The sequence below is a fragment of the Rhizobium sp. LCM 4573 genome, from assembly GCF_001854865.1.
Taxonomy (GTDB): domain Bacteria; phylum Pseudomonadota; class Alphaproteobacteria; order Rhizobiales; family Rhizobiaceae; genus Neorhizobium.
In genome coordinates this window covers 215,626-272,166 of record NZ_MDDW01000005.1, presented here as the reverse complement: position 1 = coordinate 272,166, position 56,541 = coordinate 215,626, and the positions used below count along the sequence as shown (strand labels likewise).

General features: G+C 62.1%; 56 protein-coding genes and 1 tRNA gene (2 of these 57 cut by a window edge). 41 read left to right on the top strand and 16 right to left on the bottom strand.

Annotated features, from left to right (window positions below):
* A protein-coding gene (exoR, locus tag LCM4573_RS12375) for an exopolysaccharide production regulator ExoR (protein WP_071006573.1) crosses the window boundary here: on the top strand, window positions 1–602 show its 3' portion. The gene continues 193 nt to the left of window position 1, outside the view; 602 of the gene's 795 nt are visible here — the last part of the coding sequence; the start codon falls outside the window, past its left edge; it ends in the stop codon at window positions 600–602.
* A gap of 58 nt (window positions 603–660) precedes the next feature.
* On the opposite strand, the gene xth is transcribed toward exoR, so the two are convergent.
* Window positions 661–1,467 (bottom strand): exodeoxyribonuclease III, encoded by an 807-nt coding sequence (gene xth, locus LCM4573_RS12370; RefSeq protein WP_071006572.1) that lies wholly within the window; start codon window positions 1,465–1,467, stop codon window positions 661–663.
* Window positions 1,468–1,538: 71 nt separating this feature from the next.
* Window positions 1,539–1,868, bottom strand: coding sequence for an iron-sulfur cluster insertion protein ErpA (gene erpA, locus LCM4573_RS12365; protein ID WP_046797217.1), 330 nt, complete (start codon window positions 1,866–1,868; stop codon window positions 1,539–1,541).
* A gap of 128 nt (window positions 1,869–1,996) precedes the next feature.
* On the opposite strand from erpA, the gene LCM4573_RS12360 reads away from it, so the two are divergent.
* The 14 genes from LCM4573_RS12360 to LCM4573_RS12295 all read left to right on the top strand — a co-directional run bounded on the left by LCM4573_RS12360 (window position 1,997) and on the right by LCM4573_RS12295 (window position 18,243).
* Window positions 1,997–3,214, top strand: a complete 1,218-nt coding sequence (locus LCM4573_RS12360; protein WP_071006571.1) for a deoxyguanosinetriphosphate triphosphohydrolase — start codon at window positions 1,997–1,999, stop codon at window positions 3,212–3,214.
* A gap of 52 nt (window positions 3,215–3,266) precedes the next feature.
* The gene (gene argS, locus LCM4573_RS12355; protein WP_071006615.1) at window positions 3,267–5,024 is read left to right on the top strand and encodes an arginine--tRNA ligase; all 1,758 of its coding nucleotides are present in this window, start codon (window positions 3,267–3,269) and stop codon (window positions 5,022–5,024) included.
* A 64-nt stretch (window positions 5,025–5,088) separates the two neighbouring features.
* Window positions 5,089–8,166, top strand: a complete 3,078-nt coding sequence (locus LCM4573_RS12350; protein WP_071006570.1) for an SPOR domain-containing protein — start codon at window positions 5,089–5,091, stop codon at window positions 8,164–8,166.
* 104 nt (window positions 8,167–8,270) lie between these two features.
* On the top strand, window positions 8,271–9,287 hold the full coding sequence (gene nagZ, locus LCM4573_RS12345; protein WP_071006569.1) for a beta-N-acetylhexosaminidase: 1,017 nt from the start codon (window positions 8,271–8,273) through the stop codon (window positions 9,285–9,287).
* Between the two features lie 22 nt (window positions 9,288–9,309).
* Window positions 9,310–10,149, top strand: a complete 840-nt coding sequence (locus LCM4573_RS12340) for a ScpA family protein (protein ID WP_116285453.1) — start codon at window positions 9,310–9,312, stop codon at window positions 10,147–10,149.
* The gene (gene scpB, locus LCM4573_RS12335; RefSeq protein ID WP_071006568.1) at window positions 10,136–10,855 is read left to right on the top strand and encodes an SMC-Scp complex subunit ScpB; all 720 of its coding nucleotides are present in this window, start codon (window positions 10,136–10,138) and stop codon (window positions 10,853–10,855) included. Before LCM4573_RS12340 ends, scpB begins: the two co-directional genes overlap by 14 nt.
* Before the next feature lie 51 nt (window positions 10,856–10,906).
* A complete protein-coding gene (locus LCM4573_RS12330; RefSeq protein WP_071006567.1) occupies window positions 10,907–12,010 on the top strand; it encodes an ABC transporter ATP-binding protein in 1,104 nt (367 codons plus the stop codon).
* A 43-nt stretch (window positions 12,011–12,053) separates the two neighbouring features.
* Window positions 12,054–12,260, top strand: coding sequence for a twin-arginine translocase TatA/TatE family subunit (locus tag LCM4573_RS12325; RefSeq protein WP_071006566.1), 207 nt, complete (start codon window positions 12,054–12,056; stop codon window positions 12,258–12,260).
* 28 nt (window positions 12,261–12,288) lie between these two features.
* Window positions 12,289–12,936, top strand: a complete 648-nt coding sequence (gene tatB / locus LCM4573_RS12320) for a Sec-independent protein translocase protein TatB (RefSeq protein ID WP_071006565.1) — start codon at window positions 12,289–12,291, stop codon at window positions 12,934–12,936.
* On the top strand, window positions 12,933–13,757 hold the full coding sequence (gene tatC, locus LCM4573_RS12315; RefSeq protein WP_071006564.1) for a twin-arginine translocase subunit TatC: 825 nt from the start codon (window positions 12,933–12,935) through the stop codon (window positions 13,755–13,757). The genes tatB and tatC overlap by 4 nt, the downstream gene beginning before the upstream one ends.
* A 52-nt stretch (window positions 13,758–13,809) precedes the next feature.
* A complete protein-coding gene (gene serS, locus LCM4573_RS12310; RefSeq protein WP_071006563.1) occupies window positions 13,810–15,093 on the top strand; it encodes a serine--tRNA ligase in 1,284 nt (427 codons plus the stop codon).
* Entirely contained in the window at window positions 15,093–15,863 is a 771-nt protein-coding gene (gene surE / locus LCM4573_RS12305; protein WP_071006562.1) for a 5'/3'-nucleotidase SurE, read from the top strand. Before serS ends, surE begins: the two co-directional genes overlap by 1 nt.
* Window positions 15,864–15,871: 8 nt before the next feature.
* On the top strand, window positions 15,872–16,513 hold the full coding sequence (locus tag LCM4573_RS12300; protein ID WP_407071730.1) for a protein-L-isoaspartate(D-aspartate) O-methyltransferase: 642 nt from the start codon (window positions 15,872–15,874) through the stop codon (window positions 16,511–16,513).
* A 122-nt stretch (window positions 16,514–16,635) separates the two neighbouring features.
* Entirely contained in the window at window positions 16,636–18,243 is a 1,608-nt protein-coding gene (locus LCM4573_RS12295; protein ID WP_083347414.1) for a LysM peptidoglycan-binding domain-containing M23 family metallopeptidase, read from the top strand.
* Between the two features lie 62 nt (window positions 18,244–18,305).
* Here the strand turns inward: LCM4573_RS12295 and LCM4573_RS12290 are convergent, their stop codons facing one another.
* Window positions 18,306–19,178 carry an ATP-binding protein gene (locus LCM4573_RS12290; protein ID WP_071006559.1) on the bottom strand — a complete coding sequence of 291 codons (873 nt, stop codon included), beginning with the start codon at window positions 19,176–19,178 and terminating at the stop codon, window positions 18,306–18,308.
* Between the two features lie 189 nt (window positions 19,179–19,367).
* Between LCM4573_RS12290 and yajC the strand changes: the two genes are divergently transcribed.
* The 4 genes from yajC to LCM4573_RS12270 all read left to right on the top strand — a co-directional run bounded on the left by yajC (window position 19,368) and on the right by LCM4573_RS12270 (window position 21,614).
* The gene (gene yajC / locus LCM4573_RS12285) at window positions 19,368–19,724 is read left to right on the top strand and encodes a preprotein translocase subunit YajC (RefSeq protein WP_071006558.1); all 357 of its coding nucleotides are present in this window, start codon (window positions 19,368–19,370) and stop codon (window positions 19,722–19,724) included.
* Between the two features lie 94 nt (window positions 19,725–19,818).
* On the top strand, window positions 19,819–20,205 hold the full coding sequence (locus tag LCM4573_RS12280; RefSeq protein ID WP_071006613.1) for an Mth938-like domain-containing protein: 387 nt from the start codon (window positions 19,819–19,821) through the stop codon (window positions 20,203–20,205).
* A gap of 10 nt (window positions 20,206–20,215) precedes the next feature.
* Complete coding sequence (locus LCM4573_RS12275; RefSeq protein WP_071006557.1) at window positions 20,216–21,070, top strand: phytoene/squalene synthase family protein; 855 nt, start codon at window positions 20,216–20,218, stop codon at window positions 21,068–21,070.
* 145 nt (window positions 21,071–21,215) lie between these two features.
* A complete protein-coding gene (locus tag LCM4573_RS12270; protein WP_244505302.1) occupies window positions 21,216–21,614 on the top strand; it encodes a hypothetical protein in 399 nt (132 codons plus the stop codon).
* 2 nt (window positions 21,615–21,616) lie between these two features.
* Here the strand turns inward: LCM4573_RS12270 and trmFO are convergent, their stop codons facing one another.
* The 3 genes from trmFO to LCM4573_RS12255 all read right to left on the bottom strand — a co-directional run bounded on the left by trmFO (window position 21,617) and on the right by LCM4573_RS12255 (window position 23,758).
* Window positions 21,617–23,041 (bottom strand): methylenetetrahydrofolate--tRNA-(uracil(54)-C(5))-methyltransferase (FADH(2)-oxidizing) TrmFO, encoded by a 1,425-nt coding sequence (gene trmFO, locus LCM4573_RS12265; RefSeq protein WP_071006555.1) that lies wholly within the window; start codon window positions 23,039–23,041, stop codon window positions 21,617–21,619.
* A 148-nt stretch (window positions 23,042–23,189) separates the two neighbouring features.
* Window positions 23,190–23,333: a DUF1127 domain-containing protein gene (locus tag LCM4573_RS12260; protein WP_071006612.1), complete on the bottom strand. Its 144-nt coding sequence runs from the start codon at window positions 23,331–23,333 to the stop codon at window positions 23,190–23,192.
* 278 nt (window positions 23,334–23,611) lie between these two features.
* Entirely contained in the window at window positions 23,612–23,758 is a 147-nt protein-coding gene (locus tag LCM4573_RS12255; protein WP_071006554.1) for a DUF1127 domain-containing protein, read from the bottom strand.
* 732 nt (window positions 23,759–24,490) lie between these two features.
* Here LCM4573_RS12255 and LCM4573_RS12250 point away from each other — a divergent pair.
* The 3 genes from LCM4573_RS12250 to cobU all read left to right on the top strand — a co-directional run bounded on the left by LCM4573_RS12250 (window position 24,491) and on the right by cobU (window position 27,849).
* Window positions 24,491–24,575, top strand: a tRNA-Leu gene (locus LCM4573_RS12250).
* Between the two features lie 142 nt (window positions 24,576–24,717).
* Window positions 24,718–26,199 carry a trigger factor gene (gene tig / locus LCM4573_RS12245; RefSeq protein ID WP_071006553.1) on the top strand — a complete coding sequence of 494 codons (1,482 nt, stop codon included), beginning with the start codon at window positions 24,718–24,720 and terminating at the stop codon, window positions 26,197–26,199.
* Window positions 26,200–27,327: 1,128 nt separating this feature from the next.
* The gene (gene cobU, locus LCM4573_RS12240; RefSeq protein WP_071006552.1) at window positions 27,328–27,849 is read left to right on the top strand and encodes a bifunctional adenosylcobinamide kinase/adenosylcobinamide-phosphate guanylyltransferase; all 522 of its coding nucleotides are present in this window, start codon (window positions 27,328–27,330) and stop codon (window positions 27,847–27,849) included.
* 44 nt (window positions 27,850–27,893) lie between these two features.
* Here the strand turns inward: cobU and LCM4573_RS12235 are convergent, their stop codons facing one another.
* Window positions 27,894–28,679, bottom strand: coding sequence for a TSUP family transporter (locus LCM4573_RS12235; protein ID WP_071006551.1), 786 nt, complete (start codon window positions 28,677–28,679; stop codon window positions 27,894–27,896).
* A gap of 197 nt (window positions 28,680–28,876) precedes the next feature.
* Between LCM4573_RS12235 and LCM4573_RS12230 the strand changes: the two genes are divergently transcribed.
* From LCM4573_RS12230 to LCM4573_RS12195, 8 genes are all read left to right on the top strand, one after another.
* Entirely contained in the window at window positions 28,877–29,836 is a 960-nt protein-coding gene (locus LCM4573_RS12230) for a nucleoside hydrolase (protein WP_071006550.1), read from the top strand.
* A gap of 127 nt (window positions 29,837–29,963) precedes the next feature.
* On the top strand, window positions 29,964–30,248 hold the full coding sequence (locus tag LCM4573_RS12225) for an acyl carrier protein (RefSeq protein ID WP_105373468.1): 285 nt from the start codon (window positions 29,964–29,966) through the stop codon (window positions 30,246–30,248).
* 21 nt (window positions 30,249–30,269) lie between these two features.
* Window positions 30,270–30,743 carry a 3-hydroxyacyl-ACP dehydratase FabZ family protein gene (locus LCM4573_RS12220; protein WP_071006549.1) on the top strand — a complete coding sequence of 158 codons (474 nt, stop codon included), beginning with the start codon at window positions 30,270–30,272 and terminating at the stop codon, window positions 30,741–30,743.
* A gap of 23 nt (window positions 30,744–30,766) precedes the next feature.
* Window positions 30,767–31,972 carry a beta-ketoacyl-ACP synthase gene (locus tag LCM4573_RS12215; RefSeq protein ID WP_071006548.1) on the top strand — a complete coding sequence of 402 codons (1,206 nt, stop codon included), beginning with the start codon at window positions 30,767–30,769 and terminating at the stop codon, window positions 31,970–31,972.
* An 11-nt stretch (window positions 31,973–31,983) separates the two neighbouring features.
* The gene (locus LCM4573_RS12210; protein WP_071006547.1) at window positions 31,984–33,270 is read left to right on the top strand and encodes a beta-ketoacyl-ACP synthase; all 1,287 of its coding nucleotides are present in this window, start codon (window positions 31,984–31,986) and stop codon (window positions 33,268–33,270) included.
* Between the two features lie 183 nt (window positions 33,271–33,453).
* A complete protein-coding gene (locus tag LCM4573_RS12205) occupies window positions 33,454–34,482 on the top strand; it encodes a zinc-binding dehydrogenase (RefSeq protein ID WP_071006546.1) in 1,029 nt (342 codons plus the stop codon).
* Between the two features lie 6 nt (window positions 34,483–34,488).
* Window positions 34,489–35,418, top strand: coding sequence for a lipid A biosynthesis lauroyl acyltransferase (locus tag LCM4573_RS12200; protein ID WP_071006545.1), 930 nt, complete (start codon window positions 34,489–34,491; stop codon window positions 35,416–35,418).
* A 171-nt stretch (window positions 35,419–35,589) separates the two neighbouring features.
* Window positions 35,590–36,306 (top strand): PAS domain-containing protein, encoded by a 717-nt coding sequence (locus LCM4573_RS12195; RefSeq protein WP_071006611.1) that lies wholly within the window; start codon window positions 35,590–35,592, stop codon window positions 36,304–36,306.
* 36 nt (window positions 36,307–36,342) lie between these two features.
* Here LCM4573_RS12195 and LCM4573_RS27705 read toward each other — a convergent pair whose 3' ends face one another.
* The 4 genes from LCM4573_RS27705 to LCM4573_RS12180 all read right to left on the bottom strand — a co-directional run bounded on the left by LCM4573_RS27705 (window position 36,343) and on the right by LCM4573_RS12180 (window position 37,608).
* On the bottom strand, window positions 36,343–36,489 hold the full coding sequence (locus LCM4573_RS27705; protein WP_274534852.1) for a hypothetical protein: 147 nt from the start codon (window positions 36,487–36,489) through the stop codon (window positions 36,343–36,345).
* Between the two features lie 12 nt (window positions 36,490–36,501).
* The gene (locus LCM4573_RS12190; RefSeq protein WP_131818960.1) at window positions 36,502–36,771 is read right to left on the bottom strand and encodes a hypothetical protein; all 270 of its coding nucleotides are present in this window, start codon (window positions 36,769–36,771) and stop codon (window positions 36,502–36,504) included.
* Window positions 36,772–36,833: 62 nt separating this feature from the next.
* The gene (locus tag LCM4573_RS12185) at window positions 36,834–37,190 is read right to left on the bottom strand and encodes a VOC family protein (protein WP_071006543.1); all 357 of its coding nucleotides are present in this window, start codon (window positions 37,188–37,190) and stop codon (window positions 36,834–36,836) included.
* A 13-nt stretch (window positions 37,191–37,203) separates the two neighbouring features.
* On the bottom strand, window positions 37,204–37,608 hold the full coding sequence (locus tag LCM4573_RS12180) for a polyketide cyclase (RefSeq protein WP_071006542.1): 405 nt from the start codon (window positions 37,606–37,608) through the stop codon (window positions 37,204–37,206).
* A 267-nt stretch (window positions 37,609–37,875) separates the two neighbouring features.
* Between LCM4573_RS12180 and gndA the strand changes: the two genes are divergently transcribed.
* Window positions 37,876–39,309 (top strand): NADP-dependent phosphogluconate dehydrogenase, encoded by a 1,434-nt coding sequence (gene gndA / locus LCM4573_RS12175; protein ID WP_071006541.1) that lies wholly within the window; start codon window positions 37,876–37,878, stop codon window positions 39,307–39,309.
* Window positions 39,310–39,373: 64 nt separating this feature from the next.
* Here the strand turns inward: gndA and sthA are convergent, their stop codons facing one another.
* Complete coding sequence (gene sthA / locus LCM4573_RS12170; protein WP_071006540.1) at window positions 39,374–40,843, bottom strand: Si-specific NAD(P)(+) transhydrogenase; 1,470 nt, start codon at window positions 40,841–40,843, stop codon at window positions 39,374–39,376.
* 226 nt (window positions 40,844–41,069) lie between these two features.
* Between sthA and LCM4573_RS12165 the strand changes: the two genes are divergently transcribed.
* From LCM4573_RS12165 to LCM4573_RS12135, 7 genes are all read left to right on the top strand, one after another.
* Window positions 41,070–41,801, top strand: a complete 732-nt coding sequence (locus LCM4573_RS12165; protein WP_407071729.1) for a FadR/GntR family transcriptional regulator — start codon at window positions 41,070–41,072, stop codon at window positions 41,799–41,801.
* Between the two features lie 76 nt (window positions 41,802–41,877).
* Complete coding sequence (locus tag LCM4573_RS12160) at window positions 41,878–43,389, top strand: ABC transporter substrate-binding protein (protein WP_071006538.1); 1,512 nt, start codon at window positions 41,878–41,880, stop codon at window positions 43,387–43,389.
* A 67-nt stretch (window positions 43,390–43,456) separates the two neighbouring features.
* Window positions 43,457–44,404, top strand: coding sequence for an ABC transporter permease (locus LCM4573_RS12155; protein ID WP_071006537.1), 948 nt, complete (start codon window positions 43,457–43,459; stop codon window positions 44,402–44,404).
* On the top strand, window positions 44,401–45,270 hold the full coding sequence (locus LCM4573_RS12150; RefSeq protein WP_071006536.1) for an ABC transporter permease: 870 nt from the start codon (window positions 44,401–44,403) through the stop codon (window positions 45,268–45,270). Before LCM4573_RS12155 ends, LCM4573_RS12150 begins: the two co-directional genes overlap by 4 nt.
* A gap of 21 nt (window positions 45,271–45,291) precedes the next feature.
* Entirely contained in the window at window positions 45,292–47,076 is a 1,785-nt protein-coding gene (locus LCM4573_RS12145; protein WP_071006535.1) for a gamma-glutamyltransferase family protein, read from the top strand.
* Window positions 47,077–47,079: 3 nt separating this feature from the next.
* Complete coding sequence (locus tag LCM4573_RS12140; protein WP_071006534.1) at window positions 47,080–47,844, top strand: DUF1028 domain-containing protein; 765 nt, start codon at window positions 47,080–47,082, stop codon at window positions 47,842–47,844.
* The gene (locus tag LCM4573_RS12135; protein WP_116285448.1) at window positions 47,841–49,652 is read left to right on the top strand and encodes an ABC transporter ATP-binding protein; all 1,812 of its coding nucleotides are present in this window, start codon (window positions 47,841–47,843) and stop codon (window positions 49,650–49,652) included. The genes LCM4573_RS12140 and LCM4573_RS12135 overlap by 4 nt, the downstream gene beginning before the upstream one ends.
* A gap of 2 nt (window positions 49,653–49,654) precedes the next feature.
* Here the strand turns inward: LCM4573_RS12135 and radC are convergent, their stop codons facing one another.
* From radC to LCM4573_RS12115, 4 genes are read right to left on the bottom strand one after another with little or no spacing between them, the layout of a single operon-like run.
* Window positions 49,655–50,473 carry a DNA repair protein RadC gene (gene radC, locus LCM4573_RS12130; protein ID WP_071006532.1) on the bottom strand — a complete coding sequence of 273 codons (819 nt, stop codon included), beginning with the start codon at window positions 50,471–50,473 and terminating at the stop codon, window positions 49,655–49,657.
* 2 nt (window positions 50,474–50,475) lie between these two features.
* On the bottom strand, window positions 50,476–51,312 hold the full coding sequence (map, locus tag LCM4573_RS12125; RefSeq protein ID WP_071006531.1) for a type I methionyl aminopeptidase: 837 nt from the start codon (window positions 51,310–51,312) through the stop codon (window positions 50,476–50,478).
* A gap of 24 nt (window positions 51,313–51,336) precedes the next feature.
* On the bottom strand, window positions 51,337–52,056 hold the full coding sequence (gene sfsA, locus LCM4573_RS12120; RefSeq protein ID WP_071006530.1) for a DNA/RNA nuclease SfsA: 720 nt from the start codon (window positions 52,054–52,056) through the stop codon (window positions 51,337–51,339).
* An 11-nt stretch (window positions 52,057–52,067) separates the two neighbouring features.
* Window positions 52,068–53,918 (bottom strand): alpha/beta hydrolase, encoded by a 1,851-nt coding sequence (locus tag LCM4573_RS12115; protein ID WP_071006529.1) that lies wholly within the window; start codon window positions 53,916–53,918, stop codon window positions 52,068–52,070.
* A gap of 136 nt (window positions 53,919–54,054) precedes the next feature.
* Here LCM4573_RS12115 and LCM4573_RS12110 point away from each other — a divergent pair, with 136 nt between their 5' ends.
* The 3 genes from LCM4573_RS12110 to LCM4573_RS12100 all read left to right on the top strand — a co-directional run.
* Window positions 54,055–54,462: a hypothetical protein gene (locus tag LCM4573_RS12110; protein WP_071006528.1), complete on the top strand. Its 408-nt coding sequence runs from the start codon at window positions 54,055–54,057 to the stop codon at window positions 54,460–54,462.
* Window positions 54,463–54,562: 100 nt separating this feature from the next.
* A complete protein-coding gene (locus tag LCM4573_RS12105; RefSeq protein WP_071006527.1) occupies window positions 54,563–55,780 on the top strand; it encodes an LL-diaminopimelate aminotransferase in 1,218 nt (405 codons plus the stop codon).
* Between the two features lie 59 nt (window positions 55,781–55,839).
* Window positions 55,840–56,541: the 5' portion of a homoserine dehydrogenase gene (locus LCM4573_RS12100; protein ID WP_071006526.1), read on the top strand. 621 nt of this gene lie beyond the right edge of the window; the window shows 702 of its 1,323 coding nt (coding positions 1–702); its start codon is at window positions 55,840–55,842; its stop codon lies beyond the right edge, outside the window.

Genomic DNA, 56,541 nt, shown 5'->3' with positions numbered 1-56,541 from the left:
GCTACGCCGCGGAGAAGGGGCATACCGGCTCGCGCTGGGCGCTTGCCAACATGTATGCCTATGGCGATGGCGTCGCAAAGGACGATTTCGAGGCCTTCAAGATCTACAACGAGATCGCGGCGCAGGGCGTCGAGCCGGGTTCGGAAGATACCGGTTTCTTCATCAACGCGCTTCTGTCGCTTGCCAATTATTATCGCCGCGGCATTCCCGGCAGCCCGGTCAGGTCCGATCTGGCCCAGGCCCGCCAGCTCTATTTCCAGGCAGCCTCGACTTTCGGAGTGGCTGAAGCGCAGTTCCAGCTCGCCAAGATGATCCTTGCCGGGGAGGGCGGCGCCGCCAACATCCAGCAGGCCAAGAAATGGCTGAACCAGGCGCGCAAGAACGGCCACGCGGGCGCCATGGCCGTATTTGGAAACGTGCTTTTCCAGGAAGGGCAGTCCGTGCGCGGCCTTGCCTTCCTCACGGCAGCTCTCGATCACTGCAAGAAGAATGATTGTCCCTGGATGCAGCAGATGCAGGAGCAGGCCTTCTCGTTGGCATCCGAAGAGGACCGGCGCGTAGCAGTCGTTCTGGCGCAGGAGTTCGCCAAGGGCGCCGACTAGGCAATAGTCGCTCAAACGAGATCGGCGAGATGCGCCAATCTCTTCTTACATGACTGATTCAGGCTGGGAAATCGAAGTGCCCGACCACCGGTACGTGGTCGGAGGGCTTCTCCCACGCACGCACATGCTTTTCGATGACGGTCGATTTCAGCCGGTCGGCCGCTTCCGCCGAAAGAAGCAGGTGATCGATGCGGATGCCGTTGTTCTTCTGCCAGGCACCCGCCTGGTAATCCCAGAACGAATAGAGTTTCGTGGCGTCCGTGGTGGCGCGGACGGCGTCCACCAGGCCGAGATTTTCGAGCCGCCGGAATGCTGCTCGGGTTTCCGGCAGGAAGAGAGCGTCGCTTGCCCATGCGGCGGGATCGAAACAGTCATGCGGCTCGGGAATGACGTTGTAGTCTCCCGCCAGAATCAGCGGCTCTTCGAGCAGGAGCAGGTTCGCGGCATGGGCGCGCAGCCGCTCCATCCAGGAAAGCTTGTAGGGATATTTGACCGGATCGTCGGCAGGATTGCCGTTCGGCAGATAGATCGAGGCGACGCGCAATGCGCGGCCGGGAATAGAGAAGACGGCTTCGATATAGCGGGACTGCTCGTCCACTTGCCCATCCGGGCCATTGCCGCCGGGAAGCCCGCGCCTCACTTCATCCGGCTTGATCTTGGAAAGCAGCGCCACGCCGTTGAAGCCCTTCTGGCCATGGGTCTCGACGTGGTAGCCGAGCGCTTCGATCTCCAGGCGCGGAAAGCTCTCGTCCACCGATTTGATTTCCTGCAGGCAGACGATATCCGGCGCCGAATTCGTCAGCCACTGGCGCAGGTTATCGATCCTGGCCTTTACGCCATTGATGTTCCAGGTGGCGATCTTCATGAAACCCGCTCTCCTTCGTCGGCCTCCTTTTTAACGAAAGAGGAGGCCTTGGGAAGGTGCGAAGATCAATATCAGATGGAAAAGCTGGTTCCGCAGCCGCAGCTTGCAACCGCGTTGGGGTTCTTGATCTGGAAGGACTGGCCGAGCAGGTTGTCGACGAAATCGATTTCGGAACCTTCCATATAGACGAGGGACAGGCTGTCGATCAGTACCTTGGCGTCGCCGTTCGCGATCACCACGTCATCGTCCTGAGGCGATTCTGCGAGGTCGAATTTGTAGGAAAAGCCGGAACAGCCGCCGCCTTCCACCGAAACACGCAGGGCCTGCTTGCCGGCTTCGTTGCCGACGATCTCGGCAATCCGCTTTGCGGCGGCATCCGAGAGGGTTACATTCGCTTCCATTTTCCGCCTCCTGCCGGGGTCAAGGCCCGGAGAGATTTGATGTCAACTGCTTTGCGCAAGTTTGCTCTATAGGTATGAAGGCGTGAACGGCACGTCAATGGGCATGCAGGCAGAACCAGGAAGGCAGCATGACGATCGATACCAGAGCACTTGGCTTCGGAAGCGGCGAGAGAGCGGTCTATGCGGCCGATCCCTGGTCTTCGCGCGGCCGACTCTTTCCCGAAACAGGCAGCCTGACCCGGTCCGAGTTTCAGCGGGATCGCGATCGCATCGTCCACACCACCGCTTTTCGCCGCCTGAAGCACAAGACCCAGGTCTTCATCAGCCCCGATGGCGATCATTACCGTACCCGGCTCACCCATACCGTCGAGGTAGCGCAGATCGCCCGAGCGCTGGCCCGCGCGCTGAAGCTCGACGAGGATCTCGCCGAGGGGGTGGCCTTGGTACACGATTTCGGCCACACGCCCTTCGGCCATACGGGCGAGGATGCACTTGATGAACTGCTGAAACCCTATGGCGGTTTCGATCATAATGCCCAGTCGCTTCGCATCGTCACCAAGCTGGAGCGGCGCTATGCGGATTTCGATGGGCTCAACCTGACCTGGGAGAGCCTGGAGGGGCTGGTGAAGCACAACGGGCCGCTCCTGACGAAAGCGGGCGAGGGCACGCGCGGCCCCGTGCCGCAGCCGATCCGCGATTACTGCGAGCTTCACGATCTGGAGCTTGCAAGCTTCGCGAGCTTGGAAGCGCAGGTGGCTGCGATCGCCGACGATATCGCTTACAACACCCATGACATCGATGACGGATTGCGTGCAGGCCTGCTCACCTTCGAGATGCTGGAGGAGGTTCCGTTCCTGTCGGAATTGATGGCGGAAGTGCGCAGCCGCTATCCGCATCTCGAAGCCAGCCGCTTCACGCACGAGATGATGCGCCGGCAGATCACCCGCATGGTCGAGGATGTAATCGGCGTGGCGCAGGATCGGCTGAAGGAACTCAAGCCGCAGAGTGCACAGGATATCCGTGACGCTGACCGGGTTACCGCCACCTTCTCCGGGGCGATGGCGGAGACCGACCGGCAGATCAAGAAACTGCTCTTCTCGCGCATCTATCGGCATCCGGAGATCATGCGCATCCGCGCTGGTGCTGCGCAAATCCTCTCCGACCTCTTCAACGCCTACATGGCTGACCCGACCCTGATGCGAAGCCATTATTGGGTGAACCACATCGCCGGGCTCGGTGAGGCCGCCAGGGCGCGTCATGTGGGGGATTATCTGGCTGGCATGACGGACACCTATGCAATCAAGGCGCATGGCGAGTTGTTTGACCATACACCCGATTTGCGATAGGCACCGCGACCGATACGGGTGCCTCGCTGCAATCTGAGGCTGGATGGATGAGATGAACCTTTTTGCCGATTTCGAAATCAGAATTAAAAACGCGCTGGAAACCCTTGATATCATCAAGGAAAAGCGAAGCGACGTCGATTTCGGCCGAGTTGCCGTCGAGCCGCCTCGCGACCAAAGCCACGGCGACGTGGCGACCAATGCCGCCATGGTGTTGGCAAAACCGCTGGGCACCAATCCCCGGGCGCTGGCCGATCTCATCGCCGAGCGGCTGAAGGACGACGCGGATGTCCGCGAGGTTTCGGTTGCCGGCCCCGGCTTCATCAATATCCGGCTGGCGACAGGCTATTGGCAACGGCTGCTCGCGTCGATGATCGAGGCGGGCACTGATTACGGCCGCTCGAAGGTCGGCGCCGGCAAGAAGGCGAATGTCGAGTATGTGTCCGCCAATCCGACCGGCCCCATGCATGTGGGACATTGCCGTGGTGCGGTGGTGGGCGATGCGCTGGCAAACCTCATGGCTTTCGCCGGCTACGATGTCGACAAGGAATATTACATCAACGACGCGGGCAGCCAGATCGACGTGCTCGCGCGTTCCGTCTTCCTGCGCTATCGCGAGGCGCTCGGCGAGAATATCGGGGAAATCCCATCCGGTTTCTATCCGGGTGATTATCTGGTTCCGGTCGGCCAGGCGCTGGCGGACGAGTTCGGTCCGCGGCTTCACAATATGCCGGAAGAGGAGTGGATGCCGCTCGTCAAGGACCGGGCGATCGACGCGATGATGAAGATGATCCGCGAGGATCTGGATGCCCTCAACGTGCATCATGATATCTTCTTCTCCGAACGGACGCTGCATGCCGACGGAGCCCAGCGTATCCGTACGGCGATCAACGACCTGACCTTCAAGGGCCATGTCTATCGGGGCACGCTGCCGCCGCCGAAGGGTCAGCTACCGGAGGATTGGGAAGACCGCGAACAGACGCTCTTCCGCTCCACGGAAGTCGGCGACGACATCGACCGGCCGCTCATCAAGTCGGACGGAAGCTATACCTACTTCGCGGCCGACGTCGCATACTTCAAGGACAAGTACGATCGCGGCTACGACGAGATGATCTACATTCTCGGTGCCGATCACGGCGGCTATGTGAAGCGGCTCGAGGCTTTGGCTCGGGCGGTTTCGGACGGCAAGGCGAAGCTCACCGTGCTGCTTTGCCAGCTCGTGAAGCTCTACCGCAACGGYGAACCGGTGAAGATGTCGAAACGTTCCGGCGATTTCGTCACGCTGCGCGACGTGGTGGACGAGGTCGGCCGCGATCCGGTCCGCTTCATGATGCTCTACCGCAAGAATTCGGAGCCGCTGGACTTCGACTTCGCAAAGGTTACGGAGCAGTCGAAGGACAATCCGGTCTTTTACGTGCAGTATGCCCATGCACGCTGCATGTCGGTTTTCCGGCAGGCGAGGGAGGCTTTTCCGGGCCTTGATACCGATTCGCTCGACCTCGCGGCTGCCGCGAAGGATATTACCGACGAGAACGAGTTGCAGCTCATCGCCAAGCTTGCCGAGTATCCACGGCTAATAGAGGCGGCAGCACTGTCCCAGGAGCCGCACAGGCTTGCATTTTACCTCTATGATCTGGCAAGTTTCTTCCACGCTCACTGGAATAAAGGCAAGGACCAGCCTGAATTACGGTTTGTTAACGATAAAAACCGAGAATTGAGTATTGCCAGACTTGGGCTGGTGCGTGCTGTCGCTTCTGTTTTGAAGTCCGGGCTTGCCATAACGGGCACTGCTGCACCGGAAGAGATGCGATAGTATTGTCACCGTTTCCCCACATTGCACTGGCAAAGCTTGTTGGTGTAGGTGAGTGGACGGGACAATGGCAGACAACAATCTTGCACGTAACCGGAATGACGTTCCGGATTTTCTTGCCGATGACGATCCGCTGGCGGAACTCGCGCGCATCGTAGGCTATGAGGATCGCCCGGTAGCGCGGAATGCGCCTCCGGCTGATGCTCCACGGCAGGAGCCGACCTTTAATCTCGAAGACGAGCTTTTGCGAGAATTCGAGCGATACGATACGCCGCGCCTCGATCCGGCTCACGACATCGCGCTTGATGATGCGCCAGGTTTCCCTGTCGAGGCGGAAGTAGCGCCTTCGCTCGATTCCTTCGACGCGCAATTCGAGCCCGAAGTCCGCGAGATGACTTCTCCCGATAGCGAGACAGGTCCGTCCGAGCCCACGTTTTCTACGTCCGAGCTGGAGGTCTCTCATTACGAAGAGCCGAAAGCCGAAGCGTTTGAAGCGCAGGCTCATGTCGATGCTGCCGGGCATGGCGGCTATGACGGCGAACCGGTCATGTTTGATGCGGTCGAGGCGGATGCCAAGCCGGTTTCCGATTTCTCCAATCCGGAGCAGTTCGAAGCAGCTGCCGAAACATCGCGTGTCCCCGCCTTCGATGAGCCGTCCTTTGCTCCTTCTCGAAGTGAACAGGTTCCGCAGGCGGATGCGTTCGATCTAGCCTCCGAACTGGAAACCTCCATCGGGGTTGCTCCGACGGTCCAGAGCGCGCCCGTCGCAGAGCGCGCGCCGGAGCCGGTCCGCAAGCCGGCTTATGAACCCGGCTTCCGCATGCCGCTTGCCAATTTCAGCGCCGTTCGTTCGTCCGGTCCGGCGGCGTCGGTAATGCCGGGTGCCGCCTTGGCGCGTGCCGCTGCACCTTCCGAGCCGTCGGCAGTTCATCCGGAAGCGCCGGCTGCCGCAGCGCCTGTCGCGCACGAAGTGCCCAAGGTCGAAGCGAAGGTCACGGCGGCTTCCGTTCAGCCCGTGTCGGTTGCCGCATCCACGGCCACTTTCGGGTCCGCCTCTCCCGCCTCGGTTCCGTCGGAGGATGACTTCTCCGCTCTCGACGCACTGATTTCGGACGTGGAGCGCTACGCGCAGTCCGATGCTGCCGCGCCGGCACAAGCAGCCTCTTCGCCCACTCCGGTTCCGGCGGTGACGCCAGTGGTCCCTGCAGCCGCAAAGGCTCCTGCAGCGGTAACGCCGCCCGTCGCGACTATGGATGATGATCTCTTCGGGGATGATGATTTCGAGCTGGCGCTTGATGAACTGGATCTCGATCTGGATCTCAGTGAAATCAGCCTCGATGAGGAAGACAAGCGCTCGGTGAAGCCGTCCGTCGTTCCGTCGCAGCCGGAAAAGCCGGCAGCGCCGCTCAAAATGGAGGTGGCTTCGCCGGCGGCGCGCTTCGAGCCTGTCGTCCACTCGCGCGTTTCCCCCGCGCCGGCAACTGCACAGGCCTCCTTCTCTCCGCCGCTGATTTCTTCGGCACCCATTGCGGCCCCCGCTGCGGCATCCGTTACGTCCGTGGTCCGGCCCCAGCCAGCACCTGTTGCCGTGCCTGAGCCAGTTGCCGCAAGAGAAACGATGTCAGCGGATTCTCCGTCGGCCTTCGATCCCGCGCTGATCGCGGATGCCGACGAGCACCCCGAGGCCATCGCCGATTTCGACGTGCCGGCGCTGCCGATCCAGGAGCCGGAACAGGCACCGGTCTACCGTCCTGATTACGATCTCGATCTCGATGCGGAACTGGCATCGCTGCTACGGGAGCCGGCGCCCGCAAAGGCTGCTCCTGCCCCGAAGGAAGCGGAACCGGAAGTCGTCGATTTCGGCGAGCCTGCGCGGGCGGCAAAGCCCGCGGCGCAGAATGATCTCGACGAATTCGAGCGTGCACTTGAGGAGGATTTCCGYCGCAGCCTCGCAACGCCCTTGCCGGCCGGACGGGACGTGGAGCGTGAAGCCGTCATTCCGGGTGCGGAAGTGATTTCCAGCCGCTTCTCTCCCAGAATGGTCGCCGTGCCGCTCGCCTTCCTGGGCGTGCTGGTGATCGGTGGCGGCGCGATCTATGCCTGGATGGGCAGCGGCTCCGCGGGTCTCGGTTCCGGGGAGCCGGTGGTGATCGCCGCCGATAGCGATCCCATCAAGGTGCTTCCGGAAAATCCGGGCGGCAAGACCGTTCCGAACCAGGACAAGGCGGTTTACGACCGCGTTGCCGGTGCGGGACAGGATGACCCGAAGCAGGAGGCCCTGATTTCCTCGAACGAGGAGCCGGTCGACGTCGTTCAGAAGACCTTGCTGCCGGAAACGCTTCCGCTCGAAGGCGAGAATGACGGGGAACTCGCATCCACGCCGGTCGGGGAAACGGAAGACCCGCGTCTTCTGCCGCAGGAAGGACAGCAGACGACCGCCAGCACTTCCGCCGACCAGCAGCCGATCGCGGTGATGCCGCGCAGGGTCAAGACCATGGTCGTACGGCCCGATGGCACTCTGGTCGAGCAGGAGGTCACCCAGCCGGCTCCTGCAGCGCAGGCCGCGGCGCCCGCACTCGCGGAGGCGACGGATGTGGGCGGCGTGCCGGCCGCTCCGGTCAACACGACCGAGGTTGCCAGCGCCGCGCCGGTTTCCACCTCGGCGCTTCCCGATCCGGCCCTTGCGGGACCGCCGTCTGCCGAAGCCGTCATCGGCGTCGCTCCGGCGGAAGCTGCACCTGCCGCCCAGGCGCCTGCGATTGCCGCGCCCATTCCGACCGCGCGGCCTGCCGAGCAGCCCGTCAATGTCGTGGCGGCGGTTTCCGACCGCGGCAATGTTCGCGGGCAGACTGCGGCGCAGCCCGCCGCGGCTCCCGCCCAGCAGCAGACCGCGGCAATTCCGGGTGGCTACGTGATCCAGATCGCATCGCTGCCCTCCGAAGCCGAAGCCCAGCGCTCCTATCAGAGCCTGTCTTCACGCTTTTCCAACGTCATCGGCGGCCGCGGCGTGGATATCAAGGCGGCGACGATCCCCGGCAAGGGCACTTTCTACCGCGTCCGTATCCCGGCCGGCAGCAAGGCCGATGCGGTGTCTCTCTGCGAGCGCTATCGCGGGGCCGGCGGAAGCTGCCTCGTCGCGCAGTAAGGACGTCAAGCTTTCTTGATCGACGGGGCGGTTTCCGCCCCGTTTTTCATTGGGTAATAGCGTGCCTGTTCGTGTTTCCCCGCTGAAATGCGTATGATCCAGGCATGAGCGAATCAAGAGCAATGATCCTGGGGGCCAGCGGCCCCATTCTTACGGCCGATGAGATTGCCCTTTACAGGGCCGAGCGCCCATGGGGCTTCATCCTGTTTGCGCGCAATTGCGTGGAGCCGGCGCAGATCACCGATCTCGTTGCCGCCATGCGCGATGTGGTGGGGCGACCGAATGCCCCGGTGCTGATCGATCAAGAGGGTGGACGCGTGCAGCGCATTCGCCCGCCGATGATCGAGCGCTATCCATCGGGCGCTGCTCTCGGTGAGCTTTATCGTCACGATCGGGAAAAGGGGCGCCGCGCCGCCTGGCTGATGTCGCGGCTGCACGCGTTCGATCTGATGAAATTCGGCATTACCGTCGATTGCCTGCCGGTGCTGGACGTGCCGATCGAGGGCGCGAGCAATGTCATCGGCGACCGCGCTTACGGGTTCGATCCCGAGGCCGTGGCTGAAATGGGCAAGGCCGCGGCGGAGGGCCTGAAGGCCGGCGGCATGCTGCCTGTGATGAAGCATATTCCCGGCCATGGGCGGGGCATGGCCGATTCCCATCACGAGCTGCCGGTGGTCAACGCCTCGCGCGCCGAACTAGAGGCGCACGATTTCCTGCCCTTCGTCGCGCTGAAGGACGAATTGATGGCCATGAGCGCGCATATCGTCTTCACGGCCATCGATCCGGACGAGCCGGCTACCACCTCGCGAAAGGTGATCGAAGAGATCATTCGCGGGCATATCGGCTTCAAGGGCCTGCTGATGTCCGACGATACTTCCATGAATGCGCTCAAGGGCACGATCGGCCAACGCGCCGCGCGAATCATTGGGGGCGGCTGCGATATTGTCTTGCATTGCAACGGCGTAATGGACGAAATGAAAGCGGTGGTGAAAGAGGTGCCACCGCTGGCCGGCGAGGCCTTGAGACGCGCCGAGGCGGTGGAGGCGGGCTTCGGCGCCGGTGACGGCGCGGATGAAGAGGCGATCCGCGCGGAGTTCAGGGGACTTACGGCAGTCGCCTGACGCTTGATGGACAGAGGTGGGAATGGCCATGAACATAGCGCAGGGCGCCATCCCGATGGACAAGCTCTGGCAGGACGCGCCCGAACGGGCGACGGACGAGCCGGCGCTGATGATCGATGTCGGCGGCTTCGAAGGGCCGCTTGATCTGCTCCTGCACCTTGCGCGTTCCCAGAAGGTAGATCTCGCCCGCATCTCCGTGCTTGCGCTTGCCGAACAATACCTGGAGTTCATCGATAGCGCGCGGAGGGTGCGCATCGAACTGGCCGCCGATTATCTCGTAATGGCCGCCTGGCTTGCCTATCTCAAATCAAAGCTGCTGATCCCGCAGCAGGTGAAGGGGGATGACGGTCCGAGCGGCGAGGAATTGGCCGCCACGCTTGCCTTCCGGCTGAAGCGCCTGGAGGCGATGCGCGAAGCCGCCACGCGGCTTGTCAACCGTAACCGGCTTGGCCGCGATATTTTTGCCCGTGGGGCGCCGGAGCATATTCCGCACCGCGTCGAGTCTGCCTATGACGCCAGCCTCTACGATCTTCTCTCGGCCTATGCCAATCTGAGGCAGCGCCAGGCGGTTACGCAGGTGACGATCGAGAAGCGCAAGGTCTGGTCGCTTGCGGATGCGCGCGATCTGCTTCATCGGATGCTCGGAGAGATCACCGACTGGACCATGTTGCAGCACTATCTTCTGCCTTATCTGCCGCCGGAGGATCGGGTCACCGCAACGGCGAGCGCCTTCGCCGCGTCGCTCGAACTCGTGCGCGAGGGCAAGCTCGAAATTCGTCAGGAGGGCGCCTTTCAGCCGATCTATATGCGAAAGGGGCAGAAAAAGCCGATGGAAGGGGAGGCGTTGATTGACGCCGTCTGAAGACGATTTCTCTGCGGAGCAGGGGAAGGGGGATACCCTTTCGGAATCTCTCTCATTGGCCGAGGCCGAGCGCATCGCCGAGGCGCTGGTCTTTGCGTCCGCCGAACCGGTCTCGGAAAATTTCCTTGCCGAGCGTCTGCCGGCAGGGGCCGATGTACGCGCCATCATGCTGCGGCTTACGGACATATATGCGCCGCGAGGTGTCAATCTCGTCCGCAGCGGCGATCGTTGGGCGTTCAGAACCGCGGCCGATCTTTCCTTCGTCATCCGCAAGGACGATTCCGAGGCGAAGAAGCTTTCCCGCGCGGCGCTGGAGGTGCTGGCCATCATCGCCTATCACCAGCCGGTGACACGCGCCGAAATCGAGGAAATCCGTGGGGTGCAAACGTCGAAGGGCACGCTCGACGTGCTGATGGAGGCCGGTTGGGTGCGCTTCCGCGGCCGCAGACGCACGCCCGGCAGACCTGTGACGCTTGGCACCACACCCGATTTTCTCGATCATTTCGGGCTGGAAGAGCTGCGCGATCTGCCCGGCCTCGAAGAACTGAGAGGCGCCGGACTGCTTTCGGGGCGCATCCCGCCCGGTTTTCATATTCCCGTCCCGTCCGCTGGCAACGACGACCTGACGGAGGACGAGGACCCGATCACCCAGCTCGACCTGGAAGAACTCGGCCTCTTGACACCGGGCGGTGAAGCGGAGGAATAGCGTCATGTTTGGCGCGCCCGCTTATGGGCTTCCACGCGTGTGAGCGAGGGTATGGGTTTTCAACCGGCACAGTCTGCAGCGGAAAAGACAAGGCGCACGACCGGGGTCACCTTCGCGTCCAGGCTGACATTCGAAGACATTCATCACAGCTATCACGGCAAGGAGACGATCCGCGGCATCTCGCTGACTGCGGAACCGGGCGAAGTCCTCTGCCTGCTGGGGCCTTCCGGTTCCGGCAAGACGACGCTGCTCAGGATCGCGGCCGGCATCGAGATACAAAGCCGGGGGAGGATCGTCATCGACGGACAGGAAACGGCGGGCCCGGATAAATTCCTACCGCCCGAAAAGCGCGGCATCGGGCTGATGTTCCAGGATTTCGCCTTGTTTCCGCACATGACGGTGCTGGAGAACGTCCGCTTCGGCCTGACGGCGCTTCCGGCCAGGGAGGCTGCGGCGGAAGCCGGCGCCGCTCTGGAGCGGGTGGGGCTTGCCCATTATGCGCAAAAATATCCGCACGCGCTTTCGGGTGGCGAGCAACAACGAGTGGCACTGGCGCGGGCGCTTGCGCCGCGTCCGGGCGTGCTTCTCATGGACGAGCCTTTTTCCGGCCTCGATTCCCGCCTGAAAGATGCCATACGCGCCGATACGCTCGCGATCCTGAGGGAAAGCCGCGCGACGGCGATCGTCGTTACCCATGACGCGGAGGAGGCCATGCGGATGGCCGACAGGATCGCGCTCTTGAAGGACGGCCGACTCGTGCAGGTTGGTACGTCCGACGATCTCTATCGCCGGCCGTCCGATCTCTTCACTGCCGCATTCTTCTCCGAGATCAACGAGTTCGACGGCGTGGTTCATAACGGCCTCGTCGTCACGCCGATTGGCCCTGTGCCGGCCAAGGGGATCGACGAGGGCAGGGAGGTCTCTGTCGCCGTCCGTCTTTCGGGCATCGACGTCCAGCCTCACGGCGGCGCCGTGCCGGCGCGCATTCTGTCCCGGCGCTTTCTCGGCGTGGTCGAACTCTTGAGCCTTGCCGTACCCGGAAGCGAGGAAACGGTGCGCGCCCGCATCCGCGCGGACCAGCTGCCGCCGGGCGTCACTGACGTCGCGATCACAGTCGCGCCAAAGGACATTTTGGTGTTTGAAAAAGCCCGATAAAGGGCTTACATCGGGGAAATGTGAAATCAGGGAGTTTGGCGTTATGGGTTCTTTCAGTGTGTGGCACTGGCTGATCGTTCTGGTCATCGTGCTCGTCCTTTTCGGGCGGGGCAAGATTCCGGAACTGATGGGCGATGTTGCCAAGGGCATTAAGAGCTTCAAGAAGGGCATGACCGACGAGGATGCCCCGGAGACGGCGAAAACCGTCGAGCACAAGTCGGATGAGGTCAAGGAAAGCACCCGGTCCTGATCGGATCGGCCTGCGGGAGCCTCATTGAATGCTTGATATCGGCTGGACCGAGCTTCTCGTCATTGCCATCGTGCTCATCGTCGTGGTCGGTCCGAAGGACCTGCCGCCGATGCTGCGCGCATTCGGCAAGATGACCGCCAACCTTCGCAAGATGGCGGGCGAATTCCGTTCGCAATTCGACGAAGCGCTGCGGGAAACGGAACTCGACGAGGTGCGCCAGACCATCTCGGATGCGCAGAAGCTCAATCCGTCGAACGCGCTGCGCGATGCCATCAACCCGCTGAGGCAGATGGGCCAGGAGATCCGCAGCGATCTTCAAAAGGCGACGCAGGTTCCGGCGAAGGCCGATGCCGAGCCGCAAGCGCCCGCCGAAGGCGAGGCGGCCAAGCCCGAACCGGCTCTTGCGGTGCCTGCCTCCGGCATGACGCTGCCTTCGGCCCCGCCGGAGACGCTCGCACCTGCCGCTGCGGCGAAGCCGAAGCGTGTCAGCCAGACTGCCGCAAAGGCGAAACCTGCCGATGCCGCTCCGCAGGCCGCCGCTGCCGAGAAGCCGAAGCGCAGCCGTGCCGCGGCCAAGCCGGCGCCTTTGGCCAAGGCTGAGGAAAAAGCTTCCGTAAAGGCCCCGGCCCGCAAACGCGCTTCGAAGAAGATCGATACCCCGAAGGATGATGCATGAGCGGTGATTATGAAGATAAGCCGCAGCCGCTCATCGAACACCTGATGGAGCTGCGCACCCGCCTCATCTGGTCGTTGGCTGCTTTTTTCGTGGCTTTCGTCGGGTGCTTCTTCTTTGCCAAGCAGCTCTTCAACCTTCTGGTCGTGCCGTATCGGTGGGCCGTGGTCTGGGCCGGTCTCGATCTTTCGAAATCGGAGCTCATCTACACCGCGCCGCAGGAGTTCTTCTTCACCCAGGTGAAGGTTGCGATGTTCGGCGCCCTGGTGATCGCCTTCCCGATCATCGCCTCGCAACTCTACAAGTTCGTGGCGCCGGGCCTTTACAAGAACGAGCGGTCGGCCTTCCTGCCCTTCCTGATCGCTTCGCCGATCCTCTTCCTGCTGGGCGGCGCGCTCGTCTATTTCTTCTTCACGCCCATGGTGATGTGGTTCTTCCTCGCCATGCAGCAAGCGCCGACCGAAGGCGAGGTGGCTATTTCGCTTCTGCCGCGGGTGTCGGAATATCTTAGCCTCATCATGACGCTGGTGCTTTCCTTCGGCCTGGTCTTCCAGTTGCCGGTGGTCACGACGCTGCTTGCCCGCGTCGGTCTGCTCACCAGCGATTGGCTGAGGGAAAAGCGGAAGTTCGCGATCGTCATCGCCTTCGTCGTGGCCGCGGTGCTCACTCCGCCCGATCCCCTGTCCCAGATCGGTCTTGCGCTGCCGACCATCCTTCTCTACGAGATTTCCATCTACGCCGCGCGACTCGTCGAGCGCAAACGCGCCGAGGAAGCCCTCGAACGCGAAGCCTCTTCGGAGATTGCCACGACGGACAAGGCTTGAGTTCTTTAAGCCGCGTCGCGAGTCGGCGGCGTCACGCTTAAAGGCTTGAACAATGCTCGATATCAAATGGATTCGTGAAAATGAGGCGGCTCTGGACGAAGCGCTGAAAAAGCGCGGCGCGGAGCCCATGGCGGCTGATCTTGTGGCGCTGGACGACAAGCGCCGCTCCGTCATCCAGAAGCTTCAGGACATGCAATCCCGCCGCAATGCCGCCTCCAAGGAGATCGGCGCGGCCATGGCGGGCAAGAACGCCGAGCTTGCCGAAAAGCTGAAGGCCGAGGTCGCCCAGATCAAGGACAGCATGCCTGCCGCCGAGCAGGAGGAACGCGAGGCGATTGCCGCCCTCGACGACGCGCTCTCGCGCATTCCGAACCTCCCGCTTGAAGACGTACCGGTCGGTGCGGACGAGAACGACAATGTCGTGAAGCATGTCGTCGGCGAAAAACCGCGCTGGAACCATGGGGCCAGGGAGCATTTCGAGATCGGCGAGGCGCTCGGCTACATGGATTTCGAGCGCGCGGCGAAGCTTTCGGGCGCGCGGTTCACGGTGCTGACCGGACAGCTCGCGCGTCTCGAACGTGCGCTCGGCCAGTTCATGCTCGATCTGCATACGACCGAGCATGGCTATACGGAAGTTTCCTCGCCGCTCATGGTGCGCGACGAGGCCATGTACGGCACGGRCCAGCTTCCGAAGTTCGCGGAAGATCTGTTCAAGACCACCGACGGCCGCTGGCTGATCCCGACTGCGGAAGTCACGCTCACCAACCTGGTCTCCGGAGAGACGCTGGAGCAGGAGAAGCTGCCGCTGCGGTTTACCGCGCTCACGCCTTCCTTCCGTTCGGAAGCGGGTTCTGCCGGCCGCGACACCCGCGGCATGCTGCGCCAGCACCAGTTCTGGAAGTGCGAGCTGGTATCGATCACCGATCAGGAAAGCTCGATCGCCGAGCACGAGCGCATGACCGAATGCGCCGAGACCGTGTTGAAGCGGCTCGGCCTTCATTTCCGCACCATGACGCTCTGCACCGGCGACATGGGGTTCGGCGCACGAAAGACCTACGATATCGAAGTCTGGCTGCCGGGCCAGAACACCTATCGCGAAATCTCGTCCTGCTCGGTCTGCGGTGATTTCCAAGGCCGGCGCATGAATGCGCGCTATCGCGGCAAGGACGACAGGGCGCTGAAATTCGTCCATACGCTGAACGGCTCGGGCGTGGCCGTCGGCCGCTGCCTGATCGCAGTCATGGAAAACTACCTCAACGAGGATGGCTCGATCACTGTCCCGGACGTGCTCCTGCCTTATATGGGCGGGATCACGAGGATCGAGAGAGCGTCCTGATGCGTATTCTTCTGACCAATGACGACGGCATTCATGCCGAGGGGCTGGCGGTTCTCGAACGCATCGCCCGGAAGCTCTCCGACGACGTGTGGATCGTCGCACCGGAAACCGACCAGAGCGGGCTCGCCCATTCCCTGACGCTCTCCGAACCGCTCCGGCTGCGTAAGGTGGGCGAAAAGTATTTCGCGTTGCGCGGCACGCCGACCGATTGCGTCATTATGGGCATCCGCGAGATCCTGCCGGAAAAGCCGGACCTGGTGCTCTCAGGCGTCAATGACGGCGCCAACATGGCCGACGACGTCACCTATTCCGGCACGATCGCGGGCGCCATCGAGGGCACGCTCCAGGGTGTCCGGTCCTTCGCTCTCAGCCAGGCGGTGCGCCGGGAGAACGGCCGCATCGCGCCCTGGGAGGTCGCTGAATCATACGCGCCGGACCTCATCCGCAAGCTGAGCGACGTGGACCTGCCGGATGGCACTTTCCTGAACCTCAATTTCCCGAACTGCGAACCGAAGGATGTTCAGGGCGTTGAGGTCACCTCGCAGGGCAAGCTGGATTTCGGGCTCACCATCGATGCCCGCAACGATGGGCGGGGGCTGCCTTATTACTGGCTGCGATTCGGCGAACGGCAGGGACATTTCCGCGAAGGCACGGACATCCATGCCCTGAAAGAGGGTAAAATCTCGGTGACGCCGCTTAAGCTGGACCTTACGGACTATTCCGTGCAGGATCGGGTAGCTCAGGCACTTGGATTCGGAGTTACCGGTTGAAATCGGGAATGGTCGAAAAAGAGGGTTTTGCAGCGCTGGTGCTGCGGCTCCGGGCGGAAGGTATCTCCGACCTCGATCTTCTGACGGCCGTCGAACAGACGTCGCGCTCGCAGTTCGTTCCTCCGACGCTTGCCGAGGAGGCCTATTCCAGCCGTTCCATTCCGATCGATTGCGGAGCCTTCATGGAAGGCGCGGATCTCGCCGTCAGGCTGCTCCATCATCTGCAGGTCAAACCCGGCCATCGCGTGCTCGAAATCGGCACCGGCAGCGGCTTCACGGCGGCGGTCATGGGCAGGCGCGCCGAGCGGGTRCTGACGGTCGACCGTTACCGCACGCTCGTCACGGCCGCACAGGCCCGCATGGATGCGCTGGGCTTGCGCAACGTGGTCATTCGTCAGGCTGACGGGGTGAACGGCATGCCGGGCGAGGGCACGTTCGACCGCATTCTCGTGACGGGCGCATTTACCTCGATGCCGCGGTTCTATGCCGATCAGCTCACGCATGGCGGCTCGATGATCGCGCCGCTGATGGTCGATGAGGAAAACTGCCTCATGGTGCGCCTGACCAAGATGGGCAGCCGCTTCGAGCGGGAAGACCTCTTTCCCGTGCCCTATCTTCCGCTCGTGCCTCACATCGCCTCCGCGATGTAGGGTTTTCGTGCCATGACGAAACGGCTCGCCAGGTGTCATGGTTATCAATTTGCCAAAAATTTCTCTGCAATCCCTTCGCTTTAACCGGCCGGTAAGACTAACGCGCTTTAATCACCCACAAGATGGTAGCGTCATGTGTAGGTCGAGTCATGCGTATGAAGGGTTCCCAAAGAATCGGAAAATCTACAGCGAAGCTTGCGGTGGCTGCGCTGTTGGCCAGCACGGCGGCCGGATGCAGTTCGGATGCGTCGCGCTTCGCCGGGGTCTTCTCCAATTCGGACCAGATCACCACCGCGTCGATCCAGCGCAACGGCGCAGGGGCCCACGGCGAAGCGCCGGTTCCTCGCGGTGACGTCAACACGGGTGGCGCAATGGCGTCGGCGGCTCCGCAGGGCGGCTATGGCTCGCCTTCTCCGGGTTATGGCCAGGCTTATCCCAACTCCGGCGGCTACAGCGCTTCGCCTGCACGTGTCGCATCCGCTCCCGTTGCCGTGCAGCGCACGGAACTCGCCGCTCCTTCACCCGTCGCCTCCGCCCGCGACACCGCGCCGGCCGAACGGCGCGAAGCGCTCGGTCAGCCATTCCCCGGTGGGYAGGAAGGTGTCTCGAATGCTGCCGCGCCTCGCCGGCAGCCGGATGCCATTGCCACGGGCGCGACCAAGCCGATGTCCGGCTGGTCGACGGTCAATGCTCCGCAGGTAACCCTGCGTCCCGGCGAAACCTCGGCGACGCTTGCCTCGCGCTACGGTGTTCCGGAAAAGGAAATTCTGAAAGCCAACGGCGGCAAGCTGGCGCCCGGCCAGATCGTCATCATTCCGACTTTCGGGCCCGCCCGCAATTCGGCCAAGACGGCTGCTGCCGATATCGATCTGCAGAACAAGGCGCCTGCGCCGGCCCAGCAGCAAGAGCAAAAGGTTGCCGTGCTGCCGAGCGGTGCCGCTCGCGACAAGGTTCAGGGTGAGGCCGCCAAGCTCACGCCGCCTTCCGGGGATAAGCCGGTTCCGCCGACGGACGGCTATGTGGTGAAGCCGGGAGATTCGCTTAACAAGATTGCCCGCGAGACCGGCGTATCGGTTGCGGCTCTCAAGGCGGCCAACGGCCTCAGTGCGGAAAGCATCCGCGTCGGCCAGACGCTGCGGATGCCGGGCGCGAGCGCTGCTTCCAACGAGCCCGTCAGGACGGCTTCCATTCCGCAGAACGCCACGGAAAAGCCGGCGGCGACGCCGAAGGCCGCCGAGGCTCCGGTTCAGGCTGCCCAGACCCCCGCCGAGGCAAAGGCGCCGGTCGAAACCGCCTCGATTTCCGATGTCGCGACAAAGTCCGACATAACCGCAGCAGCACCTTCGTCCACGGGTATCGGCAAGTATCGCTGGCCGGTCAGTGGCGCGGTCGTCGCGGGCTTCGGCCAGAACGTCAACGGCAGCCGCAATGACGGTATCGATATCTCGGTTCCGGAAGGCACGCCGATCAAGGCCGCGGAAAATGGTGTCGTCATCTATGCCGGCAACGGCTTGAAGCAACTCGGCAACACGGTTCTGGTGCGCCATGACGACGGCAAGGTCACGGTTTATGGCCATGCGGGCAATCTCAACGTGAGCCGGGGCCAGAAGGTGACGCGCGGCCAGACGATCGCAGCGTCCGGCATGAGCGGCGACGCCAAGCGCCCGCAGGTTCACTTCGAAGTCCGCAAGGACGCGACCCCGGTCAATCCGATCAGCTTCCTTGAATAATGTAGTGCGTTTCAAGGGGACGGAGGAAAAGCCCGGCAATGCCGGGCTTTTCCGCGTTTGCGTCACTCTTTCTGCAGCGGCTTCCTGAGGCGGCCAGCCAGATCCTGGATATATTGCCATGCGACGCGTCCGGATCGTCCGCCGCGGGTCGTTGCCCATTCGAGCGCTTGCGCGTGCAGGGTCTCGCGGTCGAGGCCGAGTTCGAAATGATCGGCGTAGCCGTCGATCATCGTCAGGTAATCGTCCTGGCTGCATTTGTGGAAACCGAGCCAGAGGCCGAAACGGTCCGATAGCGAGACTTTTTCCTCCACGGCCTCGGAAGGATTGATTGCGGTCGATTGCTCGTTCTCGATCATGTTGCGCGGCAGCAGGTGCCGGCGGTTTGAGGTCGCATAGAAGAGCACATTGTCCGGCCGGCCTTCGATGCCGCCGTCGAGTGCTGCTTTCAGCGATTTGTAGGCCGTGTCGTCATGATCGAAGGAGAGATCGTCGCAGAAGACGATGACCCGGTGGCCGGAAGCTTTCAGAATATCCAGAAGTTCCGGCAACGAGGCGATATCCTCGCGATGCACCTCGACAAGCTTCAGCGATACGCCGGTCGCGGCGCGGACATCCTCGTGGACCGCTTTCACCAGGGACGACTTGCCCATGCCGCGAGCACCCCAGAGGAGCACGTTGTTTGCGGCAAAGCCTTCCGCGAAGCGCAGCGTGTTTTCGTGCAGGATATCGCGCACGTGTTCCACGCCGCGGATGAGCTTCAAGGCCACGCGGTTCGGCCGGGGCACCGGCTGCAGGCGCAGGTTGGCGGGCACCCAGACGAAACAGTCGGCGGCGTTCCAGTCGTTGACGGCGGGCGGAGGTCCGGCGAGGCGCTCGAGCGCATCCGCCAGCCGGCGGACTTCGGCAAGCAGCAGCGTATTCAACTCGTCGTTCATCGTCGTATCTCCTGGCCTATGGGGTGGTTGCTGCGGTAACACGCGCGTTTTCAACCTGAAAGTCTGAGAGAGGTGGATTTGGTACTGCGGACTACCTGTTTTTGTTGCATTCCAGGCCATGGCAACTATATTCCGGCGGCTTGAAGCGGGGGCTCGAGGAGAGGACCCGGCAACCATATGGAGTTCTCTATGTTCATTACTGAAGCATTCGCCCAGGCCGAAGGCGCAGCCCCCGGCGGCTCGGCGTTCGGCTCCGGCCTCGAAATGCTTTTCCTGTTCGCACCGCTGATGGTGGTCTGGTATTTCTTTCTGATCCGTCCGCAGCGCGCTCAGATGAAGAAGCGCCAGGAAACGCTCTCCGCCATCCGTCGTGGTGACCAGGTCGTGCTCGGCGGCGGTATTTCCGGCAAGGTGACCAAGGTCGTCGACGACAATGAACTGGAAGTCGAAATCGCCGAAGGCGTCAAGGTCCGCGCGATGCGCGCCTACATCGCCGAAGTCCGTGTGAAGGGCGAGCCGGTCAAGACAGAAGCGGCTGCTTCCTGATGATGGCGGCGGGCGTGTCGCGGAAGACATGCCCCGCTTTTCCAAGAGCTGCTGCGGCGGCTCTGATCTGATTTTTTCGAGAAGGCTCAAGGGCATGGCGAAAGGCATCGAAATCCGAGACGCCCATTTTCCCGGGCGAGCTCCGATCGACGCCTATGGCAATGGCGGTTTTCGTTTCGCCGATATGTCGCATCGCGGATCGCTGCTTTGCCTGCCTTCCGGTGTTCATGGCTGGGATGTCAAGGAAGGCGATCCGCTGACGGTCGACGCCTTCGCCAAGGTATTGGCGGATGCCGGCGAGATCGAAGTGCTCCTGGTCGGCACGGGGCAGAACCTGAAGCCGCTTCCGGTGGCGCTCAAGGCAGCGCTCAAGGCACGCGGAATTGCATCGGACCCCATGAGCACGGGCGCTGCGGTCCGGACCTACAACATCATGCTGTCGGAATCGCGCGCCGTTGCCGCCGCCCTGATTGCCGTCTGACGAGGTGCCGGTGACCGACACGGCCACGGACAATGCCGATATCTGCCTCGCGACGCTTCGCGAGACCGATCGCGACCGCTATCTTGCCTGCCTTCTGTCCCCGATCGAAAAGCGCGGAGCGCTCGCTGCACTCTATGCCTTCAATGCGGAGATCGCCCGGGTGCGGGACGTGGCACGCGAACCCTTGCCTGGGGAAATCCGGCTGCAATGGTGGCGCGATCTTCTCGAAGGCACGTCTCATGGCGAAAGTTCAGCAAATCCGGTCGCGGCCGGGCTGCTTGCGGCGATCGAGACCCACCGCCTGCCGCGCCAGACGCTTATCGACATGATCGACGGTCGTATCTTCGATCTCTACGACGACCCGTTATCCGATCGGAATGCACTGGAGGGCTATGCCGGCGAAACCGCGTCTGCATTGATCCAGCTTGCAAGCTTGATCCTGTCACCGGCCGATGCGGCGCGTTCCGCCGAAGCGGCGGGACATGCCGGCGTGGCTCAGGCAATCGCGGGACTGCTGCTGCTCATGCCGATCCATCGCCGCCGCGGACAGCTCTACCTGCCGCTCGATATACTTGCTGCCACCGGGCTCGACCGGGACAGCTTTCTTCTCGGCGAGGAGAAGGCGAAGATTTCCGCTGCGATAGAAGCTTTTGCCGGCCTGGGGCTGGAGCATTTTGCAAAGGCTCGGCGCGCCAGCCCGGTTCCGGCTTCCGTGTTTGCCGCCTTCCTGCCGGTGACCTTGGCGGAACCGGTGCTTCGGCGGGCCGCGCGCGAGGGCGCCAAGGTGCTCGAAACGAGCCTCCAGCAGCCGCAATGGCGGCGCCAGCTTCGCCTTGTGAAAGCGATCGTTACGAAGAAATTCTGACAGGCACCACATTCGCGCAAGCCTCGCGCGATAATGATGGCGGACGGCAAGCGTGCCGTTCGCTAGGGAGGAGCCGGTGAGTCCCGTCGTCGTATGGTCGATCGTATTCGGATTGGTCGTGCTCTTGGCGCTCTATGCCTCACGCATGGCACGGCTGGAGAGAACGGAAGGCAGCCAGGATACCGGGCTTGCCATACTGGAATTCGGCCGGGCCTTTCCCAACGAAGCGATCCGTGCCCTGCATGTGACGGCTGACGGCGGCGCGGTCTTCGTGCGGCTCTATGACGGCAAGACCGGCATCATGCGCAACCACCGCAAGCATTACGCCTGCCACGTTATCCAGCCCGGCCGCGTGCGAGTGACGCCCTCCGGCAATCCCAGAGGTTTTTCCGTGGATTTCCTGGATGTCCGCAGCCAGAACGGCGAATACGTCTTCGCCACCGAGCAGGACGCAGCCGAAGTCTCGCTCTGGCTGCTCGATAACTACGTGAGCCCCGAAGACCGGGAGGCCGGAAAACAGGAACCGGCGGCCGATCGCGCCTGATCTCAGCCCGCCGCCCGGACCTCGTGTCCCAGCCAGGCGGCGCAGTCCTGCAACGCCCGGGCCGCGAGAAGCTGGCGCTTCATGACCGACTTGTCCTTGCCGCGGAAGCGCTTCACGCCTTCCGGCTTGACGATCGAGCCCGGCTGCAGTTCCGGGAAAAGCCCGAAATTGATGTTCATCGGCTGGAAAGATCTCTTGCCCGGCTCGTCATCGGAAACCAGGTGCCCTCCCGTGATGTGGCCCAGCAGGGAACCGAAGGCGGTCGTGACCGGCGGAGGAGCAAGGGTTTCTCCCTTGCGCTCGCTGGCCGCGAAACGACCGGCCAGAAGGCCGATCGCCGCACTCTCCACATAGCCTTCGCAGCCGGTGATCTGGCCGGCAAAGCGCAAGCCGGGCCTGCTCTTCAGCGTCAGGGTCCGATCGAGCAGGACGGGGGAATGGATGTAGGTGTTGCGGTGCAGGCCGCCGAGCCTTGCGAATTCGGCATTCTGCAGGCCCGGAATCATGCGGAAGATCTCCGCCTGCGTGCCGTATTTCAGCTTCGTCTGGAAGCCGACCATGTTGTAGAGCGTGCCGAGCGCATTGTCCTGGCGAAGCTGCACGACGGCATAGGGTTTGACCGAGGGATTATGAGCATTCGTTAGCCCCATGGGCTTCATCGGGCCATGCCGCAGCGTCTCGCGGCCGCGCTCCGCCATAACCTCGATTGGYAGGCAGCCATCGAAATAGGGGGTGCCTTCCCATTCCTTGAAGCCGACCGTATCGCCGGCGATCAGCGCGTCGATGAAGGCGTTGTACTGCGCTTCGTCCAGCGGGCAGTTGATGTAATCCTTGCCGGTTCCGCCAGGGCCGACCTTGTCATAGCGCGACTGGTACCAGCAGATGTCCATGTCGATGGAATCGCGGTGCACGATGGGTGCGATGGCATCGAAGAAGGCAAGCTGGTCCTCGCCGGTCTCTGCCTGGATTGCCGCCGCCAGGGAAGGCGAGGTGAGGGGGCCGGTGGCGATGACCGCAAGATCCCATTCCTTCGGCGGCAGGCCTGCGATCTCCTCACGGACCACGGTAATCAGCGGATGCTTCTCGATCGCCTCCGTCACCGCATCGGAAAAGCCGTCGCGGTCCACGGCCAGCGCGCCGCCGGCCGGCACCTGGTTCCGGTCGGCCGACGCCATGATCAGCGAGCCGGCCAGCCGCATCTCGGCATGGATGACGCCGACGGCATTGGCGGTCGCGTCATCGGAGCGGAAGGAGTTGGAGCAGACAAGCTCGGCAAGCCCGTCCGTCTTGTGGGCATCGGTGCCGCGCACGCCGCGCATCTCATGCAGGACGACCGGGACTCCGGCCTCGGCCACCTGCCAGGCAGCTTCGGAGCCGGCAAGGCCTCCACCGATGATATGGATGGGAGAATAGCTGTTCTTCGTCATGGCGGCTCAATACCATGGGTGCCGCGAGGCGTCCAACCGGAATCAAAACGGCACCCGAAGGTGCCGTCTTACATCATTCATGTGCTGCCTTTGCCAACCACGGCACCTTCCGGTCGCGGTCTTGCTCCGCGCCGTCCGTCAAAACGGATTAGCGGAAGGAGCGGGCCGCGATGTGGCGGATGTCGTAACGGGTCAGACCGATGTCGTTGAGCGCCTGATTGGACAGGTTGCTCAGCTCGTTCACAGTCCGCCTGTAGTTGATCCAGGCCTTTGCCATGCGAAGCGGGTTCATCTTTGTTTCCTCAAGAACGTCCAACCGATGCTCGTTATCGAGCTCGGCGATGGCGGCCTTATACAACTGAATAATAAGGGAGTGCAGTGCAAAAAATATGCGACTGCCATGCAAATGTGCATAGGATTGGCGAAATTTGCGCCTTTGAATAAATTATCGGCAGCGCCTGCCGAAGTATGTCGCACAAAGGGGGCGGCAGTTTTGCTATAGCCGCCGAGCGCGCAAACAAAAAAGCGCCCCGAGAGGAGCGCTTTCTTCATGCTTGATGGCTGTATCGATCAGAAACCGACGGCGGTGCGGGCAACGCGGCGGATGTCGGCGCGGCCGATGCCGAGGTCGCTGAGTTCGCGATCCGTCATACGGCCCAGCTCGGATACGGTCTCGCGATACTTGCGCCAGTTGTTGAAAGTGCGTGCGATGTTCATGGTCTGCCTCTTCTTTCCAAGTAAGTCGGCAGCCTTTTCGGCGCCGCTTCAATCTCATGGCGGCTATATATGTTGCGCCGCGAAGAAGTAACAGCGCCCATTCGGTATGCCACCTATGCAAAGAATGCATCCCGCAGGCCGCAGTTATGACCAATTGGTTAAAGTCTGGGCAGGTCTGAGCCGGAGGGTGAGGATGGCGAGAAAAGATAACGTCCGCAAAGATAACGCCCACCGGGGGAGGAGGATCCGGTGGGCGTTACGCGTAACGACTGGCGATTTGGGAGGAGGAGGATCGCCAGTCTTGATCGGAATGCGCTGGGAGGAGGAGGGCGCAATCCGAATTCCCGATACTCGGAAAATCCGAGGGCAGGTTCAATGCGGCGGACTGCCACTCCGCCACGACGTATTCCGATATCTCAGCCTTCTTCATGCGAAATTAGGGAGTTGGTCGGTGGTTGTGCAGTGTGGCGATCCTCACGGATCGCCTGCAACCGCCGCATGGCTTTCCCCATTGCCTGACATTAAACTTTAGAAATAAATAAAAAGTTAACGCGGGTATTTTGACGGCTATGCAAAAGAAGGTTGAAATGCGGTTCTAGCAGGCGCTTCTTTCCCGCCTTTCCGCCGGTGCCAAAAAACCGTCATTTTCCCTTTGCGCTCGCCGAAACGGGTGATATAGAGACGCGCGCTCCGGAAGGCCTCGATGCGAGGATTTTCGATGCGGTTTGGAGCGCGGGTATGGTGAAATTGGTAGACACGCCAGATTTAGGTTCTGGTGCCGCAAGGCGTGGGAGTTCAAGTCTCTCTACCCGCACCAGGGCCGCCGGGAGCGCAGTTGCGAACGATTTTCGGTTGCGACCGGCGTTCCAGAAGACCGCGACCGGTCACTAGTTCCGGCGTCGTGCTCGATGCAAACAACGGCTGTCTGAGCACCGCCGCCACGATATGAAGGTATAGACATGCAGGTTACCGAAACGCTCGCTGAAGGGCTGAAGCGCGAAATCAAGGTCGTTATCCCGAAAAAGGATATGGAAGCGGAGCTCAATGTTCGCCTCGCCGACGCCAAGGACAAGGTCCGCATCAACGGCTTCCGTCCGGGCAAGGTGCCGGTCGCGCATCTCAAGAAGATGTACGGCAAGTCGATCATGGCCGACCTCGTCAACGAGATCGTCCGCGAGCGCCCGACCAAGATCCTCTCGGAGCGCGGCGAAAAGTCCGCCACCCAGCCTTCGATCTCCATGACCGAGGACGAGGCCGAAGCCGAAAAGATCCTGAACGCTCAGGCCGATTTCGAATTTACGCTGTCCTATGAAGTGATCCCGCCGATCGAGCTCAARTCGACCGACGGCCTCAAGGTCGTGCGCGAAGTCGTCGAGATCGGCGACGAGGAAGTCAACGAGCAGATCGAGAAGATCGCCGAAAGCGCCCGTACCTACGAGACCAAGAAGGGCAAGGCCGCCGACGGCGACCGCGTCACCATGAACTATCTCGGCAAGGTCGATGGCGTTGCCTTCGACGGCGGTGCCGCAGAAGATGCAGAACTGGTTCTCGGCTCGGGCCGCTTCATCCCCGGCTTCGAAGACCAGCTCGTCGGCGTCAAGGCCGGTGACGAGAAGACCATCACGGTTACCTTCCCGGCAGACTATCCGGCCGCCAACCTGGCCGGCAAGGAAGCGACCTTCGACGTTACCGTCAAGGACGTTGCCGCTCCCGGCGCGATCGAGATCAACGACGAACTCGCCACCAAGCTCGGCATCGAATCGGTCGAGCGCCTGAAGGAGATCGTCCGCGGCCAGATCGAAAGCCAGTACGGCAACATCACCCGCCAGAAGGTCAAGCGTCAGATCCTCGACCAGCTCGACGAGATGTACAAGTTCGACACGCCGCAGGGCCTGGTCGATGCCGAGTTCGAGAACATCTGGCGTCAGATCAACACGGATCTCCAGCAGTCCGGCAAGACCTTCGAAGACGAGGAGACGACCGAGGAAGAAGCTCGCGCGGAATACCGCAAGCTCGCCGAGCGTCGTGTCCGCCTCGGCCTGGTTCTTTCGGAGATCGGCGAGAAGGCCGGCGTGGAAGTGACCGAAGAGGAAATGCAGCGCGCGCTTTATGCACAGCTCCAGCAGTTCCCGGGCCAGCAGAAGGAAATCCTCGATTTCTTCCGCAACACCCCTGGCGCTTCCGCTTCGCTGCGCGCTCCGATCTTCGAAGAGAAGGTCGTGGATAAGCTGCTCTCCGAAATCAACGTGACCGACAAGACGGTAACGAAGGAAGAGCTGCTCGCCGACGAAGAGGGCGAAGAAGCTGGCAAGCCTGCCAAGAAGGCTGCGCCGAAGAAGAAGGCTGCCGCCAAGGCCGAAGCTGGCGAAGGCGAAGAAGCCGCAGCTCCGAAGAAAAAGGCTGCACCGAAGAAGAAGGCCGCTGAGGACAGCGCCGAATAACCTTCGGTCTTTTCGTCGAAATCAAAAAAGCCGGGCCGGAAACGCCCGGCTTTTTTCATGGTCAGGCTTTCCGGAGGGCAGGGCATATTCTCCCGGATCGCGCATCCGGAAGCAGGGCATGCGTCCACACCCGCACGGCGCGCGATGCCTGCGGTTTCAAGGAACGGGTATCGGAGAGCCCACACGAATGCGGAACCTCGCTATTGTTTAGTTGAGTGGCTCCGCATTCGCGTGGCCTTCGGCGTTCTCTCGGGGCTTCCGGCCCCTACAGGTGAAACGCCTCGCCTCGCTGCGTGTGGTTATTGCGCATGATCTTCTCCGAAAACCGCTTACACTTTTCGGGATCATGCGTTTGTCGCCACACTTGCACGGCTCAACCGAACCTGGCCTGGCGGCCAGGGGGAGGTTTGATAGGAAGGGTTGCCTTTCGGCGCGCCTTTCCATGGTTTTCACCCCTTCCACCTTCCCCGCACGTTACGGTTCCGATGGAAGCGCCGGCTCCCGCCTGCCCGCGAACGTCTCGCGAAACACTCCGGCGACGGAAGCGGGGCAATTGTAGGCATGGATGGAGAGAGCGGGGATGAGAAAAGTGATAAGTGTTTGATGGAATTGAGATCGGGTGTGGTTCGTCCCCGCGGGACGCGCCATTCGCGAAAAGGCGGTGCTCATATGCCGATTTGTCGTGTTTGCGCTGCGATATTCAGGTCACCCCTCGGGTTAAATCCGCGAGCGAAGATGATGAAGAGTGGGTTGGAGCGGGCTGCCTCGGTCCACAACCAAAAATCCTTCGGCTAAAATGTTCCCGGTAAACGTTCCGGTAAGAATGTGGCGCTAAAGATTTCAACGCGGCCGGTTGGTCGCATGGCGCCGGGTTGGGTAGTGCGTACCGGTCGCCTTTGTTATCGGAAGCCGTGTTGTCTTCCGCAGCCGGACGGGTTTCGAGCCCCGCGTGGCCTTTTCAAAATCCTCCGGATTGACTTGGTCCGCGTCAGGCCCCACATTTTGGGCGTATCGTTGCGAGTCAGCGAAGTTCATCATCCAACAGGGCCGGACGCCTCCTGATCTACGAATCGTCCGGTCCTTTCCTTTTTCCAGCGGCATGTTTTCCGATTCGGCCGAAAAGCTCCCATGACAGATACAGGCCATGCGATTCTCGTTCTCGGCGGCGCGCGTTCCGGCAAGTCCGCGTTTTCCGAAAAGCTTGCGCGCGACAGTGGTCTTGAGCGGCATTATCTCGCCACCGGCCGAGCCTTTGACGAGGAAATGCGGGAACGCATCGCGCGGCACAGGGAGGATCGCGGCGAAGGCTGGACGACACATGAAGTGCCTCTCGATCTCGTTTCGCATCTCGCCGCGATCGACCAGCCGGGCCGCGTCATCCTCGTCGATTGCCTGACGCTCTGGATCACCAACCTTATGATGGAAGGGCGCGACATCGATGCGACGGGCGCCGAACTGGCGGAACTCATCGGCCGGCTTTCCTCGAGACTGATCCTGGTGTCCAATGAAGTCGGGCTCGGCATCGTGCCGGAGAACCGGATGGCGCGGGAGTTCCGCGACCATGCCGGCCGCTTGCATCAGCGGATCGCCGTGGTGGCAGATGAGGTGTTCTTCGTCGCGGCCGGCCTGCCGCTCAGGATGAAGGGGTAAGGCCCTCTGCCGATCGCGCCGAGCGCGATCCTGCTGACGGTTTTCTAGAAGCCCAGCCAGATTCGAACCGGATGCGCCGGATCGGCGATCAGCTTGGCTGCAAGCGCGAGGCAAGAGATGACCAGGAGCGGCTTGATGAGCTTGGCGCCGTTTCTCATTGCCAGCCTGGACCCTGCCTGTGCGCCGAGGAACTGACCGAGGCCCATTACCAGCCCTACTTTCCACAGCACCGCTCCGGTTATGGCAAAGACCAGAAACGCACCGAAATTGGAGCCGAGATTGAGCAGCTTGGTGTTGGCGGTGGCCTTGAGCATTCCGAAGCCGGCGAGCATGACGAAGCCGAGCATGTAGAAGGAGCCGGCGCCCGGCCCGAACAATCCATCATAGATGCCGATCAGCGGCACGAAGGTGAGGCCGAAGGCAAAGGGTGTCACCCTTCGGTGACTGTCGGCATCGTGGAGGTTCGGCTTCAGTGCGAAGAACAGGGCTATCGCGATCAACAGGAAGGGAATTGCCGCGGCGAAGAAGGTGGCGGGCARCATCTTTGCCAGCAGCGCGCCGATGACGCCGCCCGCCAGGGCCATGGCGCCCATCGGCAATTGGCTTTTCAGGTTCACATGGCCGCGCCGGGAATAGGCGATCGTGGAGGAAGCGACGCCGAAGATAGCCTGCAGCTTGTTGGTTGCGACCGATTCGAGCGGCGGTATGCCGGCGAGCAGCATGGCGGGGAGCGTGATGAGCCCGCCGCCGCCGGCGATGGAATCGATGAAACCGGCCGCAAAGGCGGCAAGGAACAGCAGAAGCACGAGATGGGAGGCGAGATCGTCCAAGGCGGGAACTCGGTGGAGAAGGGGAGGCGCGAGCGCTTGTGGCACCGAACGGGCGCGACGGCAAGCCCGATCCTCGCATGCCTGATCCAGGACCTGCCGGTCGGATGACGTGCGGGATTGCGGTGCGCGCGTTTGGCGCTATGTTGCCGCGGCGCCGTGAAGGCGCGGGCCACCCCACGATCAGGACACGGACAATCATGCACAAGGTCATATTCGACACCGATCCCGGCATCGACGACGCAATGGCGTTGCTTTTCCTGCGCCGGCACCCGCAAATCGACCTTATCGGCATCACCACGGTTTTCGGCAATGCGCCGATCGGCTTCACGACCCGCAACGCCCAGTTCCTGGCCCAGCAATGGGGCATTTCGGCTCCTGTCGCCAAGGGGGCTGGCGTTACGTTCGATCCCGCACGTCCCGAAGGCCATTGGCCGACTTTCATCCACGGCGAGAACGGTCTCGGCGATATCGACATCCCCGAAACCATCGACCGTCCGCTCGATCCGCGACCGGCGCATCAGTTCATCATCGACACGGTGCGCGCCCAGCCGGGTGAGGTGACGCTGATCGCGGTGGGCCGCATGACCAATCTGGCTCTCGCGCTGAAAGCCGACCCGGATTTCGCCGCGCTGGTGAAGGAGGTTATCGTCATGGGCGGTGCCTTCGACGTCAACGGCAATACGAGCCCGGCCGCCGAGGCAAACATCCACGGCGATCCGGAAGCGGCCGATCTCGTCTTTACAGCACCCTGGCGGGTGACCGTGGTGGGGCTGGACGTCACGCTGAAAACGGTGATGACGAGCGGCTATCTCGCCGAAATGGCCGTGACCGGCGGCAAGGACGTACAGCTTCTTTCCGATCTCTCGCAGTTCTACATCGATTTCTACAAGCATCGCGTCGGCGACGGCATGGTGGTGCACGACAGTTGCGCCTGCGTCTATCTGGTGGCGCCGGATCTTTTCAAGACCCGCAGCGGCCCGATCCGCGTGGTCTGCGGCGGGATAGCCGATGGGCAGACGATCCAGAAGCCGGACGGCAAGCGATTCCCGCCGGGTGACTGGGACGGGCACCCGAGCCAGCTCGTCTGCACCGATATCCAGGCCGACAAGGTGCTGGAGGTCATCCGGGCCGCGATCGTGGAGGGCCGAGCCGCCTGAAGAGCGCCGCATTCGATTGCTGTTTGGGCAACATTGCGCGGCAAATTTTCACCAGATCGCCGGAAGCCATTGGCATTTGGAATTGATTTCCCTATGTGGAACCTGATTTTTCTATCATTCAGAGGACATGGGCGTGACTGCTACATTTGACAAAGTTGCCGACATTATCGCTGAAACCAGCGAAATCGACCGGGAGACGATCACGCCGGAAAGCCACACGATCGACGATCTCGGGATCGATAGCCTGGACTTTCTGGACATCGTTTTCGCGATCGACAAGGAGTTCGGCATCAAGATTCCGCTGGAACAGTGGACGCAGGAAGTGAACGAAGGCAAGGTTTCCACCGAGGAATACTTCGTTCTGAAGAATCTCTGCGCGAAGATCGATGAGCTGAGGGCGGCCAAGGCCTGACAAGGGCCTGCCGATAACTTCATGCTGCTCGAATATTTCCAGATGATCGACCGTGTGGAAACGGTCGATCGTGGGACACGGACTTTGAAGGCGCGATCCGTCGTGCCTTCCAAGAGCCCGGTGTTTGAGGGGCACTTCCCCGGAATGCCGTTGGTACCGGGCGTGCTTCTGATCGAAACCATGGCCCAGGCTTCCGGTTTCCTCGTGCTCGCCGCCACCGAGTTCGCCGCCATGCCCTTCCTGATGTCCGTCGACGGGGCCAAGATGCGCTCCTTCGTGGAACCGGATGCGGTGCTCGACATCGAGGCGTTTCTGGAGCATGAGGGATCCGGCTATGCCGTGACCAAGGCGAAGATAACCTCGGCCGGCAAGAAGATCTGCGATGCGCAGTTGAAGCTGCGCACCATGCCGTTCAGCGAAGTGCCGCTTGCGGATATCGTGCGCAAGCGTGCCGAAGAGGTCGGGCTCATGAATGCGCTCCGTGCGGGAGCCTGACGCGGTCCGTTCAAGAGGACAAGATGAGCAAGTCAGACAATGATGTCGTGATCACCGGGATCGGGATCGTCACCTGCCAGGGCGTGGGCAAGGAAGCGCATGCAGCGCTTCTTTCCGCTTCGCAGGCCGGCGTACCGAATGTGGATACCGAGCGTTTCGCGCCCTATCCGGTCCATCCGATGCCGGAAATCGATTGGTCGTTGCAGATCGCCAAGCGTGGCGACCAGCGCCAGATGGAGAACTGGCAGCGTCTCGGCGTGTTTTCCGCAGGGCTTGCGCTCGACGATGCCGGCCTGAAGACGGATGCGGACGCCTGCGCCTCCATGGACATGATCGTGGCGGCCGGCGGCGGCGAACGCGACATCAACGTGGATTCGCTGATCGTTGACGAGGCGCTGAAGCGCAACGACCGTGAAATCCTCCTCAACGAGAAGCTCACGACCGAGCTTAGGCCGACGCTCTTCCTTGCCCAGCTTTCGAACCTGCTTGCGGGCAATATCTCCATCGTCCACAAGGTGACCGGTTCTTCCCGCACCTTTATGGGCGAGGAGGCGGCCGGCATCTCGGCGGTGGAGACGGCGTTCCATCGGATCAAGGCCGGCCAGTCCACCCACAGTCTCGTGGGCGGCGCCTTCGTTGCCGAGCGCGCCGACATCATCCTGCTGGTCGAGGGCATCCGCGCACATGCGACCGGCGAATGGCATCCTCTCTGGTCGCGCTCCGACGAGAATGGCGGCGGCATGATCATGGGTTCCGTCGGTGCCTTCCTGGTACTGGAATCGCGTGCTCATGCGGAGGCGCGTGGCGCGCATATCTACGCCGTGATCGACGCGATCGAAGGCGACCGCGGCAATCGCGATGAGGGCAGACTGGAAAAGCGCCTTACCCGTCTTGCCGGTTTGACATCGGATGCCACGGCGTCGGAGACGGTCGTATTCTCCGGAGCAAGCGGCGTTGTGGACCTGGTCGCCCGCGAGAAGGCGGTTCTCGAAAAGGAATTTCCGGGTTCCACGATCCGCGGCTATGGCGGTGTGATGGGGCACGGAATGGAAGCGCAGTTTCCGCTGGGGCTCGCGCTTGCGGCTCTCAGCCTTGAAGGCGGCGCAAAAGTTCCGGCATTCGACCCGGCAAACGAGCAGCCGATGCCGGCACCGGCGAAACATGCGGTGGTGACGACCGTCGGTTATACGCGCGGCGAAGGCCTTGCAGTGCTTTCGGCGGACGCGTGAAGGAGAGCGTTATGAGCGACAATCGCTTCAAGGATCACCTGGGCCGGCCGATCGTGGCGGTCACCGGCATGGGCGTCATCACCTCGCTCGGCCAGGGGCTTGCGGACAACTGGGCCGCGTTGACGTCCGGTACGTCGGGCATCCACAAGATCAGCCGCTTCCCGACCGACGGGCTTTCCACCCGCATCAGCGGCACGGTGGATTTCATCTCGGTTCCGGCGGAAAACGCCGTGGAGCGCTCCTATGCGTTTGCGCGGGAGACGACGACGGAGGCGCTTGCCCAGGCCGGTCTTTCCGGCGATTTCGAGGGGCCGCTCTTCCTTGCCGCGCCGCCTGTCGAGCCGGAATGGTCCGACCGTTTCGCGCTCGCCGACCGTGCGCCTGCCTCGAAGCAGCCGGGAGATGTCTATGACCGCTTCCTGGCGGCCATGCGCGAACGCCCTGATCCCGTCTTCCTCGAGGCTGTGCAGTTCGGCTCCATTTCGGAGCGTCTTGCGGACAAATTCGGAACGCGCGGCCTGCCGGTAACTCTTTCCACGGCCTGCGCCTCGGGCGCCACGGCAATCCAGCTCGGTGTCGAGGCGATCCGGCAGGGCCGCACCGAACGCTCGCTGGTGGTCGCCACGGACGGTTCGGTGAGTGCAGAGGCGCTCATCCGCTTCTCGCTTCTTTCGGCCCTTTCCACGCAGAACGACCCGCCGGAAAAGGCTTCCAAGCCGTTCAGCAAGGATCGTGACGGTTTCGTCATCGCCGAGGGCGCGGCGACGCTGGTGCTGGAATCGCTCGAGGCCGCGATCGCACGTGGCGCCAAGGTGCTCGGTATCCTCAAAGGCTGCGGCGAGAAGGCCGACCATTTCCACCGCACGCGCTCCTCGCCGGACGGCGGGCYGGCGATCGCCACGATCCGCGCGGCACTCAGCGATGCGGGCATGGATGAGAGCGGTATCGGCTACATCAATGCGCACGGCACTTCGACGCCGGAAAACGACAAGATGGAATACAGCTCCATGCTTGCCGTCTTCGGTGGCAGGCTGAAGGGTATTCCGGTCTCTTCCAACAAGTCGATGATCGGCCACACGCTTACCGCGGCGGGCGCCGTCGAGGCCGTGTTCTCGATCCAGACCATGTTGACCGGCACGCTGCCGCCCACCATCAACTACGTCAATCCCGATCCGACGATTGAGCTCGACGTGGTGCCGGCCAAGAAGCGGGACGCGCAGGTCAATGCCGTGCTTTCCAATTCCTTCGGCTTCGGCGGGCAGAACGCCAGCCTTGTCATGACGCTGGAACCGGTCTAAGGCCACCGCCACGAATAAGACGTCATCCTCGGCCCCCGTGCCGAGGAGCTACCAACGTCGATAAAAGAACGAAGGTGCGGTAGATGCTCGGGACGTCCTCGGGTTTACCCCGAGGATGGGCATGCCATTTGGTGTATGACAGGGCCACGCCGACCTGATGAATCCGGAAGGAAACGTGAAACCATGCGCGCTTTGCAATTGATCGACGACCGCAGGCTCGAGGCCGTGGATATTCCGGAACCGGAAGCACCGGGTCCGGGCGAAGTGACCTTGCGCGTCAAGGCCGTGGCACTCAACCATATCGATGTATGGGGCTGGCGCGGCATGGCATTCGCCAAGCGGAAGATGCCGCTGACGATCGGGGCGGAAGCTTCCGGCGTCGTCGAGGCGATCGGTCCCGGCGTTTCGAACGTGCTGCCCGGCCAGCTCGTGTCGATCTACGGCGCGCGCACCTGCGGCCTCTGCAAGCCTTGCCGCGAGAAGCGGGACAATCTCTGCGAGAACGTCTCCGGCGTGCATGGCTTCCATCTCGACGGTTTCGCGCAGGAGAAAGCCAACCTGCCGGCGCGTTTGCTGGTACCGGCGCCTCCGGGCGTGGACGCCGTCGGCGCGGCACTGGCGCCGGTGACCTTCGGTACCGTCGAGCATATGCTTTTCGATAACGCCAAGCTGCAACCCGGCGAAACGATCCTCGTGCACGCGGGCGGCTCCGGCATCGGCACCGCGGCGATCCAGCTTGCCAAGAAGATCGGCTGCACGGTCATCACCACAGTCGGTTCCGATGACAAGATCGAACGCGCCAAGGCGCTCGGTGCCGATCACGTCATCAACTACCGCACCGATCGCTTCGAGGGCGTGGTGCGCAAGCTCACCAAGAAGAAGGGCGTCGACGTCGTCTTCGAACATGTCGGCAAGGATACCTGGGCGGGTTCGATGTTCTCGCTCAAGCGGGGAGGGCGGCTCGTTACCTGCGGATCGACTTCCGGCGTTTCGACCGAAATCAATCTGATGATGCTCTTCCAGCAGCAGCTCAAGCTGCTGGGCTCCTTCGGTTGCCGGATGGAGAACATGGCGGATGCCATGCAGAAGATGGCGCGGGGGATCGTTCATCCCGTCATCGATACGGAAGTCACCTTCGATGAAATCGACAAGGCGCTGGCGCGCATGGAGACCCGCCAGGTCTTCGGCAAGATCATACTGCGTATGGACTGATCGCCCGTGAAGATGTTTCTGATCCGGATCGTTCTGGCGCTTCGCAACTTCCAGCAATGGGCGGTGGCGCAGGCGGCGTTCGGGTTCCTGAATCTCCTGAAGGTGTTTCCGGCCGATCCCGCGATCCGCTTCGCCGACCGGCTCGCGCGCAAGGTTGGCCCGCATCTGCCCCGCCACAAGCTGATGCTCACCAATCTGCGCAACGCCTTTCCCGAGAAAAGCGAGAGCGAGCTCGAAGAGATCGCGGTGGCGAGCTGGGGCCACATGGGGCGCCTAGCGACCGAATACGTCTTCCTCGACCGGCTTTTCGACTTCGACCCGGAGAGCCAGAAGCCGGGCAGGGTGGAAGTCTCCGGCATTCCGATCTTCCTGGACTTGCGCGACAATCCGCGACCCTTCATCGTCTTCACCGCCCATACCGGGAATTTCGAACTGCTGCCGGTCGCGGGCAAGGCCTTCGGGCTGGAAGTGATGGTGCTCTTCCGGCCGCCGAACAATCCTTACATCGCGGACAAGGTCTTCTCGTTCCGCAGCGCCCGCATGGGGCAGCTGGTTCCCTCCCATGCCGGCTCCTCGTTCGCGCTGGCGCGGCGGTTGGAAGCTGGGGGCGGCGTCGGCGTTCTGGTCGATCAGAAATTCAAGAAGGGCCTTACGACCACTTTCTTCGGCAGGCCGGTGCGTACCAATCCGCTGCTCGCCAAGCTTTCCCGCCAGTTCAATTGCGAGGTCTATCCGGCCCGCTGCATCCGCCTTCCGGACAATCGCTACCGGCTGGAGATCGAGCCGCGGGTCGAGCTTCCGCGCGATGAACGCGGTAATCTCGACGTGGAGGCCACGGCGCAGATGCTGAACGACAAGGTGGAAAGCTGGGTGCGCGAATATCCGGAACAATGGCTCTGGTATCACGATCGCTGGGCGATCAAGAAAACTCTCTGAGCAGCCAGCCCAACTTTCGCTCTTGCGATCTGCTGAGGTTGCATTGCGAGAGGCCCGTCTTAGGCGCTGTTTTCAAACAGTTTGCAGCACGTTAGAGTAGGGAAACTGGCGATTCCTCTGGAGAGTTTGCCGCAGAGCGGCATCTCCTGCTATTTCTTGGAGGATGGTGGCGTGCAAGCCTTGATCGACCTTTTCTGGTCCAAACATGCCGAGCTGCTCAATGCAATCGATCGCGGCGATGCGGCGGCCATGGCACGGCTGGATCGCGAACTCGACCCCTTGTTGAAGGCGATTTTCGAAAGTCAGGCAAGCGACCCGGCCAGTATCCAGGCACAATTCCAGTTCGCACTGGATCTCCTGAACGAAGAAGCGGACGACGGCGGCTGCGTGCGGCGGAACGGCTATCTGCTGCAGACGTTGGTGGAGCGCTATGTTTCTCCCGAAATCCAGCAATCCGGCAGGCGTCGCGAACAACCGGGAGCGGATACCGGCTCCGCGATCGGCGACGTGACGGTCGGCGGGGTTCTGGACGACGCTCTCCTCAACCGCATTTCCGACCGTGTGATGGTCATTGCGCCCGGCTATCGGGTTTTCTATTCCAACGAGATGAATGCCAGCCGTCACGATCTCCCGCGTGAGGCACTGATCGGCCGGCATATCGCGGAGCTCGTCGGCATTCACCGGTTCCGTCAGGAGTTCAAGGAAAATCTCGACCGCTGTTTCGCCGGCGAAAGTGCGGCGTTTACCTATGCAGATCAGCTCAACGGCCAGACGATCGTCATTCATTGCCGCATGTCGCCGTGCTTTTCCGGTTCTTCGCAGCTCATCGGCGCGCTTGTCGTAATGCAGGAAACCGCCGATCGGAGACGACGCTCAAGCGCCGCCTGAGTGCCTCGATCCGCATTGCAGCTCGGCGCGRCCAGGCTAGCCGGAGTGGGAAAGGTGGTGAATTTCGATCCCCTCCGGAACGCGAATGCCCCGGTCGTTCGTCAGGAAAACACCGCAATTTAGGGCTTCCGCCGTCGCGACGTGCAGGGCATCGAGAAGCTTCATGTTCAGCTCGGCACCGATTTCGGCGGCGCCTTATCGATCTCCGCGAAACTCACGGATTTGCCGATCGATATCCTCCTGCGAGCGGCCGCTGCCGAGTTTGGAGCCACGCTCTACAATGTCGTCCAGAAGCGCTTTTCGTGCTGAAATTCCCGCCTGGGAGTCATCAACCTCCTCAGGCAGGTGATCCTCGAGGGTCTCGATCACCACTTCCGTTCGCGTGTGGTTGGTCTGCGTCGAGACGCGGTCGATTCTCGACAGCAGTTCATCCGTAAGCCCGATTTCCAGCCTGTGCAGGCCCATGACGCGCTCCATTCAGGTACGAAGGTAGTATATTTTCCCGCCTGGACGCCAGAATGGCATGCTCATCTATCCGACCACACGCCCAACTCGTATCCTTCCGGATCGACGAAATGGAAACGGCGGCCGCCGGGGAAGGAGAAGACCGGCCGGCTGATGCTGCCACCAGCCTTTTCCACGCGTGCGACGGCGTCTTCCAGATCGTCGGCGAAGAGGATGACGAGCGCTCCGCCCTTCGGCGATACCGTATGTGCCTTGGCGAAACCGCCGGTCAGCCGGCCATCCTGGAACTCGCAATAGTCCGGCCCGTAATCGGTGAAGGTCCAGCCGAAGACGGAGCCGTAAAAGGCTTTCATCGGCTGGATATCCCTTACATGGAATTCGACATAGTCGATCTTGCGATCGGCACCCTTACTGCTCATCGGTTCTCTCCCGTCATTGCTGTTCCATAAGCCGCTTCAGCGTCTCGAGGTCTTTCCGCACATGGGCGGCATCGGCTTCGAAACCGGCTTCATCCATATCCGGCCGCTTCAGGAGCGCGAACATGACCTCCGCTCCGTCGCCATTCGGAATGACACGCAGGGCGTTTTCGACCACCAGCCCGTTTTCCATCGTCACGCTATGGTCCATGACGCCGAAATCGTTGGCCGGAGCAAAGCGCACCCTTACCTTGCCGATCGGCCCGCCGTCGCCGATCCAGTCCTCTCCTTGGCGATCCAATCCCGAAGCGAGGCCCGATGCCCAGGCGGGCATGTTTTCCGGCCTCGAGGCAAAGGCATAGATCTCCTTCCAGTTCCGATCGATGCCGATATGGACGATGCGGGCAGACATGAGCGACATGGGGTAATCTCCACATTCGATGCGAACCGGAACAAAGCTAGAACAAGCCTGTTGCGATGGCAATAGACCAAACCTGCCGCATAAGATGCCGAAGTGCCGGATTGTTCCCTGTAAATGAGCAATCCATAGCGATTGCCCGCGGACCGGGCGCGTTTCTCTCCATGACACGGTGTGTCGCGTAAATTTAATCGTTTAATCCGAAGCGCGCCTTGCCGTTTGCGGATTAGAGTGCCAAAAAGCCCCCAATCTCTAACAGGAGGCACATCCGTGGAACAGGCAGAAATCGGCCTTATCGGTCTTGGCGTCATGGGCTCGAACCTTGCGCTCAACATCGCTGAAAAGGGCAACAAAATCGCCGTTTTCAACCGAACTCCCGAGGCGACGCGCAATTTCTACGCCGAGGCGGGAGAGCTGCAGGGCAAGATCATCCCCTGCGAGACGCTGGAAGATTTCGTCGCCGCCATCCGCCCGCCGCGGCCGATCATCATCATGATCAAGGCCGGCGATCCCGTTGATCAGCAGATGGAACTCCTGAAGCCGCACCTTACGGCCGGCGATATCATGATCGATGCCGGCAACGCGAATTTCCGCGATACGATGCGCCGTTTCGACAATCTCAAGGATAGCGGCCTCACCTTCATCGGCATGGGCGTTTCCGGCGGCGAGGAAGGTGCCCGCCATGGCCCCTCGATCATGGTCGGCGGCACGGAAGAGAGCTGGAAGCGCGTCGAGAGCGTGCTGACCTCGATCTCCGCCAAGTTCAATAACGAGCCTTGCGTCGCCTGGCTCGGCGAAAACGGCGCCGGCCACTTCGTCAAGACCATCCATAACGGCATCGAATATGCCGACATGCAGATGATCGCCGAAATCTACGGCATCCTGCGCGACGGGCTCGGCATGAGCGCCGCCGAGATCGGCGACGTCTTCGGCAAATGGAATACGGGCAGGCTCAATTCCTACCTGATCGAGATCACCGAGAAGGTTCTGAAGGCGACCGATCCGATCTCCGGCAAGCCGATGGTGGATGTGATCGTCGATGCCGCCGGCCAGAAGGGCACCGGCAAGTGGTCGGTCATCGAAGCCCAGAACATGGGCGTCGCGGCAACCGCCATCGAAGCCGCCGTCGCCGGCCGTATCCTCTCCTCGCAGAGAACCGAGCGTCTGGCTGCCGAAAAGCTCTTCGGCCTGCCGAAGCCGGTCGAGCGGCCGAAGGATGGAATGGTGTTCCTCGCCGATCTCGAAAACGCGCTGCTCGCCGCCAAGATCGGCGCCTATGCACAAGGGTTCGCGGTGATGGCCGCGGCATCCGAGGAATACAACTGGAACCTGCCGATGCCGACGATCGCCAAGATCTGGCGCGCCGGCTGCATCATCCGCTCGCAGTTCCTGGACGAGATCACCTCAGCCTTCACCAAGGACCCGGACGTGCCGAACCTCATCGTCACGCCGGCCTTCTCCAAGATGGTGAAGGAGACGGACGGGGCGCTGCGCCGCGTGGTCTCCTATGCCGCGCTCTCCGGCCTGCCGGTGCCGGCGCTTTCCTCGGCGCTTTCCTATTTCGATGCCTATCGCCGCGGACGCGGCACGGCGAACCTCATCCAGGCGCAGCGCGACTTCTTCGGCGCGCACGGATTCGACCGCCTCGACGGCGTCGACAAGCATCACGGCCCCTGGGGCAGCGGCCTCGGTACGCTGAGCTGAGCGCGAGCCGGCAGCAAAAAGCCCGCCGAAAGGCGGGCTCATAGGAAATCCGTTGAAAGCCGCTTCACTTCGAGGCGGCTTTTTTCGTATCCGAGGTGGCGGGATCGAGCGATTGCGCGGTTGCGACCGGCGCTTCCTTCGGTCGTTCGCCCATGCGGTTCCATGCGTCCAGGCCGGCGATCTTGTAGGCCTCGGCGAGGGTCGGATAGTTGAAGGTGTTCTCGACGAAGTATTCGACCGTGCCTTTGAGGTTCAGCACCGCCTGGCCGATATGCACCAGTTCGGTTGCGCCTTCACCGACGATATGGACGCCGAGCAGGCGGCGCGTCTTCATCGAGAAGATCAGCTTCAGGAGGCCGGTGTCGAGGCCCATGATGTGGCCGCGCGAGGTCTCGCGGAAGCGGGCGATGCCGATTTCGTAACGGATACCGCGCTCTTTCACCTCCTCCTCGGTCAGGCCGCATGTGGATATTTCAGGCACGGCGTAGATGCCATAGGGGAAATATTTCTGCGGCTCCATGGCGATGGTGCCCACGGCGACCCGGGCGGCAATGCGGCCCTGTTCCATGGACGTGGAGGCAAGGCTCGGGAAGCCGATGACATCGCCTGCCGCGAAGATATGCGGGACAGACGTCTGGAAGGTTTCAGGATTGACCTTCAGCCGCCCACGGCTGTCTGCCTCGAGGCCCGCGGCGGCGAGATTGAGCGTGTCGGTCGCGCCCATGCGGCCGGCAGAGAAGAGAACCATGTCCGTGAGGACGCGGCGGCCGTTGTCCAGCGTCACCGACACTTTGCCATTGTCCAGTTTTTCCACCTTTTCGGCCTTCTGGCCGAGCAGCAGCTTCATATTGCGGTCGCGCAGCTGGTAGATGAAATCCTCGACGATCTCCCTGTCGATGAAGTCGAGGATTGCCGGCTTGGGATCGATCACGGTAACTGCGATGTCGAGGGCGCTGAAGATGGTTGCGTATTCGATGCCGATGACGCCGGCGCCGATCACTACGATCGAACGGGGCAGGTCCTCGAGATCGAGAAGCTCGTCGCTGTCGACTACGGTCTTGCCGTCGAAGGGAATGGTTTCGGGCCGATAGGGCTTGGTGCCTACCGCAAGCAGGATGGACGTGCCCTGCACATGCAGTTCCTCGCCGTCATCCTTGACGATCAACATAGTATCGGGCGTCACGAAGCTCGCATGGCCACGGATGCTCTGCACGCGGTTGCGGGCAAACTGATGCTCCAGTACTTCCACTTCGTGGTCGAGGGTAATCAGCAGGCGGCGCCGCAGGTCGTCGGCGCTGATCTCCTGCTTCACCCGATACGAGCGGCCGTAAAATCCCCGCTCGCGCCAGCCGGACAGGTTGAGAGCCGTCTCGCGGATCGTCTTGGAAGGGATGGTGCCGGTGTGGACGGAAACGCCGCCGACGCGTTTGCCCTGCTCGACGACGAGCACCTTCTTTTCGAGTTTTGCTGCCTGGATGGCCGCGCGGCGTCCGGCTGGTCCGCTGCCGACGACGATGAGGTCGTAATGGTTCATGGAAAGCTCCGCTTTCGAACAAGAGCGTCTACTGCACTGCAATAGGCGTTTCGCGTCAATCCATAGCAGGTCATCCTAACCAATTGATTGCATGTTTTCCGATCTCGACGAAAGGAAATTGCCGTAATTATAGGCATTGGGAAATTTGCTGAAAAATCGGCTTGACGTGGGCGTTGAAATGCCATCCAACTGAACCAATCGAAAATTGGTTCAAGTGATGGTGCAGGTGGCAGAGGGGAGCGCTTCCAACAACTCGGTATATGCGCTGGACAAGCTGAGAGAGCTTTTGCAGGCGGGCGAACTCGCCAGCGATGGCCGCCTCCCGACCGAGCGGGCCTTGGCTGAAATGCTCGGCATCGGTCGCCGGGCGGTCCGGCGGGCGCTGGAAGTGTTGGAGGCGGAAGGCTCGGTCTGGCGCCGGCAGGGTTCCGGCACCTTCGTCGGCGAGCGTCCCAGCGATTGGGACGGCCACCTCGGCCGGATCGTTGCGGGGACCGATTTCCTGGAGATCATGGAGGTGCGCCTGCGCGTCGAGCCCCAACTCGCGCAGCTCGCCGCGCTGCGTGCAAAGCCTCGCGATGTGGAGAAGATGCGGGAGATTTGCCGCAAGATCACCGAGAGCGACGATGCGGACGCCAAGGAGCTCTGGGACAGCGCCTTTCATCGGCAGATCGCCCAGAGCGCCGGCAACCAGCTTTTCCTGACGGTCTTCGACGTCATCAACCGTGTCCGCGAGGACGATGCCTGGCAGGTGATCCGCGAGCGCGCCCGCAGCAGCCGGCGGGATCAGGGTGTCATCCATGTGCAGCATGAACGCATCGTCGATGCCATCGCGGCCCGCGATCCGGCTCGGGCGGGCGAGGCCATRCGCGAGCATCTTCTGGGGCTACAGGAAGTGCTCATCCGCGTCACATCGATGGAGCATGAGGAGCTGAATTCCCTCAGCGAAACCGGCTGAGGGCAGGGGCTTTCGAAGCCCCGCAGGCCGTGAACCGGCAAAGAACAAAAACGGGAACAGAACAGAGGATAATCGGATGAAACCCATTTTCAAGCTCACAGCGGCGCTGCTGGCCGGCGCTTTCCTGGCCTTTCCGGCCGCTTCCGCCGAACTGCGCATCGGCCTCCAGGACGATCCCGACGTCCTCGATCCCGCCCAGTCCCGAACTTTCGTCGGCCGCATCGTCTATACCGCGATGTGCGACAAGCTGGTCGATGTCTCGCCGGACCTGAAGATCGTGCCGCAGCTCGCGACGGAATGGAACTGGTCCGCTGACGCCAAGGAGCTGACCATGAAGCTCCGGGAGGGCGTGAAGTTCCACGATGGCACGGATTTCGATGCAAAGGCCGTGGTCGCGACCATCGAACGCAACATGACCCTGCCGGAATCGCGCCGCAAGAGCGAGCTTGCTTCCGTGGAGAAGGTAGAGGCGGCCGGCGACTACGAAGTCAAGTTCACGCTGAAACAGCCCGATGTGACGCTGCTCGCCCAGCTTTCCGACCGCGCCGGCATGATCGTCTCACCGAAAGCCGCCCAGGAACTCGGCGCCAATTTCGGCAACAAGCCGGTCTGCGCGGGCCCGTTCAAGTTCGTCGAGCGCATCCAGCAGGACCGCATCGTGCTGGAGAAGTTCCAGGACTACTGGAACAAGGACAATGTCTTCATCGACAAGGTCACCTATCTTCCGATCCCGGATACCACGGTTCGTCTGGCCAACCTGCGCGCCGGCGATCTGGACATGATCGAGCGTCTTGCCGCGACCGATGCCGCCTCGGTGAAGGACGACGCAGCGCTCAATTATCAGGCCGTCGTGAACATCGGCTACATGGCGCTCTATACCAATATCGCCAACGGGCCGCGCGCCGACAACCCGTTCGGCAAGGACAAGCGCCTGCGTCAGGCCTTCTCGCTGGCGATCGACCGCGATGCCTTGAACCAGATCGTCTATGAAGGCACGGCGGTTGCCGGCAACCAGCCGTTCCCGCCGACCAGCCCCTGGTACAACAAGGACCTCCCCGTGCAGCCCCGCGACCTTGATAAAGCCAAGGCCCTTATCAAGGAAGCAGGCTTCGAGCGCGTGCCGGTCGAGCTGCAGGTTCCGAACAATCCCGTCGCGGCCCAGATGATGCAGATCGTCCAGTCGATGGTTGCCGAGGCCGGTTTCGACGTGAGCCTGAAATCCACGGAGTTCGCAACGCTTCTGGATGAGCAGACCCGCGGCAACTATCAGCTCAGCCGCTCCGACTGGTCCGGCCGCGTCGACCCCGACGGCAATATCCATCAGTTCATCTCCTGCGGCGGCGGCATCAACGACACCAAGTACTGCAACGCGGAAGTCGACAAGCTGCTTAACGAGGCGCGCGCTTCGACGGATGACGAGGTTCGCAAGGAAAAATACGATGCCGCCAGCGTCATCCTCAACGATGACCTGCCGATCATCTACCTCGGCCATCAGTCCTGGATATGGGCCTCCAAAAGGAGCGTCACCGGCTTCGTGCCGTCGCCGGACGGCATGATCCGCCTCCAGGGCGTGAAGAACGAAGGCTGATCTCTTTCCGACCGCGCGGATCGGTCACGGTCCGCGCGGCGTTCCTTTCAAGAAATGAGGGCACGCCATGCCTGTCTATATCGGAAAGCGATTGCTGGTCGCGATCCCGACACTGCTGATCATTTCCATCTTCGTCTTCTCGCTGCAGAAGCTCTTGCCCGGCGATCCCATTCTGGCCATGGCCGGCGAGGAGCGCGACCCGGCGACGATCGAATTCCTGCGGGAAAAATACCATCTGAACGACCCGGTTCCGGTACAGTACATCCATTGGCTCGGCGGTATCGTGACCGGCGATTTCGGCATATCGCTGCGCACCAACCAGCCGGTGCTCGAACTCGTGATGGAAAAGCTGCCGGTAACGATTCAGCTCGCCGTAATGGCGATGGTCATCTCTCTGTTGATCGGCATTCCGATGGGCATTCTCGCCGCGGTGAAGAAGAACACCGTTCTCGATTACATCGCAAATATCGTGGCGCTCTCGGGCCTTTCCGTGCCGAACTTCTGGCTCGGGATCATGCTGATCCTGCTGGTCTCGGTGCAGCTCGGCTGGCTGCCGGCATCGGGATATGAATCCATCTTCGTCGATCCCGTGCGCTCCGTCCAGACGATGATCATGCCGGCTTTCGTGCTGGCGACCGCGCTCGCGGCGCAGGTGATGCGCCATACCCGTTCGGCCATGCTTGGCGTGCTCAGCGCCGACTATATCCGCACCGCTCGGGCCAAGGGGCTTTCGCCGCGCGAAGTCATCCTCAGCCACGGATTTCGCAATGCGCTGCTGCCRGTGGTGACGCTCTCGGCGCTGCTCTTCGGCGAGCTTCTGGCCGGGGCTGTGCTGACCGAGCAGATCTTCACCATTCCCGGTTTCGGCAAGCTGATTGTCGATGCCGTCTTCAACCGAGACTATGCGGTCGTGCAAGGCATCGTGCTTTGCACGGCAGTCGGCTTCATCCTGATGAACCTCGTGGCGGACGTTCTCTATGTTCTGCTCAATCCGCGTCTGAGGGCGACCCTATGACCGTGCTTCAAGATACCGTGCCCGTAGCGGCGCGCGAACCGAGCCGCGCCTGGCGCAAGATGAAGGCTAACGGGAGCGCTCTCGTCGGTCTCATCATCATCCTCTTTTTCACCGCACTCGCCGTGCTTGCTCCAGTCCTGCCGATCTCCGATCCGCTGGCGACGAGCTGGTCCGCCATCCGCAAGGCGCCATCGGCCGCCCACTGGCTGGGCACTGACGACATCGGCCGCGACATCCTCTCGCGGATGATCTGGGGCGCACAGGCCTCGCTTCTCGCCGGCGTGGTCTCGGTTGCCATCGCCGTCGTCATCGGCGTGCCCTTCGGGCTCGTCTCGGGCTATTTCGGCGGCTGGGTGGACATGGTGATCTCGCGCATTACCGAGGCGCTGCTTGCCATGCCCTTCCTCATTACCGCAATCGCGCTTGCAGCCTTCCTTGGCCCCAGCCTGATGAACGCGATGATCGCGATCGGCCTCTCGGCCATGCCCATCTTCGTGCGGCTCACGCGCGGCCAGGTGCTGGCGGTCAAGACGGAGGATTATGTGGAAGGCGCTCGCGCCATCGGTCTCGGCCATGTCGACATCATGACCCGTTATATCCTGCCGAACGTCTTCGCGCCGATCATCGTACAGGCGACACTGACGGTCGCAACCGCCATCATCGCCGAGGCGAGCCTTTCCTTCCTCGGCCTCGGCCAGCAGCCGCCGGCACCGAGCTGGGGGTCGATGCTGAACGTCGCCAAGAATTTCCTGACACAGGCGCCCTGGATGGCGATGTGGCCGGGGGCGGCGATCTTCCTTGTCGTTATCGGCTTCAATTTGCTCGGCGACGGCCTTCGCGACGCGCTGGATCCCCGCGAAGCATGAGTTTCATAAAGGACGAATGGAATGACTGAATTCACCACGAGACCCGAAATCCTCGGCACGTTCGGCGTCGTCACCTCCACCCACTGGATCGCTTCCGCGGTCGGCATGGCGATCCTCGAAAAGGGCGGCAATGCCTTCGATGCGGCGGTCGCAACCGGCTTCGTGCTGCAGATCGTCGAACCGCATCTGGTCGGGCCCGGCGGCGACATGCCGGCGGTTATCTATTCGAAGAGAAAGGACAAGGTGGAGGTCATCTGCGCGCAGGGACCGGCGCCTGCCGGCGCGACCATCGAGCACTATACCGCCGAGGGGCTGAAGCTCATTCCTGGCGATGGATTGCTCGCCACGGTGATTCCCGGCGCCTTCGACGGCTGGATGCTGATGCTGCGCGACTACGGCACGATGAGCGTGCGAGAGGTTCTTGAGCCGGCTATCTATTATGCCGAGCACGGRCATCCCATGCTGCCGCGCGTTTCGGCCACCATCAAGGGACTGGCGGAATTCTTCGAGAAGGAGTGGCCGACCTCCTACGAGACCTGGATGCCGGGCGGCTCTGTGCCGGAGCCGCATTCCAACTTCAAGAATCCTGTTCTGGCAGAGACCTGGAAGCGGATCATCGCGGAAGCCGAAGCCAAGAGCGGCCGCGAAAACCAGATCGAAGCGGCGCGGGACGCCTTCTATCGCGGCTTCGTGGCGGAGGCGATCGATACCTATCTGCGCGACGCCGAGGTAATGGATGCGAGCGGCTCTCGCCACAAGGGCGTGCTGACGGCGGAAGACATGGCCAACTGGCGGGCGACGATCGAAGCCCCGCAGACCTTTGATTACCACGACTGGACGGTCGCCAAGACGCCAGCCTGGGGGCAGGGCCCGGTACTCCTGCAGTCTCTGGCACTGCTCAAGGGATTTGATATCGCTGCCATGGATCCGGCCGGGCCGGATTTCGTGCACCACGTCGTGGAAGCCATGAAGCTCGCCTTCGCCGATCGCGAGGTCTATTACGGCGATCCGGAATTCGCGCAGGTGCCGACCGAATACCTGCTTTCCGACGGCTATAACGACGAGCGCCGCAAGCTGATCGGCAAGGAAGCGTCGCTCGAACTTCGGCCGGGCCGGGTGCCGGGCTATGACAACCAGTTCGATCTGACCCTGTCGATGCTCGCCGAAATGAGCGGCAAGGGCGCCGTCTATGAGCCGACCATGGCGCACCTTTCCGAAAAGAAGGGCGACACGGTCCATATCGACGTCATCGACCGCTGGGGCAACATGGTCTCGACCACGCCATCCGGCGGCTGGCTGCAATCCTCGCCCATTGTTCCCGGCCTAGGGTTCGCGCTGAATTCGCGGGCACAGATGTTCTGGTTGAAACCGGGCCTGCCGACGTCTCTCGCTCCAGGCAAGCGTCCGCGCACCACGCTTACGCCGTCGCTCGCGTTGCATGAGGGGCGTCCGACACTCGCCTTCGGCACACCGGGCGGCGATCAGCAGGACCAGTGGCAGCTACCGTTCTTCCTGCGTTACGCGCATCACGGCAAGAACCTGCAGGCGGCGATCGACATGCCGCTCTTCCACACCTCACATTTCCCCGGCTCCTTTTATCCGCGTACCAGCTCGCCGGGCGAGATCATGGTCGAAAGCAATATCGGCGCCGCCACGCTCGATGAATTGCGCCGCCGCGGCCACAAGGTCACCGTCGCCGATCCTTGGAGCGTCGGCCGCCTGACGGCAGCGCGCCGCGATGCGGACGGCCTCCTGCGCGCCGCTGCCACACCGCGGCTCATGCAGGCCTATGCGGTCGGGAGGTAGGGCATGACCTGGTCGATCGTCGCGCGCGATCCCGAGAGCGGCCATTTCGGCGTTGCCGTCGCCAGCCGCTTCTTCGCAGTCGGCTGCGCGGTGCCGCATATCAAGGGCAGGGTGGGCGCCATCGCCACCCAGGCCTTTGTGAGCCCGCTCTACGGCACCGACGGCTTGAAGCTTCTCGAGGAGGGTAAATCGCCGGGGGAGATCATCGAGATGCTCACCGCGCGCGACGGCGGCCACCGCCAGCGTCAGATGCATCTGATCGATGCCGAGGGTCGCAACGCCGCCTTTACAGGTGAGAGCTGCATCGACTGGGCAGGGCATCTCGTGGAGGAGAACGTCTCGGTTGCCGGCAACATGCTTGCCGGGCCGCAGGTGATTGCCGAAACGCTGCGGGTCTACAAGGAACGCGCCGCGGCAGGAGCGCCCCTGGCCGAACGCCTGCTCGACGCGATGGATGCGGGCGAGGCGGCTGGCGGCGACAAGCGCGGCAGGCAGTCCGCCGCGCTCGTCATCTATCGCGACCAGGATTATCCCTGGCTCAAGATCAACGCTGACGACCACGCCGATCCGCTTGCCGAGCTGCGCCGTCTCTATGCCGTGGCGCAGGAGCGCTACCTGTATGTGGCCGAGACCATGCCGACGCGCGAGAACCCGCACGGGATGCTCGACCGCCGCGTCATCGACCAGAAGATTGCCGAACTCGAAGCTGCACGGGAGGCGGAAGGCCGCCCCTCCGCATCCTTCGCAACCCCATGGAAACCGCAATGAGCGAATCCCCCGTCCTCTCCGTCGAGAACCTCACCACCTCCTTCCTCGTCGATGGCGGCTGGAAAAGCGTCGTGCGCGGCATGTCCTTCGATGTGGGCGCGGGCGAGACGGTGGCGATCGTCGGCGAGAGCGGTTCGGGCAAGAGCGTGACCTCGCTTTCGATCATGCGGCTGCTGGCGCCGGGCTCAAGCCGGATCGAGGGAAATATTAGGCTTGCCGGCAAGGATATCCTTGCGCTTTCCGAGAAGGAGATGCGTGGCGTGCGCGGCAACGATGCGTCGATGATCTTCCAGGAGCCGATGACCTCGCTGAACCCGATCTTCACGATCGGCCGGCAGATTTCCGAGGTGCTGATCCGCCACAAGGGGTTGTCCAAGCAGGAGGCGCGCGCCGAAACCGTTCGGCTGCTCGAAAAGGTCCGCATCCCGAATGCCGGTTCGCGCTTCGATGAGTACCCACACCAGTTTTCCGGCGGCATGCGCCAGCGCGTGATGATCGCCATGGCGCTTGCCTCGAAACCGAAACTGCTGATCGCCGACGAGCCGACAACCGCGCTCGATGTCACCATTCAGGGACAAATCCTCGACCTCATCAAAGTGCTGCAGGAAGAAGAGGGCATGTCCGTCCTCTTCATCACCCATGACATGGGCGTGGTGGCGGAGATCGCCGACCGGACGATCGTGATGTATCGCGGCGAGCAGGTGGAGAGCGGGCTGACGGAAGAGGTCTTCCTGCGCGGCAGGCATCCTTATACGCGCGCGCTGCTTTCGGCCGTGCCGAAGCTCGGTTCCATGAGGGAGCGCAAGTGGCCGACACGCTTTCCGGTCGTCGATATCAGGACCGGCGAGGCGGCGGAGCCGGCCGAAGTTTCCGAGACGGTGGACGCCGGCAAGACGCCGGTACTGTCGGTGAAAAATCTCGTGACTCGTTTCCCCATCCGTTCCGGCCTCTTTTCGCGCCAGACGGGTGCCGTGCATGCGGTCGAGGATATCTCCTTTGATCTCTTCCAGGGCGAAACCTTGTCACTGGTCGGTGAATCCGGCTGCGGCAAGTCCACAACCGGTCGTTCAATCATGCGGCTGATCGAGCCGACCAGCGGGGAAGTCTTGCTCGACGGCTATGATGTGCGGCGGCTGGACCAATCCGGCCTGCGCAATCTGCGCAAGAGCGTGCAGATGATCTTCCAGGATCCGTTCTCCTCCCTCAATCCGCGCATGACTGTGGGTGCGGCGATCGCGGAGCCCTTCATCAAGCACAAGCTCGGAAGCGCGAAGGACGCTCGCGACAAGACGGCCGATCTGCTCGAGCGCGTCGGTCTTTCGCCGGCGATGATGGGGCGTTATCCGCACGAGTTTTCAGGTGGCCAGCGCCAGCGCATCGCCATCGCCCGCGCGCTCTCGCTCGATCCCAAGGTTATCGTGGCGGACGAAAGCGTTTCGGCGCTCGACGTATCGATCAAGGCGCAGGTCTGCAACCTGCTTCTCGACCTGCAGCAGAGCTTGAACCTCGCCTTCCTCTTCATCAGCCACGACATGGCCGTGGTGGAGCGGGTAAGCCATCGCGTGGCGGTCATGTATCTCGGCGAGATCGTCGAGATCGGCCCGCGCGCGGCGGTCTTCGACAACCCGCAGCATCCCTACACAAAGAAGCTGATGTCGGCGGTTCCCGTGCCCGATCCTTCGCGCCGCGGCATCCGGCGGGGCATCTCGAACGAGGAATTGAAGAGCCCGGTGCGTTCGATGGATTACCGGCCGCCAAAGCGGGAATACCGAGAGGTTTCCGAAGGCCACCTGGTGCAGGTGGCGTGAGATCAGATCAGCCTGAGGCCTTTCAGGCTGGCATGGCCATCCTTGCCGATGATGATGTGGTCATGGACGGTGATGCCGAGAGGCTTGGCTGTATCGATGATCGTCTTGGTCATCTCGATATCGGCGCGCGACGGGGTAGGGTCGCCGCTCGGGTGGTTGTGCACCAGGATGATGGCGGTGGCGGAAAGTTCCAGAGCGCGGCGCACCACCTCCCGTGGATAGACGGGCGTATGGTCGACCGTGCCCTGGCCCTGCACCTCGTCGGCGATCAGGGCATTGCGCTTGTCGAGGAACAGGATGCGGAACTGCTCGCGTGCCTCGTAGGCCATGGCCGCATGGCAATAGTCGATCACCGCCGACCATGAGGAAAGCACCTGCTTGCCGCGCAGCTCGCTTTTCAGCATCCGGTGGCCGGCGGTGGCGATGAGCTTCAGGTCCAATGCCACGGTTTCGCCGACGCCGTTGACCTCCTGCAACAGTGAGGCGGGCGCGCCGAATACGCCGGCAAGCGTGCCGAAGCGATCGAGCAGCGCCTTGGCAATCGGCTTCGTGTCGCGCCTCGGGATCAGCCGGAAGAGYAGCAGTTCGAGGATTTCATAGTCGGCGAGCGCAGTATCGCCATGCTCCCGGTAGCGGTTGCGCAGCCGCTCGCGGTGGCCGTGATAATGCGCATGCTTGCTATCGTCAGCCGGGGCCGGCGAGGATTTTTTCAGCGGCCGGGATTTCGAAATGCTTTCCGAGAAGAAGCCCCGTTCGTCCGCCATCCCGTCGAAGGCGAACTCATTGTCATCTTCCGGCGGGGCGTCGCGGCGACCTGGCATGGTTATCTCGGGAGCGGCGGCAAGCCGGGGCGGTCCAAGCCGTCCGGCGACAGCGTCAAGATCTCGCAACCGGTCGCCGTGACGCCGACGGTATGTTCATACTGCGCCGAAAGGGAACGGTCGCGGGTGACCGCCGTCCAGCCGTCGGAGAGGACCTTCACATGCGGCTTGCCGAGATTGATCATCGGCTCGATGGTGAAGATCATACCCTCTTTCAGTTCTGGCCCTTCATCGGAGCGGCCGTAATGCAGGATGTTCGGCGAATCGTGGAAGAGCCTGCCGACGCCGTGGCCGCAGAAATCGCGCACCACGGAGCAACGTTCTGCCTCGGCATAGGTCTGGATGGCTTCGCCGATCGCTCCGGTGCGGGCRCCAGGCCTGACGGCCGCGATGCCGCGCAGAAGGCATTCATAGGTGACTTCCAGCAGACGCTCGGCGGCGCGTTTCACGCCTCCCACCGGATACATCCGGCTCGAATCTCCGTGCCAGCCGTCCAGGACATAGGTAACGTCGATATTGACGATATCACCCTCGCGGAGCGGCTTGTCGTCCGGAATGCCATGACAGACGACATGATTGATGGAGGTACAGGAGGATTTCGTATAGCCGCGATAATTCAGCGTCGCTGGAAGCGCGCCGTGATCCATGCCGAATTCGAAGATGAAACGGTCGATCGTGCTGGTGGCGACACCCGGCTTGACGATTGCCGCAAGCTCGTCCAGGCAGCGCGCCGTCAGGAGGCATGCCTTGCGCATGCCCACGAAATCTTCCGCGCTATAGAGGCGGATCGCACCCGTATTCTTCGGAGGGGCGGAGACCGCCTCAATGTAACTGACCATGTTTATTTCCCGCAATCTCTTCGTTCATAAAACAGCCGGGGCCGGTTCGTCCATGGCGATCAGCCCGGTCGCGGCAATTTCATGCGGTGTTACCCGGCAGTGCAGCGCATAGGCCTCGACTCCGCGGGCCGTCGCTCGACGGAAGGCGGCTGCATAAAGCGGGTCGAGATCGGCGCAGATCCTGAAGCGCGTGCAATCCTGCCGCTGCACAAGATAGAGCATCACCGCCCGGTGACCTGCTTCCGCCATGTCGCCCAGCTCTTCGAGATGCTTGGCGCCGCGCTTCGTGGCGGTGTCCGGAAATTCGGCAAGACCCGGCTCGCGCATGAAATGCACGTTCTTGACCTCGACATAAGCATTGGGGAGGCCTTCGCCAAGCAGGAGGAAGTCGATGCGCGAATTGCGGCCGTATCGCTGCTCCCGCAGGATCGTTTCATAGCCGGTGAGGCTTGGGAGCAGCCCGGCGCGGATCGCTTCCTCGGCAAGGCGGTTCGGAAGCCCGGTATTGATGCCGACGAGCGTGCCGTCCGCCTCGATCATCTCGAACATGTGCCGATACTTGCGGGTGGGGCTGTCGTGCTCGGAAACCCATATCCGCGAGCCGGGTGTGGTCAGCCCGCGCATGGAGCCGGTATTGGGGCACGAGCCGGTGAACGGCGTGCCATCCTCCAGCACGGCATCGAACAGGAAACGCTTGTAGCGTTGCAGCAGGGTGGCGGGAACGAGAGGCGGATCAAACAGCATTGCGGATGGGGTCAGGCGCGGGCAAGTACGTAGGTGCCGGGCGCATCGGCAATCGCTTCGAGCGCATCGCCGCCGGGTTTGCGCGCCGGCACGCGGTCGGCGTCCCTGGCCTCGACCCAGGCATGCCAATGGGGCCACCAGGACCCCTTCGTCTCGCTCGCAGTGGAAAGCCAGTCCTCATATCGTTCCTGGTGACTGCTGCCGCCCGTCCAATATTGGTACTTCTGCTTTTCCGGCGGGTTGACGACGCCGGCGATATGGCCGGAACCGGCCAGCACGAATTCCACCGGTCCGCCGAAAAGCGAGGAGCCGGTAAAGACGGATTTAGCGGGCGCGATATGATCGTCGCGGGTCGCGAGGTTGTAGATCGGTATGTTGATGTCCTTCAGCGAGATCACCTTGCCGGCGAGTTTCATCTCGCCCTTGCTGAGATTGTTGCTGAGATAACAGTTGCGCAGATAGTAGGCGTGATTGGCGGCAGCCATGCGGGTGCTGTCGGAATTCCAGTAGAGCAGGTCGAAGGGCAGGGGCTCCTGTCCCATCAGATAGTTGCTGACCACATAGGGCCATATCAGCTCAGAGGCGCGCAGCATGTTGAAGGCCACCGCCATGCGCGACCCTTCGAGATAGCCGAGCGCATCCATCTGCTTTTCGATGACGGCGAGCTGCTCTTCGTCGACGAAGACCTTGAGATCGCCCGCATGGGTGAAATCCACCTGCGCGGTGAGGAAGGTGACGGATGCGATGCGGCGGTCCTTTTCCTGCGCGTGCAGGGCGAGCGCGGCGGCGAGCAAGGTGCCGCCGACGCAATAGCCGATGGCGTTGACCTTCTTTTCGTCCGTCGCCTTCTCGATCGTTTCGAGCGCGAAATCTATGCCCTCGCGAATGTAGGACTCCCAGTCCTTGCTCGCATGGCGCTCGTCGGGATTGACCCAAGAGATCACGAAAACCGTGTGGCCCTGATCGACGCACCACTTGATAAAGCTCTTCTGCGGCGTGAGATCGAGAATGTAGAACTTGTTGATCCAGGGCGGGCAGATGAGAAGCGGGCGCTTCAGGACCGTTTCCGTGCTCGGCTCATATTGCAGAATCTCGCAGACCTCGTTGCGGGCGATCACCTTGCCGGGCGTGACGGCCAGATTCCGGCCGACGGCGAAGCTGGATTGATCCGTCTGGCGCAGCCGAAACTCCCCGCCGCCGGTCGCGATGTCCTCCGCCAGCATGCGCATGCCTTCAACGAGGTTGGCGCCGCTGGTGGCGATCGTTTCGCGATAGACCTCCGGATTGGTCAGCACGAAATTGGCCGGCGAGAGCGCCGCCGTGATCTGCTTCACATAGAAGGCGGCCTTATGCCTTGTATGATCGTCGAGACCTTCCGCTTCGGTGACGAGCCTGTCCGCCCAGTCCGCGGTCACTAGGTAGGTCTGTTTCAGGAAGGAGAAGAAGGGGTTTTTCGTCCAGTCCTCGTCGGCAAAGCGTTTGTCCTTCCGCGGAGGTTCGGCTTCCTCGTCTCCAGGCTGGCCGGAAAGCCGATCCAGCGTGCGCATCCAGATGCCCATATAGCTGGAAAGCAGCATGGTTTGCGCATCCAGCGTCCGCTTGGGATCGGACATCCAGTATTCGGCCACGTTGGACATGGTCTTCACGAGATCGGTGACCGGATCGGCGATGGAATCAGAGACCTCGCCTCTTTCGCGCGGACGGAGCCATTCGGAAGCGGCCTTGCCGAGATTTTCGAGCGCACGGGCGAGATTCATGGCCAAGGCGTGCGGGTCCTTGACCATGTAGGCCTCGACCGTTTTAGGGTCGAAGCCCGGGAAATCCTGTCCCGATTGCCCCGTTTCCCCGGTCTTTTGCGCCACTCGCAGCCTCCTCAGGAAATCCTGTCCAGCTTGTTGTTGTTTTCGTTTGTACATTGTGCCCGAAAACGAATACAAGTGCCAGAAATCGACACCTTCGGGCGAAGCGTGTTCGGGGCATGACAACTGGACAACGGAAATGGAAAAACTGAGGCACCGGATCGGGAGATTTTCCTTTTTCATAGGCCTCGGCCTGGTGATGCCTGTTGCGCTCGCCGGCTGTAACAGCAAGAGCTTTGCGCTCGATGACGGCATCCCGAATACCGCGCCGACCGCAACGGTCGTGGCGCCCGCGAGCGGACCTGCGCCGGGCCCGGTGACCCTGCGCAAGACGGGCACCTATCCGACCTTCGACAAGCAGCTCACCGCCGCCAATACGCAAATTGCCGATGACGACGCCTCCACCAGTGAAGGCCGTCTTGCCGCGCTCGGCCGAGCGCGAGCCTCCGGCGCGATCTCGGAAGCCGAGTATCAGCGCCAGGTGAACGAGCTCAGAAAGCTCGCCGCCGAACATGGAAGCGCTGCCCAGGCCCAGATCGAGAATTAGTTCTTGCGTTTTGAGCGAATTGCTCTCAAAGCAAAACTGCCCAAGATGCGCCAAGATTGAGCGGCTAACTTGGGTTTTATCATCCTTCCCGGGGAATAACATGGAAGAGTTTCATAAAGTCCGGCGTTTGCCGCCCTACGTTTTCGAACAGGTCAACCGTTTGAAAGCGAGCGCGCGAGCGGGTGGCGCCGACATTATCGATCTCGGCATGGGCAACCCCGATCTTCCGACGCCCAAGGCGATCGTCGAAAAGCTTTGCGAAGTGGTTCAGGACCCGCGCACGCACCGCTATTCTTCCTCCAAGGGAATTCCGGGTCTGCGCCGCGCCCAGGCCGCCTATTATGCCCGCCGCTTCGGCGTGAAGCTGAACCCTGAAACGCAGGTCGTCGCGACCCTCGGCTCCAAGGAGGGTTTCGCCAACATGGCGCAGGCGATCACCGCGCCGGGCGACGTCATTCTGTGCCCGAATCCCACCTATCCGATCCATGCTTTCGGCTTCCTGATGGCCGGCGGCGTGATCCGCTCCATCTCGGTCGAGCCGGATGACAGCTTCTTTCCGCCGCTGGAGCGGGCGGTCCGGCATTCGATTCCGAAGCCGCTTGCGTTGATCCTCAACTACCCGTCCAACCCGACGGCGCATGTCGCGACGCTGGATTTCTACAAGGAAGTGGTGAGCTTCGCCAGGAAGCACGACATTCTCGTGCTGTCGGATCTTGCCTATTCGGAAATCTACTTCGATGGCGATCCGCCGCCCTCCGTGCTGCAGGTGCCGGGCGCGATCGATGTCGCCGTGGAGTTCACCTCCATGTCGAAGACCTTCTCCATGCCCGGCTGGCGCATGGGCTTTGCGGTCGGCAACGAGCGGCTGATCTCGGCATTGACGCGGGTGAAGTCCTATCTCGATTACGGCGCCTTCACGCCGATCCAGGTGGCCGCGACCCATGCGCTCAACGGCGACGGCTCCGATATCGCCGAAGTGCGCAACGTCTACAGCCGCCGCCGTGACGTGATGGTGGAAAGCTTCGGCAAGGCGGGCTTCGAGGTTCCTCCGCCAGCCGCCACAATGTTCGCCTGGGCGAAGATCCCCGAGAAGTTCCGCCATCTCGGCTCGCTGGAATTCTCCAAGCTCCTGGTTGAGAAGGCGAGCGTCGCGGTTGCCCCCGGCGTCGGGTTCGGCGAACAGGGCGACGACTATGTGCGTCTCGCGCTGGTCGAGAACGAGCACCGCATCCGCCAGGCAGCGCGGAACATCAAGAAGTTCCTCTCGACGGCCGACGACACGATGCACAACGTGATTTCGCTCAACGCGCACCGTTGAGGCAATCCATCCAGGCGGCCCGGCCGGGCCGCCGATCTTCCATAGTCAGGAAAAGCAGCATGGCAGACGCCCTCAAAGTCGGCATTGCGGGTCTTGGAACCGTTGGCGCATCGCTGGTGCGGATCATCCAGAGCCGCGCCAACGAACTCGCCGTCACCTGCGGCAGGGCGATCGAGATTACGGCCGTTAGCGCCCGCGACAAGAGCCGGGATCGGGGCATCGATCTTTCCGGCGTCACATGGTTCGACACACCCGAAAAGCTGGCTGCCGAAGCCGATATTGACGTTTTCGTGGAACTGATGGGCGGAGCGAGCGGCCCGGCCGATCTTTCGGTTCGCGCTGCACTCGCCCGTGGTCTCCACGTGGTGACGGCCAACAAGGCGCTGCTCGCCCGCTGCGGCGTTGAGCTTGCGGCGATTGCCGAGGAAAAGGGCGCCCTTCTCAATTTCGAAGCGGCGGTCGCAGGCGGCATTCCGGTCATCAAGGCTCTCAGGGAGTCGCTCACCGGCAATACCATTTCGCGCGTCTATGGCATCATGAACGGCACCTGCAACTACATCCTGACGAGGATGGAGAAGGAGGGACTTTCCTTCGAAGCCTGCCTGAAGGATGCACAACGGTTGGGTTATGCCGAGGCCGATCCGACCTTCGATATCGAGGGGAACGATACGGCCCACAAGCTTGCGATCCTCACTACGCTCGCTTTCGGCACGCAGATCGCCGCCGATGAAATCTATCTCGAAGGCATCAGCAATATCTCT

What these genes read in the sequence shown, in the direction of transcription:
- xth (WP_071006572.1), bottom strand. Translation starts at nt 1,467, where the DNA reads ATGAAGATCGCCACCTGGAACATCAATGGCGTAAAGGCCAGGATCGAT.
- erpA (WP_046797217.1), bottom strand. Translation starts at nt 1,868, where the DNA reads ATGGAAGCGAATGTAACCCTCTCGGATGCCGCCGCAAAGCGGATTGCC.
- LCM4573_RS12360 (WP_071006571.1), top strand. Translation starts at nt 1,997, where the DNA reads ATGACGATCGATACCAGAGCACTTGGCTTCGGAAGCGGCGAGAGAGCG.
- nagZ (WP_071006569.1), top strand. Translation starts at nt 8,271, where the DNA reads ATGAGCGAATCAAGAGCAATGATCCTGGGGGCCAGCGGCCCCATTCTT.
- LCM4573_RS12340 (WP_116285453.1), top strand. Translation starts at nt 9,310, where the DNA reads ATGGCCATGAACATAGCGCAGGGCGCCATCCCGATGGACAAGCTCTGG.
- LCM4573_RS12330 (WP_071006567.1), top strand. Translation starts at nt 10,907, where the DNA reads ATGGGTTTTCAACCGGCACAGTCTGCAGCGGAAAAGACAAGGCGCACG.
- LCM4573_RS12325 (WP_071006566.1), top strand. Translation starts at nt 12,054, where the DNA reads ATGGGTTCTTTCAGTGTGTGGCACTGGCTGATCGTTCTGGTCATCGTG.
- tatB (WP_071006565.1), top strand. Translation starts at nt 12,289, where the DNA reads ATGCTTGATATCGGCTGGACCGAGCTTCTCGTCATTGCCATCGTGCTC.
- tatC (WP_071006564.1), top strand. Translation starts at nt 12,933, where the DNA reads ATGAGCGGTGATTATGAAGATAAGCCGCAGCCGCTCATCGAACACCTG.
- surE (WP_071006562.1), top strand. Translation starts at nt 15,093, where the DNA reads ATGCGTATTCTTCTGACCAATGACGACGGCATTCATGCCGAGGGGCTG.
- LCM4573_RS12290 (WP_071006559.1), bottom strand. Translation starts at nt 19,178, where the DNA reads ATGAACGACGAGTTGAATACGCTGCTGCTTGCCGAAGTCCGCCGGCTG.
- yajC (WP_071006558.1), top strand. Translation starts at nt 19,368, where the DNA reads ATGTTCATTACTGAAGCATTCGCCCAGGCCGAAGGCGCAGCCCCCGGC.
- LCM4573_RS12280 (WP_071006613.1), top strand. Translation starts at nt 19,819, where the DNA reads ATGGCGAAAGGCATCGAAATCCGAGACGCCCATTTTCCCGGGCGAGCT.
- LCM4573_RS12270 (WP_244505302.1), top strand. Translation starts at nt 21,216, where the DNA reads ATGGCACGGCTGGAGAGAACGGAAGGCAGCCAGGATACCGGGCTTGCC.
- LCM4573_RS12260 (WP_071006612.1), bottom strand. Translation starts at nt 23,333, where the DNA reads ATGAACCCGCTTCGCATGGCAAAGGCCTGGATCAACTACAGGCGGACT.
- LCM4573_RS12255 (WP_071006554.1), bottom strand. Translation starts at nt 23,758, where the DNA reads ATGAACATCGCACGCACTTTCAACAACTGGCGCAAGTATCGCGAGACC.
- cobU (WP_071006552.1), top strand. Translation starts at nt 27,328, where the DNA reads ATGACAGATACAGGCCATGCGATTCTCGTTCTCGGCGGCGCGCGTTCC.
- LCM4573_RS12230 (WP_071006550.1), top strand. Translation starts at nt 28,877, where the DNA reads ATGCACAAGGTCATATTCGACACCGATCCCGGCATCGACGACGCAATG.
- LCM4573_RS12225 (WP_105373468.1), top strand. Translation starts at nt 29,964, where the DNA reads ATGGGCGTGACTGCTACATTTGACAAAGTTGCCGACATTATCGCTGAA.
- LCM4573_RS12220 (WP_071006549.1), top strand. Translation starts at nt 30,270, where the DNA reads ATGCTGCTCGAATATTTCCAGATGATCGACCGTGTGGAAACGGTCGAT.
- LCM4573_RS12215 (WP_071006548.1), top strand. Translation starts at nt 30,767, where the DNA reads ATGAGCAAGTCAGACAATGATGTCGTGATCACCGGGATCGGGATCGTC.
- LCM4573_RS12205 (WP_071006546.1), top strand. Translation starts at nt 33,454, where the DNA reads ATGCGCGCTTTGCAATTGATCGACGACCGCAGGCTCGAGGCCGTGGAT.
- LCM4573_RS12190 (WP_131818960.1), bottom strand. Translation starts at nt 36,771, where the DNA reads ATGGGCCTGCACAGGCTGGAAATCGGGCTTACGGATGAACTGCTGTCG.
- LCM4573_RS12185 (WP_071006543.1), bottom strand. Translation starts at nt 37,190, where the DNA reads ATGAGCAGTAAGGGTGCCGATCGCAAGATCGACTATGTCGAATTCCAT.
- LCM4573_RS12180 (WP_071006542.1), bottom strand. Translation starts at nt 37,608, where the DNA reads ATGTCGCTCATGTCTGCCCGCATCGTCCATATCGGCATCGATCGGAAC.
- sthA (WP_071006540.1), bottom strand. Translation starts at nt 40,843, where the DNA reads ATGAACCATTACGACCTCATCGTCGTCGGCAGCGGACCAGCCGGACGC.
- LCM4573_RS12160 (WP_071006538.1), top strand. Translation starts at nt 41,878, where the DNA reads ATGAAACCCATTTTCAAGCTCACAGCGGCGCTGCTGGCCGGCGCTTTC.
- LCM4573_RS12150 (WP_071006536.1), top strand. Translation starts at nt 44,401, where the DNA reads ATGACCGTGCTTCAAGATACCGTGCCCGTAGCGGCGCGCGAACCGAGC.
- LCM4573_RS12140 (WP_071006534.1), top strand. Translation starts at nt 47,080, where the DNA reads ATGACCTGGTCGATCGTCGCGCGCGATCCCGAGAGCGGCCATTTCGGC.
- LCM4573_RS12135 (WP_116285448.1), top strand. Translation starts at nt 47,841, where the DNA reads ATGAGCGAATCCCCCGTCCTCTCCGTCGAGAACCTCACCACCTCCTTC.
- sfsA (WP_071006530.1), bottom strand. Translation starts at nt 52,056, where the DNA reads ATGCTGTTTGATCCGCCTCTCGTTCCCGCCACCCTGCTGCAACGCTAC.
- LCM4573_RS12110 (WP_071006528.1), top strand. Translation starts at nt 54,055, where the DNA reads ATGGAAAAACTGAGGCACCGGATCGGGAGATTTTCCTTTTTCATAGGC.
- LCM4573_RS12105 (WP_071006527.1), top strand. Translation starts at nt 54,563, where the DNA reads ATGGAAGAGTTTCATAAAGTCCGGCGTTTGCCGCCCTACGTTTTCGAA.